Raw genomic sequence first — 54,229 nt, forward strand, 5'->3', positions numbered from 1 at the left:
GAAATAGGTTCAGACAAGAATCACGTTCATTTTCTGTTACAGAGTGTTCCAACCTACAGTCCAACAAAGATTGCCAGAACAATTAAAAGTATCACTGCCCGTGAAATTTTCTCTCAAGCTCCAGGTGTAAAAAGAGCATTATGGGGTGGAGCTTTTTGGGGAAGTGGCTTTTATATTAATACTGTGGGACGGCATAGCAATGAGCAAGTAATAGCTGCATATGTGAAAAACCAAGGTTCTGAAAAGGATTATCAAGTTTTGCATAGAAATAATGACATACAATTAAATCTATTCTAAACTAATGCCTCGGGGCTTGCCCCGAGGATTATTTACTTCTTAAAATTATTTTTTTGATGTTTTGCCATCAATACTTCTCCGGGTAGTTTTGGGTTTTCTTTGGTACCTCTTAAATGTGTGACCAAACCATTTAAAAAATTTCGTAACACTTGATCTCCACAGTTTTTGTAATTAGGATGATCTTCTTTTCTAAAAAAAGCACTCAGCTCCGTTTTAGAAATTTTAAAATCAGCATCCTGAAGAATTTCTACAATATCATCATCGCGCAACGCTAGCGCTACTCTTAGTTTTTTAAAAACATCATTGTTTGTCATTTCGTCTATTTTGAAAGAAAAGTTACTTTTATGCTTTAATTTAGTAATTTGAGCATTCAATACACAAAACCATGGAAAAAAGCAGAGATGTAAAACTAAGTATTCTTTCTGAAATGATCTCTATTGCAACCGTAGATAAAGATTTAAAAGAAAGAGAATATAACTTTTTACTGGCGGTTGCCAAGCAATTACAGATTTCAAAAATAGAATTGGATATGCTTTTTGAAAATCCGGCACCTTTCAAACCACATAAAGATGAGGCGCAACGCATCATTCAGTTTTACCGTTTGGTTTTGATGATGAATATTGATGAAGAACAACATCCTGAAGAATTACAATTGGTACGTGAATGTGGATTGCGACTAGGGCTCAATCCTATTGCCATGGAGAAAGTTTTTAAAGTGATGGAGGCGTATGAAGACCACATTGTACCCACAGATGTGCTACTTGGGATCTTTAAAACATACTACAACTAGCAGTTTTGACAGTGTAACATCATTAAAAACCGACATAATGTCGGGTTTTTTATTGATTAAAATGACAAAATGTCTTTGAAAATAGTGCTTTTTCCAGTTGGAATATAATTTGCCTATTACTAAGCGAATTTGAAATTGATTATAAACTTAAAAAATTAATATTATGAGCTTAGTAAAAAGAAACAACAGAGAGAACAACGTTTGGTTACCTAATTTGTTAGACGAATTCTTCAAACCAGATTTTCTAGGAGGAGTTCAAAACCTTTCAGCATCTACTCCGGCTGTAAATATTAGAGACAACGAAAAAGAGTTTGTACTTGAATTAGCAGTTCCTGGAAGAAAACGAGATGATTTCAATCTTGAAGTGGATGAAGGAGTATTAACCATTTCCTCTGAAAACAAAACGGAGAATGAAGTAAAAGAACAAAATTATACACGTAGAGAGTTCAATTATACTTCTTTCAAAAGAGCGTTTACGTTACCAGAAAGTGTGAATGAAGATGCGATTAACGCAAATTATGAAGATGGAGTTTTAAGTATTGCGCTTCCTAAAAAAGAAGAAGCTTTACCAAAGCCAAAACGTACGATCCAAATAGGATAATTTAAAAAGATAAAAAGTCATTTTTTTCATAATATAGATTGGTTAGTTAGATAAAACGCCTCAAGTTTTTAAAGCTTGGGGCGTTTTTTATGAAATTATTTTTCTTGAAGTACTTTTATTTCGTCACGTAATTTGGCGGCTTGCATAAAGTCGAGCTCTTTGGCCGCTTTTTCCATTTCTTTACGTTTTTCACGAATCAGTTTTTCTATATCTTTTTTCGTCATATAAGCAGTGTCAGGTTCTGCCGCTGCTTGTATTTTTTCATCAAGCATTCGGGCTTCACTACTTTCGTGTTTTCCAATGGCCAGATTTTCAATCTTTTTATTTAATGCTTTAGGAGTAATGTTATTTGCTTTGTTATACGCCATTTGCTTGCTACGACGATATTCGGTTTCATCAATAGTTTTTTGCATGCTGTCGGTTATTTTATCCGCATACATAATGGCTTTTCCGTTGAGGTTACGCGCAGCTCTACCAACCGTTTGGGTAAGAGATCGGTTACTTCTTAAAAATCCTTCTTTATCGGCATCTAAAATAGCAACTAGCGAAACTTCGGGTAAATCCAATCCTTCTCTTAGAAGGTTTACACCAATTAGCACATCAAACAGACCTTTACGCAAATCCTGCATAATTTCAACACGTTCCAAAGTATCTACATCCGAATGAATATATCTACATCTAATTTGGATTCTGGTTAAATATTTGGTCAATTCTTCAGCCATTCTTTTGGTAAGTGTGGTCACCAGAACACGCTCGTCTTTCTCTACTCGTAGCTGAATTTCTTCAACTAAATCATCTATTTGATTTTCGCTAGGGCGCACTTCTATAATAGGATCCAATAAACCTGTTGGACGAATGATTTGCTCAACGTAGGTTCCTTCAGATTTTTGCAATTCGTAATCTGCCGGAGTTGCAGAAACATAAATAACTTGATTCTGTAACGCTTCAAACTCTTCAAATTTCAAAGGACGATTGTCCATGGCAGCGGGTAATCTAAAACCGTATTCAACCAAATTTTCTTTTCTGCTTCGGTCACCACCATACATGGCATGTACTTGCGGAATGGTTACGTGGCTTTCATCTACAACCATTAAATAATCATCTGGAAAATAATCTAGCAAACAGAAAGGTCTGGTTCCTGGTTCGCGTCCATCCAAATATCTTGAGTAATTTTCAATCCCGGAACAATACCCTAATTCTTTGATCATTTCCAAATCAAAATTGGTACGTTCTTCCAAACGTTTCGCCTCTAAAGGTTTTCCTATTTCTCTGAAATAATCAACCTGTTTTACCATGTCTTGCTGAATTTGCCAAATAGCTCCGTTGAGCACATCTGGAGAAGTAACAAACATGTTAGCAGGATAAATATTTAGTTTTTCGTATTTCTCAATAATATTATTGGTCTGCGGATCAAAAGCTTCAATGGCTTCAATTTCATCACCAAAGAAATGTATTCTGAATGCATCGTCCGCATAACTAGGAAAAACATCAATAGTATCACCTTTTACACGAAAGTTTCCATTGACAAACTCCGCTGTAGTACGCGAATACAAACTTTGTACAAGTTGATGCATGAATTTGGTTCGAGAAATTACCTGATCTTGTTCAATAGAAATTACATTTTTCTGAAATTCAATGGGGTTACCAATACCATACAAACAAGAAACAGAAGCTACCACAAGAATATCTCGTCTTCCTGAAAGTAGGGAAGAAGTAGCGCTAAGTCTCAATTTTTCGATCTCTTCGTTAATGGAAAGATCTTTTTCAATATAGGTTCCAGTTACCGGAATGTATGCTTCGGGTTGATAATAATCATAATAGGAAACAAAATATTCTACGGCGTTATTCGGAAAAAAAGCTTTGAACTCTGAATACAATTGAGCCGCAAGCGTTTTGTTATGAGCAAGTACCAAAGTGGGTTTTTGAACTTCTTTGATCACATTGGCTGCCGTAAAGGTTTTACCAGATCCTGTGACTCCAAGTAGTACTTGGAATTTTTCATCATTATCAATTCCGTGAACAAGTTCTTTGATCGCGTTGGGCTGATCGCCTGTTGGTTTAAAGTCTGAAGCAATATCGAATTTCATATTACAAAACTAACAAACAAACGACTGCTAACTTACTAAGAGAAAGTTATTTTTTCAAAGAGGCTTTATTTTAGCGTTTCAATGAAAAGTGCCCCGTTTGTTCAAACGATTCATCCCCATTTTTGATAATCGCCTTGAACCAATAGTCTGATGGAGGTAAAGATGCACCGTTATAATTTCCATCCCATCCATAATCACCGGGTTTCAGGACTTTTAAAAGCTTCCCGTATCTATTGAAAATATAGATTTCGGAATCAGAAAAGCTATCAAATCCAAAGACATTCCAACGATCGTTAGTTCCATCACCATTTGGAGTGAAATATGTTGGGAAACCAAAAATAACTACAGCATCTGAAAGTGTAGTTTGGCAACCGTTAGTGTCAATCACAGATACCACATGCGATCCCATAAGAACATTTGTAAATGTATTAGAACTTTGTGGTGTTCCACCGTCAAGGCTGAACATATAATTTCCAGATCCGGAAATGCTCACCGTTATGGTATTATTCTCTGAAAATCCTGTAGTTTCTATGTCTAGAATCGTAGCAGGTTCAGAAGCTGAAACTCCAAAATATTTGGTAGACGTACAGCCAATTTCATTAGTTACTGTAACGCTGTAAACGCCAGGCTCTGTTATGTCAATAGCAGAAGTTGTTTCGTTTGTACTCCAAAGATAGGTGTCTGTTACAGTTCCTGTGCTGGCATCTACGGTTAATGGAGAATTTTCCGAACAAATAACAAAGTCTTCATAAATTGGAATTTCCGGAGAAACAATCAGAAAACTAGTGAAAGATGTATAAGCAAAACATCCCGTAGTAGTATTGGTTACCCTAATGAAAATCTCTTCTTCGTTCTGTAAAGGATATGTATTCCAATTTGTAATGGCATTACTGTTGTCTAGTGCGTCGTCTTCCGAATGGAAATAGGATATGTTGAAAATCTCATTGTTCGAATTTTCGAAAGCCAAATTGCCAAATTCTGAAAGATCTTGATTGTAGAACCCTGTATTGCTACAAACTGAAAAATCGGCCACTTCATTTACTTCCGGTAATGGATTGATTTGGTATGCTATACTTTCAATAGTGAAACATCCTGTGGTACTATTTTCGGCATAAACAAAAAGGATAAAGTTACTTTCTGAATATGTAAAAGCATCTTCAACTGCATTTATTTGAGCATCTGCTTCCGCTTCTGTCTGATAATATGAAATAGTGAACGCTTCAGTATCGTTGAAAATTTGACTGTTATAATCAGAAAGATAAATTAAAGCATCTTGGTTTTCACAAATGTTAATTGGTTCGCTGATTAGAACTTCAGGAGGAGTATTGACTGTAATTTCTACGGGATAAATAATATTACAACCAGATACAGTATTTGTAATGCTAATGTAAATGATGTCATGATTTTCAACGGTATAAGCATCAGCATTCTCAAAACTATTTTGGTCCAATTCTGCATCGTTTTGCGAGTGGTAATAATTGATGTCTAAGTTATCCAAACGTTCAGGAAGAGCTCCAAAATCTTCTGCTGTTAAATCAAAAGTCATGATTCCATCGTAATCAATATCACAAAAAACATAAGGTTGTGGCACTTCAAACTCTGCAACTTGAATCACATTGAGTTGAAGCGGAAATAGCACTTCGCAACCATTTTGGCTTTTTACTTTTCCATAAATGATTTGAGGATTTTCAATATTCGTATAAGTAAGGGAAAGTGGATCTTCCTCTAAAGAGGCAGCTTCTTCCGATAGATAAAAATTGAAAGTGATATTTTGATTAGCAGAAGCAATGACTTCTTCATAGATAGTGTTTAAATCGAAAGTTTCAAAACCATCGCCACTTACATCATCACAAAGGTTGTAGTTTTCGTTCGGCATGGTGAAAGTTGGCTCTTCGTTAATCTCAACCTCAAAAGAATAGATGTAATAGCAGGCAGGATCAAAACTATTTTGAGCACGTGCATAAATGGTCTGATTTACAGCATTGAATTCTGTGGTTTTATCAATGCTATTTTCATTGTTGATAGCATTTTCTTCCGTTTCATAATAAGAGACAACTACAGCAGACTGACCGTTGCTAATTTCCTCATCTTTCTCTTCAAAAATGATTGGCTCAGTTCCATTGCTATCTGTTTCACAGATGTTTATATTGCTTATTTCGGCATCTTCGTCGAAAGAAATTACATTAATGTTAAAGCTTTGTAGTTGATAACAGCCGGTTTCGGAATTAATAATTTTAATTATGATTTGATCTGTTTCTGATGTGTAAGTTTCAGGAGTACTGATTTCATTGATGCCATTTGTTGCATCAGATACAGCTAGATAAAATTCAAAAGTTCTATTTTCTGTACTTGAAACGACTTCCGGTATAACTGTAGTAAGGTCAAATGTGTATATTCCATCATTATTATCATCACAATAATAAATATCGTTAGGGGTGTAAGTTACAGGCGCAGGTAGAATGTTTACCGAAAATGGAACAATATCATAACACCCCGTTATGTTATCAGTAACTCTGGCGTAGAATACATAATCGACATTGCTGTAATAAGAATATAAAAAACTAGCATTTTCATTTACAGCATTTTCATAGTTATGATAGTATTTTATTGTGTAATCATTTCCGTCTAGAAAATACTCGTCAAAATCTCCAAAGAATACAGTAGTACTAAGGTTTTGATCACTATCACAATAATCAAAAGGTTCTGTTGGTGCCTCAATAGTGAAAAACGGACTTACTTCTAACGTTACAGCAATATTTGAAGAACAGTCACTACTATTGATATTGGCATAGATTGTTTGTGGGTTAGAAGTGTTTTCAAACGGAGTATTGTTGTCTAAAATGCTAGATGGATCATTTTCAATTAAATAAAACTGAACAGAATAATCGTTATTATTATTTACTACTGAGTTGGCTACATCTTCTAAATCAAATATGGCAATTCCGTCATTTGAGGAATCATCACATGCATAGTAATGATCATTAGCATTGGTACTTAGTTCATCGGTATATAGTGTAATCGAGGCAATAGAGAAACAACCGCTGGTATTTGTTTCATCAACTATCTTTACATAAACAGTTTGTTGATTCTCTTGAGTATTGGTGAAGTTTTCAGGTGTGTTAATCGGATTGGTGCCGTTGATAGCGTTATTATTACTTAGGTAGTAAGATGTTGTGTAGTTTGGGTTATTTGGATCTGAGACTAGATTATCCAATGCTGTTGTTAAATCAAAAGAAGTAAATGATGTGTTTTCTTCACAAGCATTTAAACTTGTTGTAGACTGAAGCAATGGAGTCGCCGTGTTTACTAATAAATCTACAGTACTGTACATAGGACAAGCTCCTGTATTGGTAATTACTCTTATGTATAAGGTTTGAGGGTTTGATGTATTTTGATAATTATTAGCTAAAGCACTTATACCATTTTGAGCGTTCTCAATTGTAGCAAATAATTGTACTTGAGCATTAGGATATTGATTTTGGTAAAATTGTTTTGTACTGGTAAAACTAAAAGTAATAAACCCATCAGAATCATAATCACATTTGGTTAAACTTGGTGCTTCGGTAATGGAATTTGAAGGCGTATTAACTATAAGATTAAATTCATTTACAGCTTTACACCCCGTAGCATTGTTAGCAATTCTCGCATAAATAGTTTGTGGGTTTGATGTATTGGTAAAAACATCATCGATTGCATTTATATTGTTAGAAGCTTCATTTTCTGTTAGAAAATAGGTGACTGTATATGTTGCACCTGAAGTATTCATGGCATTAATAAGTTCGTTATCTTTTGTGGATAAATCGAATGATGTAAATCCATCAGCTATATAATCGTCGCACTTCGTGAAATCTGCTACTGTTTCAGTTGGTAAATTTTCGTTCAAACTAATATTTACAGTACCTTCCAACATACAGCTTCCAAATGAACTGGAAGAAATTTCCAATGTATAAATTCCCGATGTGGTAGCGGTAAGTTCAGATGACGTTTCAGGTAATAATGAACCGTTCAAACTCCATTGGTAGGTTGCATTAGTAAATTCTATTGGGGAATTTATAGTGTAAGTAGGTGCACACGTGTTTACATCTTCTCCAAGATCTATGCGCGTAGATAAACTACCTTGCTTGAGGAAAACTGCGGTATCAAGTGCTGAATCTCCTTGATCTGCAATTACCAGTTTTACATGATATGTAACATTTGGGATTATAGAGGTTGATGCTGTGATAGCTGTTGTTCTACCATTAAAATTGGTGTTACCTAAATTATATCCGGCGAAAAAATTTTCGTTTTGTGCATTACAAAATCCAATAATCTGAGGGTGAATGTTTCCGGTGCCTGCGATATCATTGGATGTTGGAATCAAAGCCATATTAGCATATGCAGCACTATTGTCTGCAGGTTTAATCAACGCCGCAAAATAATCTGAATGATTGCATGGGTTTTCATTGTAATATTCTTCTGAAGCAATTAAGTATTCAAAACTTAATTCATCGCCCATTGCTGTTACATCAAACTCTAGTACTGTTGCATTTAAACTATTAGAAACTCCTAATATAGTTTCGAGATTTGTATCACCTAACCAGTTTTCTGAGCCTTCATTTAGATTATTGCTGATACTACTATTACCAGAACTGGAAATAGCTCCTGTTGATAAAATAATACCATTTGTAAAAGGAAATCCCGAACTTGAATTTTGAAAACCACCGAATGAAACTATATTGTCAACGGTTCCGCTTTGTGAAATACTCACATTTGAAACCTGAATGCAATCATCACCTTTTAAGTCTGAAACAAGCTCGTTGATGGCCGTATTATTTGTAGAAATAAGTTGTGCATGTATTGTATTTATACATGCAAATAAGAAAATAATATAAAAAGTAACTTGTTTAATCCTCATAGCAAAAATAAAAATTATTCAAAGGTATGAGGGAGAGAAGTTAAAAGTATAAATAATAGTAATGTGAATTCCTTAAAATCGTTGAAATGATAAATTTATCGTTTTAGTGTAAAATGACCTCTGTGTTCAAAAGGTTCTTCGGTATCGTTTATCATAGCTTTGAACCAATAGTCGTTTGATGGCATCATGGCTCCGTTATAAGTACCATCCCAACCGCCATCATTTGGATGTAAGACAACCAAAAGTTTACCATGTCTGTCAAAAATAGCTACATAGGAAGTTTGAAGTGTTTCAAAACCAAATACATTCCAGTAGTCATTGACACCATCTCCATTTGGTGTGAAATATTTAGGGAAACCAAGTACAATAACTTCGTCATCACTAGCCGGAGCACAACCATTTTCATCAATTACTTCTACGGTGTGATAACCAATATGAACATTTTCAAAAACATTGGAGGTTTGTGGTTCACCATCATCTAAAATATAAAGGTAGCTTCCGGTTCCTGTTACAGAAATAGTAATAGAATTGTTTTCAGAAAAACTAACTACGTCAATATTTGTTATTTCTGGTGATTCTGATTGAATAACTTCAACGTATTTGGTAGACTCGCAACCGTACTGAGATGTTACTTTAACCCAGTATGCGCCTGTTGCTGTAACATTGATACTTGGTGTAGTAGCATTTGTAGACCATAAATAGCTGTCTGTACTATTACCTGTATCTGCATCTAATACCAATGGCATATTGTTCAAACAAAGTGCATATTGATCTTCCAAAGGAATAATAGGGTAGGCATCTATATAAATGGTAAAAGAAGTAATGCTATAACAATCACTTTCATTATTTACAACTCTTATAAAAATCTCTTCGGTATTGTAAGCGCTAAAATTTGTTAAGCTTGCAGAAGGAATTGCGTTTTCTCCGGAAATTGCTTCAGACTCACTAAGATGGTATGTGATGGTAAAGTCATCTGAATTTAGATTTTCCATAACATATTCTTGTTGGCTTGTAAGATCAAAATTACCTTCTCCAAGATGGGAACAATCTCTTAGATCTTCCGGAGTGTTAAGAACCGGACTTTGATATATGTTCACTACAAGTTCCTCTATATTGGTACAACCTGTTAACGTATTGGTAGCTTTTACATATAGAATATTGTTGAGAGGGTCTGTTATTTCTGTAGCATCTCCTAATGCATTTGTGTTGTTTTCGGCATCAGAAAGTGAGTTGTAGTAAGCAAGTTCTACGTTTTCTGAATTTTCTAATATTTGATCTTCCAAGTTAGAAAGGTCAAGTATACTTGTGTTTTCTAAGCATAAACCCAACTCAGAGTTAGAAAATTGAGGTGCGGTACCTACATAAATATCTAATGAAACCGATACTTCACATCCACTAATAGTATTAGTAGCAATAATATAAACTGTTTGTGCTTCGCCATAAGCATTGGCGGAAACCTGATACGTAACGGGATCTTCTATTTCATTTATGCCATTTCCGTTTTCGTCTAAATCTTCAAAATAAGAAAGGGTAACATCATATTGTCTAATAGCCAAAACTTCAACATCTTCAGAAGCTATGTTTACTATTTCGTATCCGTTGTTATCATCATCACAAACATAAATATCATCAGGTTGAAGAATTTCTCCTACCTGAACAACATTGAGATCAAAGGTTACTACTTCATAACATGCATTTAAATCACCAATTTTAGCATAAACTGTTTGCGGATTTACAGTATTGGTATAGTTAAACGGTAGTGCGTTTGTATTGTTGTACAAATCATTTTCAGATACATAAAAACTTATATCATATAAAGTAGTGTCTAGATTCATGTTGGTAATGGCATCGTTGAAGTCAAATTCTTCAAAACCATCATTAGAGATATCGTCACACAGTTGTAAATCTTCCGGAGCGTCGTAAACAGGGTAATTATTAATGGTGACAGAGATAGGATCTACTGTATAACAATCATCATCTAAAGTACTTTGTCTTCTAATATAAAAGTTCTCGGGATTAGAAGTATTTTCATATAGAACTGTTTTGTCAATGGCATTTTCATAATTTAATGCGTCCGTTTCAGTGTGGTAATAAGTAACCTCAACATAGTTTTGTCCTTGCATAATTGCACTATCAAAATCTGAAAATAAAAATTGCTCTACACCGTCATTATCGTATTCGCAGATGATGAAGTTTGAATTATCATCTGTAAGTTCTGGAAAATTTACAATGATTACCGAAAAATGTCTCAGATTGTAACATCCTGTTTCATCATTGATACTTTTTATATAAATGGTGGCCGATTCAGTGGTATAGGAAGTTGGGTTTTCAATTATATTGATACCGGCTTCCGCATCGGATTCTGAGGTGTAAAATTCAACCGTAACGCCATTTGTATCGTCTAAAAGTTCATCAATCTTAGATGTTAGGTCAAACATATATGTATTCTCTGAATTGTAATTACATACATTTACATTTGAAACAGGGTTGGTATCAGGAGCAGGTAATACTTCAATAGTAATACTTGCAGCGTCATAACATGTTAATTCTGAGTTGTAAACACTTACCCAAATAGTTTGAGGGTTTGTAGTGTTGTTGAGTGTAGAAATAATATTTGTATCGTTTAATGCTTCTTCTTCAGTTAAATGATAGTGAAATGCACCGTAATCATTACCATTGGCAACTATAGAATTAAATTGAGCTAGTGGAATGGAAGTAAACATGTCTGCGTCCGTATCACATATATATTGTATTTCTGCTACATCGTCTACACTGAAATAAGGATTTACATATATAGTGATCTCTTCTACAACACTACATTCATCTGAATAAATTGATAGATATAAAGTTTGCGGATTGGTAGTATTGTACAATAATTCGGTTTTATCAAGTTCAATACCATTATCTCTATCTTCTTCAGAAAGATAAAAAGAGACATCTGCGTAGGCTAAACCGATATTCGCTAATATTTGATACTCGATGTCAATGAGATCAAAACCTTGAATACCATCATTACTGATGTCGTCACATAAAATATAAGGTGTAAGATCTGCTAGTTCTTCAAGTAAAGAAGCGTATATGTTTATGGTGGCTAGATCATAACATCCCGTAGCCGGGTCCGTTATTCTAATATAAATGACTTGACTTCCTTGAATACTATTTACATAATCTTCTGGGTTTTCTATAGAATTTATTTCATTATCGGCATCTGATTGTGAAGTATAAAATGAATAATTATAATCTTCATAATTCTCTGCAATTTCCGTAATTACAGAAGTAAGGTCAAAGTTTGCAAAACCATTATCATCTTGGTCACAGCCATCTAATCTAAAGGTAGTATTTTCTAAAATAGGACTGTCTGTAACATGTAAAGTTACCGAGGTATAGTTGTAACACTGAGTTTCTGTATTTTCAACTCTTAAATAGATAGTTTGAGGATTGCTAATGTTTGTGTACGAAGTGTTTAAAGCTCCTATTTGATTTTCTGCATCGTCTTGAGATAAATAATAAGTAACCTCCATTATTTCGTTGTTGGAAGTAGCTTGATCTCCTGCAAGCGTAAGCTCAAAAGTTTCAAAACCATCATCATTACTATCACATCCAAATAGATCTTCTGGTTGAATCAACACAGGAGGACCATTAGCAATAAGATCAAAACTATTGAATGCTAAACAACCGGTTGCAGTTTCATCTATTCTTACATAGATAGTTTGCGGATTTACAGTATTTTGAATTGTTCCGGAAATAGCACTTGTTTGATTTTCTGCATCTTCTTGTGTTAAATAATAGGAAACCTCTGGCGAGGCAAATGGAACAGATGTTTCCAAGGAAGCGGTCATCACATTCAAATTGAAATTTGCGTGTCCCGGGTTGTCTTCCAGTTCACAAAGTTGATAATCGTTTACTGTTTCAGCATCTTGGATAGTATTCAGTGTAATTTCAATTTCATCTTCAATAACACACCAACTTTCAGCATATGGTAAACTTACTGTAACATGATAAACTCCAGATGATGTAGCTGTAATTTCAGGTGTAGTTTCGCTAATGGGATTTCCATTTAATGTCCATTCAAATACAGCCTCAGGATTGTCGATATCGGTTTCAATAAGTGTAGAGTTGTAACACGTATTTACGTCTTCTCCAAGGTCTACTGAAGCATTAAAAGCATTTCCTTGTAAAAATACAGCAGAGTCAAAATTTTCATCAAATTGATCTGCAATTACCAATTTAATATGATACGAAGTGTTTGGAGAAATATCTGCATAAGCAGAAAGCATTGTGGTTCTACCATTGTAATTAGTGTCTCCCACGTTGAATCCTTCGAAATATTCTTCATTTAAGGATTCACAAAAACCCACAATCTGCGGTCTAATATTTTGAGTGGAAACGGGAGTAGAAGTTCCTGGGACCAAAGTAATATTTGTGTAGGGAGCAGAATTATCAGAAGGCTTTATCAAAAATGCAAAACTGTCTGAATAATTACATGGATAATCATTTAAATACTCTTCCGAGGCAAGAATGTAGTTAAAGTTGATGGTATTGGTTGCTGCGATGAAGTCAAATTCTATGACGGTTGCATTTAAAGTATTGTCAACACCAAGAGCGGTTTCTAGGTCTGCATCAGATTCCCAGTCAATTTCTCCTTGATTTAGCGGATCAGTAACTAGAATATTTCCGGCATCACCAATGTCTCCGGTAGCTAAGATGATACCTTCTTCAAATGGAAAATTAGAATTGGCACTTTGAAAATAACCAAAACTATTAAGGTTGTTCACGCTTCCATTAATGGGAGAAGAAACGTTAGATATTTCTATACATCCTTGAAAAAGAATGTTTTCAATTAATTCTTCAGCAGTATATTCTGCAGAAGTAGTTATTTGTTGCGAAAAAGAAAATTGTACAAATACTAAAAATAACGCAAGTAATCGCAGTTGTTTGTTTTTCATACAGGGGTGTGGGTACACTCTTTTTCAGGAATGTACAAGGTTTGGGTTAATTAAGGGGTGGTAAATATATGAATTTTTTACTTTTTTTAACAATATGCTGCGATCTTGACAGAATGTTGCTAGGTATCAAAAAAAAGAATGCACCTAACTCCAATTGTTAGGTGCACTCAACTAGTTACGTGGTGTATGAGATGTAACTATCTTTTTAAGGTGAAATGCCCTTGGGCTTCAAATGGTTCATCAACGTCATTTATTTCAGCCTTAAACCAGTAATCTGTGGAAGGTAATTCAGAACCGTTTAATCTTCCGTCCCATCCGGCATCCCCTGGTTTTATAATTTTTAAAAGTTTACCATATCTGTCAAAAATGGAAACATAAGAAGTTTTTAAAGTTTCAAATCCAAAAACATTCCAGTGATCATTTACACCATCTCCGTTTGGTGTGAAGTATTTTGGAAAGCCAAGTACAGCTATATCTGTAGATACTGTTCCTGAACATCCATTAATATCTACAACTTCAACATGATGATAACCAATTTGAACGTTCTCAAAAACATTGGAAGTTTGTGGAGTTCCACCATCAAGTGAATACATGTAATTTCCTATTCCTTCAGCAGTTACCATAATTGTATTGTTGTCTGAAAAACTTACAGTTTCAATGTTTGTGATAGAAGCTGATTCAGATTCTGTAACTCCAAAATATTTAGTAGTAGCGCATCCTCGTTCAGAAGTGACTGTAACAGAATAGATGCCTGTTTCTGTAATTTCTATTTCAGGTGTTGTTGCTCCTGTAGACCACTCGTAGGTGTCCATATCATTTCCCGTATAAGCATCTGCTATAATTAAAGGATCATTTAAACACAATACAAAATCATCTGTAATAGGAATTATTGGGTATGGATCTAGATGAATCATGAAAGTTGAAATACTATAGCAGCCTGTTTGAGTATTGGTGACACGCGCATAAATAGTTTCGTTGTCATATGCTTCATACGCAACAAGATTTTCTATAGCATTGGTATTTGTATTAGCTTCGTCTGCGCTTAGGAAAAGTTCTACAGAAAATAAGCTAGGATCTTGAGTTCCTAAAATTGTGGTAAGTTGTATAGTTAAATCGAATTCTGAAACTACTTCATTGGTACAAGTTCTTAAATCTGCTGCTTCGTATGCAATAGGATTTTGGAATACCTGAAAATTTACTTCCCCAATAGCAAAACAGCCATTTGAATTGGTAGCTCTAGCGTATAATGTTTGAACTCCTACGCTTGAAATATTATACGTGTTGGAAATAGCATTTGTATTGCTTTCGGCATTTGTAAGAGAAGTGAAGTAGCTAACTGAAACACCTTCTGTGTTCTCTAAAGTCAGTTCATTTAAAGTTTGCAAATCTATTTGAGAAACATTGTCTTGACATATGTTAAAATTGTTCTCTTCAACAAATTGTGGAGTTTCATAAATAGTTACTTCCAAAGGTACATAAAGAGAGCATCCACTTATGTTGTTGGTTGCAACAATATAAACGGTAGTAGTTTCGTTTGTATTCACTTGGTAATGCACAGGATCTGCAATAGCATTTGTTTCATTGATGGCGGCTTCCTCCGTTTCATAATAGGTTAATGAAATTTCATTTTGTCTAATCATTAGAACGTCTACATCATCGGAAGTGAGATCTACATACTCATAACCATTATAATCATCATCACAATAACTTATTGGGCTCGGAGTATTAATAAGTCCTACGTGAACTACATTTAACTTGAAGGAGACTGCTTCGTAACAGCCTTCTGGAGTAGCAATCTTTGCCCAAATGGTTTGTGGGTTTACTGTATTGGTAAAAGTTAATGGCAATTCATTTGTACCACTGTTAGCATCGTTTTGAGATACGTGAAAACTAACCTCGTAAGATGAGGTGTCAATATTCATTTCATCTATGGCCAAATTCAAGTCAAACGTTTCAAAACCATCATTAGATATATCGTCACAAAGTGATAAATCTTGTGGATCATCAAAAACAGGATAACTATTTACTGAAATAGTGATTGGATCCACAGCAAAGCAGCTATTATCAAACTCACTTTGACGTCGAGCATACAAGGTTTGTGGATTAGCAGTATTTTCATAACCACTTGATTTGTTTATGGCATTTGTATTATTGTAAGCGTCGGTTGCTGTCTCAAAATAAGTGACAAACATTCCTTCTTCATTATTTAGAATTGTAGTGTCATAATCTTCTAAGAAGAAAGCTTCTGTTTCGTTGCCATCACCTTCACAAAGCATAAAGTCTGCATTGTCTGTTAATTCTGGGAAAAACGCTACGTAAATGGTGAACATTTGTACACTTTCACAACCAGTAGTATTACTTGTGGTTACCGCATATATTTCGGTAGTACTTGTTTCAAAAGAGGAAGGATTTTCCACTGCATTTGTTCCTGCTGTAGCGTCTTCTTGATTTGTGTAATAATCAACTGTTACGCCATTGCTGTTATTTAATAGTTGACTTTCAACAGATGTTAGATTTACCGTGTATAAACCGTCATTGTCATCATCACAAATATAAATATCGCTAACGGTGTTGGTTTCGGGAGCAGGTAATACTTCAATTTCAAAATGGATAATGTCACTACAGCTTCCGCTACTATTTGAAACCGTTGCCCATATTTCTTGTGGGTTAGAGGTGTTTACAAATTCTGTAATTGGGTTTGTGTTGTCCAAAGCATCATTTTCTGTTAAAAAATAAACCACATTATAGTTATTACCATCACTAATAACATCGTTAAATTGATTGGTAGTTACACTAGCTATAGCATCACCATCGGTATCACAAACAGTTTGAGAGCTAATATTGTTTATAGAAAAATAAGGAGTAACTTCAATATTAATTTCCTTTAACATACCACATGCATCCTCTTTTTGAACTAATAGATATAAAGTTTGAGGGTTTGAAGTGTTCATGTAAGGTTGCTCTTTGTCAAGTGCATTCTCATTGTTAGCTTGATCTTCTTCCGAGGTAAAAAATGTTACAGAAACATCTTCCAGTTCACCAACGATATAAGCTTCCAGATTGTTCAAATCAAATTGTTCAACACCATCTCCCGACTCGTCGTCACAAATTTGATAAGGAGATGTATTGGTTTCACTATCTATCATAGCACTATATGTGTATAGCGTGGCTATGGTATAGCAACCAGTTTCTGGATTAATTACTTTTGCATACACTATTTGCTCATATTGAGAAGTGTTAGAAAAGTTTGTAGGATCAATGATAGGGTATTCGCCGTTGATGGCATTGATTTCAGAAAGATAAAATTCTACAGTGTAGTTTTCTGAATTGGCAACAATTTCATCAATTTGATCATTCAAGTTAAAGGTTGTATAGCCGTTTGCTTCTGGATCACAGGCGTCAATTTCCAAAGTGCTGTTCAAAAGTTCTGGACCAGTACCTATTTCCAAGGTTACTGTTGTAATAGAAGAACATCCTGTATCATTATTTGTTGCTTTGATGTAAATAGTTTGTGGATTGGAAACATTTTGATAATAACTCTCTATAGCTTCTTGCTCATCTACAGCATTTCCTAATGAAGTATAATAGCTTATAGATAAATTACTATTGTATGAAGTCGCTTGGTTTCCTGCTTCAGAAAGTTCAAAATATGCATGCCCATCATTATCATCATCACAAACAAGAAGATTGTCTGGCTCAAGTAAAACTGGTGGAGTATTTAAAATAAGATCAAAACTATTGTAGGCAATACACTGAGAAATTGGATCTTGAATTTTTGCCCAAATAGTTGTAGGAGTAGTACCAGAATAGTTGGTAATACTATTATCATTATTTAGAGCATCTTCTTCAGATATATAATAGGTAATGGTAGCGTTCTCAAACGGTACCGATGCTGACAATTCTTCGTTTTTTAAAGTTAAATCAAATGTAGTAGGGAGTATATTGTTTGTTTGCTCACATACTTCAAGATCTGTTACAGGTGATGAATCTTCAACACCATTTAAGTTGACAACTACAGCGTCTTCAATTTCACAGATGGAAGAAGCGTAAGGTACACTAACGCTTACACTATATGTGCCAGATTCCGTAGCTGTGATTGATGGAGTTGTGAACGGGAGTGGATTACCTTCAAAGCTCCATGAAAATACTGCTTCAGAATTATCAATTCCTGTATTTAACTCGTAAACATCGTTACATGTATTTACAACATCTCCAAGATCTACTTGTGTAGAAAATGTATTTCCTTCAATAAAAACTGCAGAATCAAAATTTTCGTCAAATTGATCAGCGATGGCTAGTTTAATGTGATAAGAAACGTTTGGCTGTATGGTAGTTTGTGCAGTTAATACAGCGGTTCTACCATTGTAATTAGTATCTCCAACATTGAATCCATCAAAATACTCTTGGTTAAGAGCTCCACAAAAACCAACAATTTCCGGACGAATGTTTTGAGTAGAAACAGGAGTGTCTGTATCTGGTACTAACGTTATGTTGGTATAGGGTGCAGAATTATCAGATGGTTTAATCAAAAACGCAAAACTATCTGAGTAATTACATGGATAATCGTTCAAATATTCTTCTGACGCTAGAATATAGTTGAAGCTGATATTGTTAGAAGCTGTAATAAAATCAAACTCTATTACAGTAGTGTTCATGGTACTTGACACGCCAAGTACTTCTTCTAGATCGGGATCCGATCCCCAACTTGTTTCTCCTTCGTTTAGTGGTGTTGTGTTAAAGGAATTGCCCGTGCTGTTGGCATTTCCTGTAGTTAAAACCAGTCCGTCTTCAAAAGGAAAATTAGAGTTGCTTTTTTGAAAATAGCCGAAGCTATTGAGTCCATTAATGTTTCCGTTGATTGGAGAGGAAACATTAGAAATTTCAATACATCCTTGGAAAAGTACATCTTCGATTAACTCTTCCGGAGTCATTTCACTGTCAACAATTACCTGTTGCGCCTTAACTGTAATAGATAATAATACAGTTAAAGCCAAAAGTAGCTTTGTTCTCATACACCATTATGTCTGTTACAAGTAATTTGGGGAATCACCCGTAACTTTTTTAAGTAGGTTAATAATTAATTTGGGTATGACAAATATATAAAAAAATAAGATACGCAAACTTAAAATTAGCGTTTTAACGAAAAATTTCGCCGATAAACGATGTTTTCCTGTAGATGAACAGAAAACCAATAGTCGTCGGATGGTAATTTAAGTCCGTTGAATGTACCATCCCAACCAGCGGATTGAGGAGATAAAATGGTGATCAATTTTCCGTATCTATCAAATATTTCGATGTATTGAATGGCCGATGAATAGTTGTTATTGTATAGCACATTCCAAGTATCATTTACGCCATCATTATTCGGAGTGAAATAGTTAGGGAAATCAATAATATAGAAAGTAATTTCTGCTGTTCCGCATCCGTTGGTATCTGTTACGTAAATTGTATGTTCTCCTGGTGAAACCTGAAAAAATGTATTTTCAATGTCAAATGATTGCTCATCAATACTATACAGGTAGTTTCCAGATCCTTCGGCCGTAATCGTCACATTGTAGTTGCCAACATTTCCTGTAATGTCATAAGATATATTTGGCAGAGAAGATGTAAGAACATTGAAATTTCTCGTAGCACTACATCCGTTGTTATTAGTAACTTCTACAGAATAGCTACCAGCTTCGTTGATGTGTATAGTTGGAGTTGTAGCTCCCGTATTCCAAAGAAATTCAAAGTTAGATGTATTGCCTTGTAAACCAGAATATAGTGTTATTGATGCTGGATACGTATTTTCACAATAGATAATTTCCTGATCCTCTCCTATAGCTGGTGCCCTGTTAACAACCAGAACAATGGAAACTATACCGTAACAACCTGTATCAGTTTGCACTCTAGCGTATATGGTTTGTTGATTAGCTACATTATTTATATAGGTAGTGCTGCTCAATTCATTATTATAAAGTATAGCATCTTCTACAGATTCAAAATAGTGAATGTCAAATTGGGCTGATACATATGTTGCAATAATTTGTTCGCTATCCGATAAAGAGAAGCTGGCAAAACCATCGTTATCTTGATCGTCACATTCCGTTAAGGTAATGGTTGGTATTTCATTGGACACTGTAGAGAGTTCAATAGATGCTATAGCACTACATCCAAATTGGTTTGCTACAGCAGCATACACTATTTGTCCTGGGCTGGCATTGTAAAACGCATCTGGATTGGCTATTGGGTAGTTTTCGTTTTCAGCATTGTATAGGGAAAGATAATAGCCAGTAATTTGTATGTTTTGGTTATTGCCTGTAATTGCAGGATCTGCATTATGAAGATTGTAAACTGTGAGACCATCATTATCATCATCACATTGTGTTAGTATTGTATTTTCCACAGCTGCACTCTCGGCGTATTCTATAACTACTTCGTCATTAGCAATACAACCACTTTCTAAAATTACCTGAACACTGTATGTACCTGCTTGATCAATTTCCAAGGATGATTCATTTTCTCCAGATATCAAATTTCCATCTAAATACCATGAGAATGATTGTGCATTTTGAATGAATTCAGGAGTAAGTAAAAACGTTTCATCGTCACATAGTGGATTTCCATTTTCAATGGTATGATCCATTCCTAATTCCGCAGAGATGTCAAAACTTTCGGCTTCCAAGAAAACGGCAGAATCATATCGATAGTTTTGCTCGTCAGCGATTACCAATTTAATATGGTAAGTAGTATTGGGTGTTACAGTAGCTTCTGCTGTGAGTACAGCTGTTTGTCCATTAAAGTTTATGGGAACATTGTTATTGTTAAACGATCCAAAGTAGTTCTCGTTTTCAGCACTACATCCGCCTGGTATTTCCGGGTGAACTGTGGTTACTTGCACAGGTGTATTGGTTCCTGGGACTACAGCTATGTTGGTATAATCACCATTTTCAGGTTTTATCAAGAAAGCGAATACATCTGAATATATACAGGTGTTGCTATTACCTTCTTGATATTCTTCCGAAGCGAAAATATAATTGAACTTTATGGTATTTGCATTTGGAGTAAAATCAAACTCCAGAACCGTAGCATTTGTGGTATTGTTGATATCTAGAATAGAATTAAGATCTGCGTCACTTCCCCAATTGGCAGCATCATCATCTGACAAAGAATTATTAGGCCCTGGTACATTATCTAGTCGTCCTGTACTCATCACAATTCCACTTTCAAAAGGAAAATCAGTTCCTGTGGCGTTAAAGTAACCATAACTTTTCATGGAAGCGCCAAAATCTCCACTTACTGCATTGGTTACATTGATGTTTTCAATACAACTACTATTAATTAAGATATCTTCAATAAGTTCTTGAGGAGTATAGCTGTTTGCATCCGTTGTTATAGATTGTGCATTTGCTAAGCTGAAACTAATTAGTAATATCAATAAAAAATACTTCATGCCTTTTCAAAAATAGGGGGTGCAAAGGTACTATTCTTTCTGAATTAGAAGTTGTTAAATATGAGTTACTTATTTAAATACACCCATCCTGTATAATTTCTGTAAAGCTCATCTTGCAGTTTTAATACATAGAAATAGGTTCCTGTAGGTAAAGGTTGGTCTTTAAAAGTGCCTTCGGTAGCAATTCCGTTCCATGGTGGAGTGCTTTGATTGCCTTTGTAAACCAGGTATCCATATCTGTTGTATATCAATAAACTAAATTGATTATACACATTCCAAAGGTTTTCAATGTAAAAAGTATCGTTTATACCGTCATTGTTTGGCGAAAATCCTTGTGGAATATTGGGCGGACAATTTATCGCTTTGATCTCAAAACTATCAATGGTGTAGCAATAGGTATTGTCATACCGGTAGTAAATGGTTTGTGGCTGGTTTGTATTTTGATAGCTGCTGCTATTTGTAATTTCGTTAATTCCCAGTTCAGCATCTGTTTCAGAAAGATAAAATCCATTGAAAGTAGCTGTGTTTGTAGTATTTTCTAGCGCTTCCTCTAAATTAAATATCGCCACGTCATAACCCATATCACAACCTTCTAAATTTGTTAAAGGAACAATTTCCGGTGGATTCATGAATGAAATCTCTGTTGCAGTACTGTTATTATTGTCTTCAATTTCTGCTATAACATTTGTTTCATCCACTACAATTTCTAGTGAAAAATTATCGGGAATAGTTTCAGGGATGTTTAAAAGTGTAGTGAAAGATAATGATTCGTCAATGGCTATTTCACTATCGGTTGCTAAGGTTTCAAGAAGCACACTATCAGCATATATATCAATGGTTGTGTTTACAGGGATAGGTGCGGTACCGTCTGTATTCCATACAGAAAAATCTAGTTGTACCAGTCTGCTGTCACAATTCAACAATGTACTATTCACAGTAACTGTAGCATCGGGTAAAATACTAGCTAAAACTGTAACTATATTGTTCACCATCACAAAATCTTGTCCGGAGGTTAAAGAAATGGATAGGCTGGTATCGCCTATGGCTATGAAATCTTCTAGGTCATAGTAATCAATATCCATATTGTAGAGATTGCTACTATTGGTGAAGGAATTTGTTCCGTTAAAGGCATTATCAACTGGATTTAGATTGTTGCTTACAGGTATTGAGTTAATGCTCAGTGTCTCATTAACGCTAATTCCGGCATCTCCTTCCCAAGCTAAAAATCCAATTTTTGCAGCCTCATTATCGTAAACATTCAAGCCGTTGAGTTGAATGTTAATACTATTGGGAACATGCTGTAAACCATCATAAACATTCACTTGTTGTAGAGGGAAGTTTTCATTTTTTATGACACACACTATTGCCCAGCCACCAAAATTGGTCCCTGTTGGACAATAAGGAGAAATTACTCCTGTAAGGTCAAGATTGGAAAGAGTATAGTTTCCATTTCCCGTATTTTGTACAAGTGTTGTAACGTCGGCAAAAGCAGCGAAAAATACGCGGGTTTCGTCCAAAGCATCACTAAAAGTACGCGAAGCAGTAATAGGGGTGTTGTTCAGTTGTACATCAAAATCTCCGGTGCCTGAACCGGCCCAATATAAATATGCAGCTTCTACCAAAGTACCTTCTTCTAGGGATAAAGTAGCACTAGAAGACGTAAGAATTTCGCAGTTTATGTTGGAGCCATTTTCGCCTACGTTTAAAGTATTTCCAATGGTATGAAAGTCGTATCTGCCGTTAAATTGTTCGTAAAGGGATACGTCTTGAGCGTAGGCTGAACAAGAAAATAATATCAATATAAAACATGCTCTTTTTAAGGTTGTAAACATGGATTTTGATTAGAAACTCTAAAGATAATAAAAACCTAGGGAGTGCTAGAATCCATAGAAATGTATATTTTCGCAATTCGAATTTTTAAGCATGAAGTATACACGACTTACAAAGGAGCAGTTAGAGGAAATGCACGAAGAGTTTGCCACTTTTTTGGCAGCGCAGCAAATCACGGCTGAAGAGTGGAAAGAACTAAAAACAGAAAAACCAGAAGTAGCGGAGCAAGAATTAGATGTGTTTAGTGATTTGGTTTGGGAAAAAGTTCTGAGTAAAGTTGAATATATAGACAAAATAGATGCTCAAAGCGTGTTTCTTTTTCAAATTCAAGAACAGCAAATACGTTTAATTGTTCTTAAAACTAAAGCGCAAATAGATTGCACAACTCAAGAGGGCATGCAATGGGTTTTAGATAATTATCAACAGGAGAGTGTTGAGGTTTTTCAAGCCACTAAAAAACTATCTGAAGATAGAAATCAAGAAATATTTGAGTTAATTCAACAAGGAGGTAGTATTTCAAAAGGAGATTATTACACGTTCTTCTCTCAGTTGATTTAAATCTTTCTTGTTATTCATAACGAAGTGCTTCTACCGGATCTAGTTTTGCAGCTTTGATAGCTGGATAAACTCCTGAAATAATAGCAACAATAGCTGAAATGACAATAGCCCATACTGCTGCGGACCAAGGAATAATAAAGTCAAAACCTGCGATTTTAGAAACATAGAAGCCTATGATTACTCCAAAAGTGATTCCTACCAAAGCACCTAATTGAGCCACTAAAGCAGTTTCTACAAAAAATTGAAGTACGATAGAAATTTTTTTGGCTCCCAATGCTTTTCTAATGCCTATTTCTCGTGTTCTTTCTGTCACTGAAACCAGCATTATATTTAGCAATGCTATGGATGAACCAAAAATAGTTATGAATCCAATAATAGCTCCTGCAAACGTAAGTCCGCCGGTAATATTTCCAATTCGATTGATCAAATCATCTGATCTTCGAATCCCGAAATTAGAATCTTCAATAGGACTCAAACCTCTAATATTTCTAAACGTAATAATTGCATTGTCTATAGAACTATTTAAAAATTCTTTTTTGGAAATACGTACGCTTACAGAATAATTAACATTGGCAAGGGTGTAGATAGACCTTGCAAGTTGCAACGGAATAATAACGCGGTTATCTTGGTTATTACCAAAAGTGGAACCTTTTTCCTTCAGAATACCAATTACTTTAAATTTATTACCGCGAATGCTTATTATTTTTCCAATTGGGTTGATGTCCTTAAATAATTTATCTCTGAATGAAGATCCTAAAACGCATACATTTACATTGTTTGAAATGTCTGTAGGATAAAAATCACGACCATCTTCAATTTCTAATCCGCTATTGCTAATAAAGTTTTCATCTGCTCCAATGACAGATACTTCTGGATCTGTTTTTTCACTTTCATATTTTACTTCTGCTGTTGAAGTTCCATAAAATGAAACGGATGTTTGGGCAAAAGGTGTTGTGAATTTTTCCTTGAAGTCAGAAGCTTGTGCGTATGATATTATAGGATTTATTTTTTGAGTTTCTCCAGATCCCTGTGCTCTAAAATCGGTATCATATCTGCTTAAATTGAACGTATTGGCTCCCATGGAAGCAAAATCGCTGGAAAGTGTATTTTCTAAAGCAGAAACAATACTAAGAATCCCAACCAAAGCGGTAATTCCCAAAGAAATAATCATTACGGTTAAAATGGTTCGTAATGCCTGACTTTTAATAGCGTCAAAGGCTATTTTAATGTTTTCGGAGACCTGTGTAAACTTCATAACGTTTTATAAGACTCTAACAGTTTCATTTTGTTACAAAATAATAGGTACAAAAATTTAGAGACAATATTTATAGAATTCCAACGCCGTAAGAGTTCTTAATTTGAGCCATTACAAAAGTACTTTGCGTACTTCCAATACTTTTTACTTCTCCCAGTTTGTTGAATACAAAGTCTTGATAGGCTTTCATGTCTTTCACATGTACTTTGAGCAGAAAATCAAAGTCACCTGAGATATTAAAACACTCTACTACTTCTTCAATTTTCAAAATATCGGCCACAAAATCGTTTCCTATATTCTTATCATGTTTTTTTAGTTTGATATTACAGAAAACTAGAAAGCCTTGATTCAATTTTTCAGCATTCAAAATGGCGATGTATTTTTCTATATAGCCATTTTTTTCTAAACGTTTGATGCGTTCAAAAACCGGTGATGGTGATAGGTTTACTTTTGCAGCAAGCTCTTTTGTAGTAAAATTTGAATTTTCATGAAGTATTTTCAGAAGTTGTAAGTCGGTATTATCTAAGTTTTCCATAGAATATTTTTCTGTTTGATGATTGATTTAGTTTTGGTAAAAGTATTAAATTCTGTTTTAATGTATTGATTAGTTTTATTTACTTCATTTATAGGTTAGGTAAGAATTATATTTTGTCGATGGTAATTTTGTAGGAGTAATAACCTATAAATTTAAATATATGTGTAGTATTTCAAATGCTCCTTTTAGAGCAGATACTGTAGGAAGTTTTTTAAGACCTAAAGTTTTAAAAGAAGCTCGACAAGCTTTTGAACAAGGAAATATTTCTCAGGAATCACTTCAGAAAATAGAAGACGAAGAAATTATCAAATTAATAGAGAAACAGCGTTCTTTAGGATTAAAAGCCATAACAGATGGTGAATTTCGCAGGTCTTGGTGGCATCTTGATTTTTTCTGGTATTTTGACGGAATTGATAAAGTAGTGCTAGATGAAGGCTATAAATTCCAAGGTGTAGAGTCTAGAGCGGAATCTGCGAGAGTAACCGGGAAAATTAGATTTACAGATCATCCTTTTTTAGCCCATTTCGATTTTTTAAAGGAACAAATAGGAGAGGGTGAAGCTGTAGCACGCCAAACCATTCCTGCACCTGCGCAATGTTATGCAGAACTGTTTAGAGGAGAAAATGCCCAGGCTGCCCATGAAGTGTATGAGGACGTGGAAGCACTTAAAAAAGATCTTATCAAGGCGTATCGTGATTTTATTTTGGCATTGTATGCTAAAGGTTGTAGAAATTTACAATTAGATGATTGTACGTGGGGAATGCTGTGTGATAAGGATTTCTGGACTACAATGGTTTCAAATTCTGATTACAATCCGGAAGATTTGATAGCACTGTATTTGTCTTTAAACAACGAAGTTTTGAAAGGTTTGCCAGAAGATCTAACCGTGAACACACATGTTTGTCGTGGAAATTTTAAATCTACCTGGGCAGCTTCTGGCGGTTATGAAAGAGTAGCCGAAAAACTATTTGGTGAGGAATTGGTGAACGCTTATTATTTGGAATTTGATACTGACCGAGCTGGTGATTTTTCTCCGTTAGCAAAATTATCACCAGGTAAAAAAGTGGTTCTTGGTTTGGTGTCTTCTAAAGAAGCTACTCTAGAAAATAAAGAAGCTATCATAAAGCGAATTAATGAGGCGAGTGAGTATGTTCCTTTGGAAAATTTATATTTAAGTCCTCAATGTGGATTTGCTTCTACTGAAGAAGGAAATTTATTGACAGAAGAGGAGCAGTGGACCAAAATCAAGCTGATCAAAGAAATTGCAGAAGAAGTTTGGGGTGCTTAAATAGTGTCAAAAAAAAAAAGCAGCTTTTATTGAAGCTGCTTTTTTTACTTATGATTGTTGATTAAATGAATTGCATCCAATCTGATTTATCTCTGTAATCCATGATAGGTTCTGCATTATTATAATCTTCAAGATCAGAAACTAGTTGTTTTACGTCCATTTCCATGTGCTTTGCGCAGTTTTCATAAAGATCATTTCTGAATCCTTTGTCGTGCATTTCAGCAACATATTGTAAACAAACCAAACGAGCAATTACTTTACCTATAACTACCAATTGGCGTTGTGCAAGACTATCTGGTAAGGTAAATTGAAGATGTTTTTTGAATCTTGGAGCTACTAAAGCAGTACGTTCCATATCGGTTAAGAAATCAGCAAGTTTAGTTTGCTTGCTTCGTTTCATTAATTTTACACATCCTTCTGCAATTTGTGTATACAGCATTTCGTTGGATCCTTCAAAAATCTGGAAAGGTCTACTGTCTACAATTCCACGTCCTGCAATATTGTCTAATTTATAGCCGCTAGAACCGTTTAATTGCACACAAATTTGAGCTGCTTCTTGCATTAAATCTGTTACCAAAGCTTTCATACTATTGGCTTCTAAACCATTTCCTGAAACTTCGTGTTCAATACCACTCATAGAAGAACTACGAGCACACATTCCAGAACATAGCGTATAGGAAGATTGAATTCTTGAAAGTTGGAATTTTACTGAATCTAACTGAGACAATTTCTGTCCGCTAACGATTCTGTTATCACAATGAGTTAAAGCTTCGTCCAGCATTCTTTGCAAAAAGCCCATTCCCATTCCTGGAAACTGTAAACGACTTCTGTGCAAAATGTCTAGCATCATTTTGATACCGGTACGTGGCTGTTGTAATTTTTGATTTTTAGGAACGGTTAAATCAATATCATTTAAACCATAAGGAATCATGTATAATCCTAGATTGTTATAATATTCATCTACCGGAATTTTTTGTTCTGGTTTGCTGTCATCTGTTACAAAAAACTCAATATCTCTTGCTAAATCACCGGATTCAGATTTTTTACGAGCGGCAACGATCCAATAATCAGCCATTCCTGTAAGTCCTTGCCAGTGTTTTTTTCCTTTTAAAAAGAAACTATCTTCTTTTTCAACATAGGATGTTTGCATGTTCAAAGCATCACTACCAAAATCTGGTTCGGTAATCATTAAACCGCCCATGGCTTGCTTGTTCATGAATTTATCAAAGATTGGAGCTTTGATATCTATGTGTCCATATTTTGCAATAGGCTCCAAGAAAAGAGCAATGTTGATACCAAAAGTAAGTGACAATGGTAGAGACTCGTAAGAAGCGGCAGATAGCACGCTTAAACATTCTTTTACTTCCATACCACGTCCTCCAAATTCGGTAGGAACTGCAACAGATAAAGGGTTCAATTTCATGATTTCGTTCCACACTTTATCAGGCAATCCACGGCTCATACTTAGCTCGTTGATATTCTCTTCCTGATTAAAAAGGGTGTGGAGTCTTTTACGAAACCTATCAATAAAATCACTAAAATCTTCTTTCATATATTGTGTTATGTTTCTAATTTGCTTTACGTTAATCAATTTTAAAAAAGAACTAAAAGCACTTTAGTTATGGTCATGTTTTACTGCGCTGCAAGATAGGATTTTAAGTTTAAGTAAAATATCATTTTTTAAGATTATATAGATATATATTGCATTAAATTGATATTTATCATGTTTTTATGGGCTAGAAGTTAATAATTTAGAAGTTTTGCTTTTCAAAAAATAAAAAACCAGCCCGAAAGCTGGTTTTTACAATACGTTTATACAGTTGTAAATTATGCTCCTTTAAGAGATTTCATATCGATTACAAATCTATATTTCACATCGGCTTTTACAACTCTGTCCCAAGCCTCGTTGATATTCTGAATGTCTATCATTTCGCATTCAGGTAATACGTTATGTTCTCCACAGAAATCAAGCATTTCTTGTGTTTCTTTAATTCCTCCAATCATGGAACCGGCAATGTTTTTTCGTTTTGAAACGAGTAACCCACCATGAACGGCGTCTAGTGGTTCAATGGCACCAACCATTGCCATGGTTGTATCTCTTTTCATTAAAGTTACATATGGGTTTACATCATGACCTACGGGAACTGTATTCAGTAAAAAATCAAAAGAGTTTGCATGTTTTTTCATTTGTTCCTCGTCTGTTGAAATTAAAACTTCATCAGCTCCAAGCATTTTGGCATCATCTGCTTTTCCTGGTGAACGCGTAATCATTACAACATGTGCACCAATAGCATGAGCAAATTTGATACCCATGTGTCCAAGTCCACCAAGACCAATAACACCTACTTTATCTCCTTTTTTTACATTCCAATGTTGTAATGGAGACCAAGTGGTGATTCCTGCACAAAGTAGCGGTGCAACTTTAGCAATATCTAAGTTTTCAGGAACACTTAAAACAAATTTTTCATCTACTACAATTTTTTCTGAATAACCTCCGTAGGTATGGCCGCCCAAGTGTTTGTCTGCTCCACCATAGGTCATAGTAGCGCCGTTTTCACAATATTGTTCCAAATGTTCTTTACAAGCGCTACATTCCTGGCATGAATCTACCATACAACCAACGCCAACCAAATCGCCAGTTTTAAATTTTGTCACTTCATCACCAACTGCGGTTACGCGGCCAACAATCTCATGTCCCGGTACTACAGGATATTTTGCCGGACCCCATTCACTTCTTGCGGTATGAATATCACTGTGGCAAACTCCACAATAAAGAATATCAATTTGTACGTCGGTAGCTACAAGATCTCTTCTGTCGATTTGTAATAAATCCAATTCGGCAGTTTCTGATTGTACTCCGTATGCTTTTACATTTTCCATAGTGTATCTTTTTTAAGGGTTTTTAATATTTTATATTTTTTATAAAGACAAAGCCTTTTTTACCTCCGGAATTACTTTGGTTCCGTAAAGTTCTATGGCTTTCATAAGGTCTTTATGCTTTGGTCCACCAACATCAATGTGGGCAACAAATCTTGTTAATCCAAACATTTCAATGGTGTTAATTATTTTTTCGGTTACGGCTTCTGCTTCTCCCATGTAGAGAGCTCCTTCCGGACTCATACCTCCCAGAAATTGCATTTGACTGTATTTTGGCCATCCACGCTGGCTTCCTATTCTGTCCATTTGTGCTGCATAATATGGAAAATAGTTTTCAGTAAGATGCTCCATAGATTCACTTATAAAACTGTGTGAATGTACAGCAACTTGCATTTTACTCATGTCATGACCATGTTTTTCATACTGTTCTTTGTAGAAGTCGATCATAGGTTTAAACTGCTTTGGCATTCCTCCAATAATTGCAAAAATTATAGGAAGTCCTAATCTTGCTGCACGATAGACAGATTCTGGTGTTCCACCAACGGCAATCCAAACGGGTAGCTTTTCTTCTGGTCTTGGATATAAAGTTTGATTGCGTAAAGGTGCTCTAAATTTTCCTTCCCAATTGATGATTTCTTCTTCATTCAATTGTAAAAGCAGATTTAATTTTTCCTCAAACAATTCATTATAATCACTTAAATTATATCCGTATAAAGGAAAAGATTCTGTAAAACTACCACGACCGGCTACTATTTCTGCTCTGCCTTCAGATAGTAAATCAATGGTTGTAAAATCTTGATACACTTTTACAGGATCTGCGGAACTTAAAACAGTTACGCCACTTGCCAATTTTATTTTATTTGTAACGGTAGAAAGTGCAGCCAATACTATTTCTGGGGAAGAAACAGCATAATCTGGGCGGTGATGTTCACCAAGAACAAAGCTGTCTATGCCTATTTCTTCGGCAAGTTTCACTTGTTCTACCATTTCTTTTAAACGCTCTTGTGGAGATTGAAACGCACCTTTTGAATTATCAAAGGTGAGGTCTCCAAACATTCCAATACCAAATTCCATTTTTGTTGTTTGTTTTTAATATAGTAACGATTTTCTGGAAATTACCTGATTTTAAGGTAATTTAACTTTATACATGGCATAAGGATATTCGGTTTTGTCTTTTCCATTGTTCCATTTAGGTAAACGCTGTAATTGTGAACAAGTGAAGTATAAATAACCATCCGAACCTGTACCAAGAGAATCGGGCCATAATAGTCGCGAATCTTTCACTAAAGTATGTAATTTTCCGTCCGGACTCAGATATTGAATACTATAATCGGGGGAAGTAGTGAGGTAAATGTTTCCTTTTTCATCTGCTACCAAACCGTGAGTAATACCAACCTTTCCCATATCTTGAACTTTCTCAACAAGTGATTCGTTATCTAGATTTTCATCAGCTAAATATTTCGTTTCAATTCTGAAAAGATGCTCTTTGTTTATAGGTTTAAAATAGAAGTATTGGTAATCCTTTGTGAGCGCAATTCCGTTTACGTTTGAAGAAAATGGTTTTCCATTTTTGTCTTTCATTTCGTCTCCGTTATAAGTAATTACAATAGCATCTGCCTTTGTATATTTTGAATTTTGAAGAACTGTTCTTGTTTTTCCTGTTTGAAGGTTTAGTACCACAATTCCGGCTTGGCCAGGATCGGAGAGGTAAGCTAGATTTCTCTTTAGATCAACACGCACATCATTTAAACCAGAAGTAGCTTTATCAAGGTCTTCAAATAGATATGTTTTTTCAATAGTGTTAGTTTTGGTATTTATTTTAACCAATTTGAATTTTCCGGTATTGGCATCGCCATCACCAAAAATACTGCTTTTGCCTGCTGGCTTAGAATCTAAAACCCATACATAATCTTCTGCATCTACATATAAATCTTGAACTCTTAGAAAGTGATTTTTATAAGTTCCTTTAGTATTCCATTCTTTATTGGGATATGGATATATATTTCCATCTTTTTCTTCTGTGAGGGTATATTTTCCGTTTCCATCATAATTAGGAAAAGCCACAAAAACTCTGTTTGTAGAGGTTACGCTTAAACCAATAGCCATGCTTTTTCCAAAGCTTGCTACTTGTTCTAAATCGTCGCTATGGATTCTTTTTTGGGAAGTTCCTGAAATGGAGTAGAGAAATAGGAATAGGAGGGGGAGTATTTTTTTCATCGATTGTTTTTCAGTAAAAATAGCCTCAATAATTGTGTATACAAATGTTTAAGCGTTAAGGCTTTCTTAAACCAATTGTTAAAAATGAAGCAATAAAAAATGCTTTTCCGGGGGGAAGATGGAAAAGCATTTCTTTACTGAGGGGTAAAGTTGGGGAAACTAAATATTTACACGAAGTGGTATATGTATTAGTTCATCTATAGGCCTTCTAACAAATTTTCCGGCCTTCATATTATGTTTGTTTAAAACTTCATTAATCTGTTTTTGAGAGAAATAAGCAATAGAACCTACGAAATGAAGCGGGTATTTTTTTGCTTCCTCTAAGTACAGATTGATATGTGTGTCTACAAAAGATTCAATAGCCGATTTGATGAGTTCTTGAACAAAGGGATCTTCTAGATGCTGAAACAAAAACTTTGCATACGTAGCTAAATACGCATTTGCATTTGGTTTTTTGTACAGGTTCTCTTTAATGATTCCTGGATCTATGTCAAACTCAGCTTCAAACTTCGTTTTTAAATGTTCTGGTAGTTGGTTGAAAAAATATGCTCTGAGCAATAGTTTGCCCATGCTATTTCCACTGGCGTCGTCCATAATGGTGTACCCCAAGGTTGGCATTCTGGTAATTATTTTTTCACCATCATAATAGCAACAATTGGAACCGGTTCCTAAAATGCTAACAATTCCGGGAGCATCTTTTGTACAGGCGTGCACTGCTGCATCTAAATCTTCCAAAACTTGCAAATAGGTAGCCTTTTTAAAGAATAGTTGGAATACTGCTTTCACTTCTGTTTGGCTAATTACGGTTCCACAACCAGCTCCATAAAAATATACTTCGGTAACAGTATCTTTGATTTCTGCTAGTTCGTGACACTCTGTAAGTCTTTCCATAATTTGCTTATTGGAAAGTATCGCAGGGTTTATGCCACGCGTACGCACTTTAAAAATAGGTTCCTTTTGCTCATTGATACCAATCCAATCACATTTGGTAGAGCCTGCATCGGCAATTAAAATCATACAAGGTATTGGTGTTTCTTAATAAAAATAGCGTCTAAAAGCTTCTATCGCTGCATAATCTGCCAATCCTAAGCTATGATATTTATCTGCCGTTGTTTTGTTTCTATCTTCTGCACGTACCCAGAATTCTCTACTATCATCTCCTTGAAACATTACACCATCTTTCTGAGACTGATGATAAAAAATTGCTTTTCTTTTTCTTAGAACCTGGTCTGGACTCATAGGTACAGCCATGTCTATCTCGTGCATATCCCATTCATGCCAAGCACCACGGTATAGCCAAACCCAGCAATCTTTCATGAAATCTTTGGTTTTGATTTCTTCCAACGCGGCAAAAATACCATCCAAGCAAACGCGGTGCGTTCCATGAGGATCTGCTAAATCTCCAGCAGCATAAATTTGATGTGGTTTGATCTCGTCTATGATATCATAAATGATTTTCACATCCTCCGGTCCAAGTGGTTTTTTCTTAACTTTTCCTGTTTCGTAGAACGGAAGGTTTAAGAAATGAACTTGTTCATCTGGAACGTTGAAATAACGAGTAGCTCCCAAAGATTCTTTCTGGCGAATGATTCCTTTTAACTGACGTGTTTCAGGTGAATCTGGGGCGTATTCTGTATTGCTAAGTACATCATCTACAACTTTTTTGTAGAATTCATCATCTGGATTTAAGCTTAAAGCAACTTCGGCAAATTTGATAGCTTCACCGTTAGAAACCGCAATGTTACCCGATGTTTGATAACATACGTGTACTTCATGTCCTTGACTTACCAAACGGTCAAATGTACCTCCCATGGAAATTACATCATCATCTGGGTGTGGACTAAAAATAATTACTCGTTTCTTTTCTGGAGTAGCTCTTTCTGGTCGGTTGGTATCATCTGCATTTGGTTTACCACCTGGCCAACCTGTAATCGTATGTTGAAGTTTGTTAAACATTTTAATGTTAAGGTCGTAAGCTGTACCTTCTTTTACAAGTAAGCCTTCCATACCGTTATCATTATAATCTTTATCTGTTAGTCTTAAGATAGATTTTCCTGTTTTTTCGCAAAGCCAAACAACTGCTTTTGCAGCTAAATCTTTTGACCATTCTGGAGAACCAACTAACCAAGGTGTTTTGATTCTTGTTAATTCAGCAACAGCTTCTACATCTAAAACAAATGTTACATTGTTATGATTTTGAAGATAAGTTGCTGGCACGTGACCGTCTATTTCACCTTCTATGGTTTCTTTGATTATTTCAGCTTTGTTTTGTCCCCAAGCTAAAAGTACTACGCGTTTTGCTTCCATTACGGTTCTAATTCCCATTGTAATAGCTTTCTTAGGAACATTTTCCAATCCTAAAAATGCAGGAGCAGCGTCCACTCGCGTAATATGATCAAGGGTAATTAAGCGTGTTCTTGAATTGGCATGAGAACCTGGTTCGTTGAAACCAATGTGTCCTGTTCTACCAATACCTAGTAACTGAAAATCGAGACCGCCGTAGCTTTTGATTTTTTCTTCATAAGAAACGCAAAAATCGTAAATCTCTTCCGGTTGAATGTCTCCTTTTGGAATATTGATATTTTCTGGTTCAATATCAATATATTTAAATAAGTGTTCATGCATGAAGTAATGATAACTCTGCGCATTTTGCGGTTGCATGAAATAGTATTCGTCAAGGTTAAAAGTAACTACGTTTTTAAAACTCAGCCCTTCTTCCTTATGCTGGCGCACCAATTCTTCGTACACCCGAATAGGTGACGAGCCAGTTGCTAACCCTAAAATGCAAAGCTCATTTTTTGCTTGTTTGCTTTTGATAAGGGAAGCGATTTCATTAGCCACTGTGGTAGAAGCGTCTTTTGAATTAGAAAAGACAACATTGTGAATTTTCTCGAAACGTGTGTTTTCAAAAATCCCGGCTTCTCTGTAGCTAATGTCAGATGCATTTGTGTATTGATCTTCAATAACCATTGTCTAATTGCTTTATTGGTGAATTATAAAATTAGTGAAAATGCGTTGCGAGTTGTAGAAAATTCGACGAACAACGGATTACAGCAAACCAAAAATGCAATTAGACAATAGAAATTGCTAAAAAAGATTTATTTTTTTACTTCATAACCTTTTATACCATAGTACATAAGGTATGCATAACAAATAATAGGTAATAAATATGAAACTTGAACACCAACGCTATCTGCAAGTGCTCCTTGTATTAATGGAACAATAGCTCCACCTACAATAGCCATTACTAAAAGTGAAGATGCTTTGGAGGTTTCTTTACCTAGACTTTTAACTGCTAAAGTGAAAATATTTGGGAACATTACCGAGTTGTACAAACCAATGGTGATCAAAGCCCACATAGCAAAATGACCTGTTCCAAAAACGGCAATCAACAGCGCAATAATGATAATTCCACTGAAAACAGCTAACGTTCTGTTTGCTTTGTTTTTTCCGATGTAGAAGGCAATCAGATTTAGCACAACCAAGCCTACAAATATAATCGCAAGGTCTAATTCTTGATTGGTAACCCAGTATGCGTATCCTAAGGAAAGTACACCAATGACCGCCAGGTATAAATTTCGTTTTTTGCTTGTAAGATCTGCCAAGAAGATAGAACCAAAAAATCTACCAACCATAGCGCCACCCCAATACATAGAAAGGTATAAACTTGCTTCATCATGCGTAAAACCTGCAATAGAATCTTCCGCAAGGAAATTTACAAGAAAACTACCAATAGTAACTTCAGCTCCCACATACATAAAGATACCTACCATTCCCAGTACCAAATGTTTATGACGGAAGATGCTTGCATTGGTATCGGTAACCAATTCATCATCGTCACCACCAACCGCAGGTAGTTTAAAAAGTTTGATAAGAACGGCCAAAACAACCAAAGTAATCGCAATTCCAATATAAGGACCTTTTACTGCGTCTGCACCAACATCTTCAGCAACGGTTCTAAAAATTAAATAACTACCAACAATCGGAGCTAATGTGGTTCCAAGTGCGTTGAAAGCTTGCGTTAAGTTCAATCGGCTAGAAGCTGTTTCTGGTTTACCAAGTAAACTTGCATAGGGATTTGCTCCAATTTGTAAAATGGTAACTCCAGATGCTAACACAAAAAATGCGCCTAAGAATAAAGGATATTGAAGTGTTTCCGCAGCCGGATAAAACATAAGACTGCCTATTGCTGATAAAATTAATCCTATTACGATTGCGTTTTTGTATCCAATTTTTAGAATAGGATCGCCTTTGGTAACAGAAATAATGTAGTAAATCAAAGAAATGATAAAATAAGCAGCAAAAAATGTAAACTGAATGAAAATTGCTTCAGTGTAATTTAAATTGAAAACTGCTTTTAGTTTTGGAATTAAAATGTCGTTCATACTGGTTATAAAACCCCACATGAAAAACAACGTTGTAATTACCGCTAACGGTCCACCATAGTTGGCGTTAGGGTTGTAGTTAGAGTTAGTGGTAGAAGCACCACCGCTTACTTGAGCCATTTGCTAGTATTTAAATTTGTTTGTGTTTGTTTGAATTCTTGTCTTCGCAAAAAAAGAGCACTTGAATTGCGCACTTGTGATGATAAGAATTACACAAATGTAAAATTCTCAATTCTTTTCGCATAAATTTATAAGTTAATAATCGCTTTTTTTGGTATTCGGTATGGTGTAAAAATCAACGAATACGTTTTCATTTTATCACTTCAATTTTAAAGCTACATATTTTATGTGACTGCGATTGTGCGTATACGTTATGTGAATAATTCCATTTTCACTTTGGATAATAGCCGGATAACTAAATTCTCCTTCTTTTTCATTTTCAAGTTGATAAATATCTGTCCAGTTTTCACCATCCTTTGAGTAAGCAAGGTTCAGTTTGTTTCTGCCTTCCCACCAATTTTTTCCTTCCGGAAGTGGGTTGTATACCATCAAAAAATCACCATTTTTTAAAGTAACTGCATCAATACCGGAATTTGGATTTGGAAGTGATGACTTTGCAAAATTGGTCCAGGAAGAACCATGATCTGAGCTAGTACTTGTTAGAATATAATCGGCATTACTTCTAAAAAAAGCTTTCAAGGTTCCATCTTTCAATTCAATAATAGTTGGTTGAATTACTTTATATTCAGCCTCTGGATGAACCAGAATTTTTCGCCATGTTTTTCCATTATCATCAGATAGTTCCATGTGTGCATGCCAAACAGCACCATTATCTAGTTCTACACTTGACGGAGCAATGATCCTACCATTTTTTAATTGGATTGGTTTGTTTTTGATAGGTCCCAAAATACCATCAGGAAATTTTTTTTCAGTAGACCATGTTTTTCCAAAGTCTGTGGAAGTTTTGTAAGCTCCCCACCATGTAGAAGGTGATGGACCTATTTTATAAAAAAGAAACAATGTGTTTTCAGAATTTTCAAAAAGCACCGGATTCCAGGTTGGGTAGCTTAATGTGTCGTTTACAAAACCATCTGCTGCTTTTTTAGGAACCGACCATTTTCCGTTTTCGAGCATGCTTGTATAAATACTCACATCTGGATTTCTTTCTTCGGTACCACCAAACCAAGAAGCCATAATGTTGCCATTGGATAATGCTACAACGGTAGAAGCATGTGCTTGTGGAAATGGCGCTTCGTTATAGATAAATTCTGAAGTAATTAGAGTGATCTTTTCTTCTTGAGCTTTCACGAAATTTGTGATAAAACTAAATAGGATTGTATACAAAAGAAGTCGTTTCATACTTTTTAATAAAAATGAAGGAGGGTGGCAGCCCTCCTTCAACAGTCAAACAAATAACCTTACCTTAAAATATCGTTTCAACATGAGAATTATTGAAGCAAGGTTGTTAAGATGGGTTTCGTAATTCCCGAAACCGATGTTTTTATATCTTCGTTCAATTGTTCGAAAATTACAATTGAATTTCCTTTTTCTTTTAACCAACAACCTGAAAGGTACAAGGTTTGTTGCGGTCCTAGTTTGTAATATCTTCCAAGATTGTGTCCGTTGATAAAAACAATTCCTTTACCCCATTTTTCCATATCTAGAAAAGTATCGCCTACTTTTTCCAAATCAAAAGTTCCGGAGTAGAGTATAGGAGTATTTGGTTTTGATGCTGTCGTTTTTTCTATAGTCGGAACTTCATCAAACGGAGCTTTGTACATTTTCCAACCACCAGTAATTTCATAATCGTTGATGGTTACCGGACTGATGATTCCTTTTGAATTTTCAGGAATTTGTGCTCCGTAATTAATTCGACCTAAATTTTCTACCAAAATTTCTAAGCGACCATTAAACGGAATTTGAATATCCATTTCGTACTCATTGAACATTCGGTTAAGCGTTCCTACATATTTTCCGTTTACATAAATGGTAGCAAAATCTCGCAAGCCAGGAATTTGTAATGTTCCGTTAATCGGTTGCGTAAATTTCTTTTGATATAACACATAACCAAAGCCTTGATTAAGCTCTTCAAAACTTAAAGGATTGTTATTGGTAACAGGTTTTGATTTTTTAATGTATGCCAATGCATCGGTATGTTTGTTTAATTGTATTTCATCAATAGCAATTACCGGAATTTGAGCTGGTATTTCCGGAATTTTATAATCTACATACGCTTTCATTACATTTCTGATAGCAGTGTATTTTGGAGTTACCCAACCAGCCTCAGAAATTGGAGCATCATAATCATAACTAGTAATATCAGGTTGAATATCGTGCTCGTCGTTGTAATTTGCTCCTGAAGTAAAACCAAAGTTTGTTCCACCATGCGCCATGTAAAAATTGAAACTCACTTTATTTTTCAAATACGTTTCGGTTTGATTTGCAATGGTTTCAGCATCTATTTCTACAAAAGGTTCTGCCCAATGATCTAACCAACCTGGGTAAAACTCTGCAACCATATACGGACCTTCATTATTGTGATATTGATTGACCGCTTTTTTGAGATTGTTGACATTGTTTTCTCCGTTTGCGGTAGGCAATACTCCTTCAATAGCGCCGCCATCAAAAAGCCAAGAACCGTCTGAAGTGAAAAACGGACCATCTAAACCAGATTCTTTCAACATGGTAAAAATGGCTTCTCTATACTTTTTATGATCTTCTTTCGAAATGTCTTCGCGTTGCGCAACATAGGATCCAAATTCATTTTCTGCTTGAACCATGATGATGTTTCCACCTTTACTTGCCTGAAATGGTTTAATTTGTTCAGCAAGTTCGTTGATATACACTTTACAAGAATCTAAAAATGCTTGGTTATTTTCTCTGATTTTTAACTCAGGATTTTTTTGCAACCACCAAGGGTATCCACCAAATTCCCATTCGCCACAAGCATAAGGTCCCGGACGGAGAATTACAAATAATCCTTCTTCTTTGGCGATTTTGATAAATTCTTTAAGATCTCTATTTCCTGTTTCCCAATCCCATTTTCCGGGAGCAACATTGTGGTAGTTCCAAAAAACATAGGTTGCAATGGCATTTAAACCCATTGCTTTTGCCATTTGTAAACGATGACGCCAATATGGTTTTGGAATTCTGCTAAAATGCATTTCTCCTGAGTGAATTTGAATAGGTTTCCCGTTGTAAACAAATTCACCATTTTCAATTTTGAAATTGGTTTTTTGAGCCTGAATATTATTTGAGAATAGACAAATAACCAAGGCTATTTTTAGTAAAAATCGCATGATTTAATAAACTTCAATATTAGAAATTAACGGACTAGCTTTGGCGCTTTCTATGGTTACTTTGATAGCAGAAGCATTTACTTCTGGGAATTGTAAAATACGTTTGTAACCAATGGTTGTGCCTTCGGTAACTTTTTTCCAAGTTCCATCTACAAGGGCTTCAATTTTGAATTTTTCTACGCGTTGTCCTAATGCTATGTACTCCTGTAATAGTATAAAATTAACTTCTTTTGGAGCTGAAAATTCAATTTCTAAAGATGATGCCATTACATTATCGTCTGTAGCCCAATAGGTTTCTTCGTCACTGTCAAGTACATTTTCCGGTGCATAAGTCTTTGATTCACCTCTATAATTAGCAGCTTTCACTTTTGCATTTTCAGCAAGATTTTCAGCAAAAACGCTGTCTAATATTTTACGAAATCCTAATAATGATTCCACATCATTTTCATGAAAAAGTCCGCGTTGATCTGGTGGAATATTTAGTAAAAGGTTAGAACCTCTACCTACAGATTCCATATAGGTTTTGAATAATTTTTGAGGTGATTTTACCAATGAATCTTCTTTTTTATGATAAAACCAACCTGGTCTTATAGACGTGTTTACCTCAGCAGGAATCCAATCTGTTCCATCTTCAGATCCATGTTGAAGAAGATCTTCAATACCAGCTTTTCCAGCGTATAAAGTATCTGGTGTTATGGTATTCCAATTGGTTTCGGCACCTTCACCACGCTCGTTACCAACCCATCTAAGGTCTGGGCCAGCATCGCTAAAGAAAAGTACGGCTGGTTGCATTTTAGAGACCATTTCTAAAGTGGTAGGCCAGTCATAATAATTTTGTTTGTCAATTCTTCGTTCTTCATTTGCTCCGCCGTAATAGCCATCGCCACCATTAGCGCCATCGAACCACATTTCAAAAACGTCTCCGTAATTGGTAAATACTTCTTTTAATTGATTTCTGTAGTATTCTACATAGGATGCTTCTCCATAATCTGAACGATTTCTATCCCAAGGTGATAAGTAAATACCAAATTTTAATCCATATTTTCTAGCAGATTGAGCTACTTCTTTTACCAAATCACCTTTACCTTCTTTGTAAGGTGAATTGGCAATATCATGTTCTGTATAATCTGAAGGATACAGCGCAAAACCATCGTGATGTTTAGCGGTTAAAATAACGCCTTTGAATCCTGCTTTTTGCAGTGTTTCCATCCATTGGTCAACGTCTAAATCAGTTGGATTGAAAAGTGCTGGTGATTCATCTCCAAATCCCCATTCTTTATCGGTAAAGGTATTTATGGTGAAATGAATAAACGCATTTAACTCCATATGTTGCCAAGCCAATTGTTCTTTGGTTGGAGTTGGTCCAACAGCTTCCGGAGCTTTTACTTCTTTTTCCTCAGCACAAGAAAAAAGTAGGAGTGAAGCCAAGCTTACTGTGGATATGTTTTTAATGATTCTTTTCATAGCGGGTTATTTATCTAATTGAAAATGCCAATGCGGCACTATTCTTTTGGTTTCTAACTTCTTTTGGTATTGAAATGATTAATTGATTATTTTTGATTTTGTAATCAACTTTTTTACCGGTAGATAGTAGTTTGATAGTTGGTTTTTTTTCTGGAATATTTTTAGAAATAGTAATGGTTTTAGGCAATGCTTCGCCATCTTCAAAAAGGGCAATAGCGTAGATGGTGTCATCATTTTTGGTGAAATATACATTTCCATCTTCGTATGCGTCAATAGCTCTTGTGTTGTATATAGCGTCACCGTTTTTGTCTAGCCAAGCACCAATAGCTTCCAATTTTTCTACAACTTCTAATGGCAACAAACCGTCTGGTTGTGGACCAACACCCAACAATAGATTTCCGCCTTTGGCAACTACTTCTACCAAAGTATGGATTACTGTTGTTGGCGATTTGAAAGGATCATTAGGAACGTATCCCCAGTTATTACCTAAGGGTAAACAACTTTCCCAAGGATTGTTCAGTTTTGTATCCGGTACTTTACGTTCTGGAGTTTGATAATTTTCATACGGGCCGTGAACAGTTCTATCTGCAAAAATAATTCCCGGTTGTGCTTTACGGGCCATTTCTGCAATGCGAGGCATATTTATATCTTGACTAGCTTCAGGAATTGGAGCTCCCCATGCACGAACTTCGTCATTTACAGTTTCTTTAGGACGAACCCAGCCACCATCTAGCCAAAGTAAATCAATACTTCCATAATCATGCATTAATTCGCTGATCTGATTGTATGAAAATTGCTTGAATTTATTCCAGCGATCGGCATATTTTTCAATATCGTAGTTTGCATTTCTGTTTGGAGTAGCATACTTGTCCCACCAAAAATATTGCGAATGCCAATCTGGTTTTGAAAAATAGGCTCCAATCATGAAATCTTTCTTTCTAAAAGCTTCAAAAACATATTTTGCTACGTTCGCTTTCGGGTTGTTTTGAAAGGGTCCGTTGGTGATTTTATAGTCTGAATATTGCGTGTCAAACATGTTAAAACCATCGTGATGTTTTGTAGTGAATACTACATATTTCATCCCAGCTTTCTCGGCAGCGTTTGCCCACTGATCTGGATTGAAATTAACCGGATTGAAAATTTTGTTTAGGTTCCAATACCATTTTTTATAATCGGTATACGTAGTGGTTGTATCGCGTTCAATCCACGCTTCTGAACAAAGATTCCAAGATTCCATAATTCCCGGAACGGAATATACTCCCCAGTGAATTAGCATTCCAAATTTTTGATCTTCCCACTTGTCTAATTTTTCTTTAACTAATGGATCTGTTGGCGCTACATAAACAGAACTGCGCTCGTGTATTTCATTTTCCTGTGCCTGTGATTTTTGAGTAGTAACCAATAGTGTGGCACAACTCAAAATAGTAACTATGGAATTCTTTGTAAGCATGAATTATAATTGAATAGGGTTTGTAATTTCGAAGGAATCTTCAAGTTTTATGTCTTCTGAAGAAGTTCCGATCATGATTTTGAATGTTCCTGGTTCTACAATGTGATTCATTTCCACATCATAAAGTGCCAAATGTTTTGGTGTTAAAGTGAACGTTACTTTCTTTGTTTCTCCTGCTTTGATAAATACGCGTTCAAAAGCTCTCAGTTGTTTTACCGGAGTAACCGTACTACTTAAAACATCGCGAATATATAGCTGAGCAACTTCTTCGCCATCTACTTTGCTCGTGTTTGTAATTTCTACATTGATAGTGATTTTGGAGTCTTTTCCAGCTTCGTTTACATCAATATTTACATTTTTATATTCAAAGTTAGCATAGCTTAATCCAAAACCAAAAGGGTATAAGGGTTTTGCATCTTCTTCTACATAATCTCTTCTTTCAGGAAACCATACATTGTAATACGTAGGACTTTGCCCAACTGATTTTGGTACAGAAACCGGTAATCTTCCTGCAGGATTGTAGTCACCAAATAAAACATCGGCTACGGCATTACCACCTTCTTGCCCAGGATACCACGCGTCTAAAATAGCAGGTACGTTTTCCGAAGGCCAATTAAGTAATAGTGGTCGTCCTTTTATTAAAACTAAAACTGTGGGAGTTCCGGTTGCTACAACAGCTTGTAATAATTCTAACTGTTTTCCCATTAGGTTTATGGTAGATCGATCATATCCTTCGCCGCTTTCCATATCGCTTAAAATTTCATCACCTTCCGATGCGATATTTGCAGCACCCGTGGCTTGGTATTCCGTTTTAAAATCGCGGGCACTAGAACCACCTAAAACTACAATGGCAACTTGAGCATTTTTAGCTGCTTGAACAGGTGCGGGAATATTGGTTTGGGTAGTATCTCTTACGGCCGTTCCTTTTACATAGGTAATGTTAGCATTTGGTAGTTTATGTTGAATTCCCTCCAAAACGGTTACAATGTTATCTTCAGGTTGCGGTGCAGTGTAATCCCCTAATTGATTGTACATCATATCAGCATTTGCACCAATAACCGCAATGTTTTTTGTGTTTTTATCTAAAGGAAGTAAGTTGTTTTCGTTTTTTAAAAGAGTGATAGATTGCTTAGCGACTTCACGAGCTAGTGCAATGTGCTTTTCACTTAATACTAGTTTTTCGGCTTCTTTGGGAGAAACATATGGATTGTCAAATAATCCAAGATCAAACTTTACGGTAAGAACCCTTCTAACAGCTTCATCAATTCGTTCTATAGAAACTTTGCCATCTTTTACCGCTTGAATTAATGGTTGCTGAAATGCTTCGCCACCTAAATCTGCATCTACACCAGCATTCATGGAAGCAGCTGCAGCATCTTCTTTAGAATCTACAATGTGATGACTTTGATATAAGCCTTCGATACTGTACAAATCTGAAATCACAAAACCTGTGAAACCCCAATCTTTTCTTAGGGTGTTTGTGAGTAAACTTTTGTGAGCTGTACTTGGTACGCCATCTACAGAGCTATAAGCCGTCATTACCGAAAGTACCCCGGCATCAATGGCATCTTTTACAGGATATAAGTAGTTTGAAAACAAATCGCGCTCGCCTAAATGAACAGCTCCGCCGTTATGTCCGCCTTCTGAAACTCCATACGCAGCAAAATGCTTTAGCGTAGCCGCTATGTGTTTACCATCTTTTAAATCTGATTTTGAAGTTCCTTGAAATCCCGAAATTACTGCTTTACCAAGTTCTGCGATGAGAAATGGATCTTCTCCAAAGGTTTCTTCAACGCGAGACCATCTTGGTTCTCTGGCAACATCTAAAATAGGACCATAGCCCACATTGGAACCTTGAGAACGCACTTCTAAAGCGATAGCTTCTGCCATTTTTTGGATTAAATCTGGATTCCAGGTAGAAGCTTGTCCAATAGCAGTAGGAAACACCGTGGTTCCAATAGCCATATGACCGTGCATGCTTTCTTCTTCCAGTAATAGAGGAATTCCTAAGCGAGTTTCTTCAATAGCATATTTTTGAATGGCGTTGGTGATTTTTGCGGCTTCTTTTGGATGTAAACCTGTTTCCAGTGTTTTCTGTGTCCAAGGATCTGCCCTAAGCAGTCCCCATAATCCGCCAATTTGTCTATTTTGAATTTCTGATTTATAGAGGTCGCTAAGTGTAGCTTTTTTGTTTTTTGTTTTGTTGTACATTTTCCAACCAAGAGGGGTAGAAATTTGCCCCACTTTTTCTTCCAAGGTCATGAGAGAAATTAAATTGTCTACACGCTCTTTGGTAGTTTTAGAAGCATCTTTATAAAGCGGTTCTTTGTTTTGAGCGGTAGTAAATGTAAGCGTTAACAAGGTTAAACTGGTTAAGAAAACCTTGTTGAATATTTTTGGTTTGTGTTGGTTTTGGTTGCGTTTCATTTCTCTTTTCTTGATTGAAAAATTGACTGGTATAAAGCTATACCAGCCAATTTACAATAAACAACATTATGCAATAGATTTTTCCGTGGAAAAAGTATAGCTGTGAATTATTCTACATCCCACCACATTCTTGTAGTAAGGGCATCTGGTCCTTGACTTGAAACTGCAGCGGCATAGCTAGTACCATTTGTAGTTTGCTCATTTGTAGGATACGTAAGTCTTCTAGGAATGGTTCCATTTGTAACATTACCAGAGTAATTTACAGGAGTAAGTTCAGGATATCCAGTTCTTCTCCAGTTAGCATACGCTTCATATTCGTTTAGGAATGTAGCAGCCCAGTATTGGGTATTAATCATTTCCAGAGCACTTGAAGCGTCGTATGGGTATGCCTCTAAATATTCAGATACTTCACTAGATGAAATAGTTGCTTCTGAAGAATATAGACTTAAATAGGTCATGGCAGCTTCAACACCTGCATTGTAGTGAGACTCAGCTGTACCAGTACCTAAGCTCCATCTGTAAGCAGATTCTGCTAGCATAAATTCAACTTCTGCATAGGTTTGAAAGAACATAGGAACATCTCTTCCATTTACAAGATCACTTGGTGCTGTATAATTTGCTAAATCAAAATCAGCATCATAATTAGTGATCGTAGAAGTGTCATAACCGTTTGGTAAACCTTGTTGAACGTCATAATCGTCAGTTCCATCAGGAAGAGCTCCGTAAATTGTAAGTCTAGGGTCGTTGTGATCTTTCATGAAGTTTACGAAAGTTTCTGATAATCTAGGTGTGTTGTCTGCTTGAAATGTTTCGCCATTTGCATTTTGAACAATTCCGTTACCTTCTTCATGTTGAACATACGCAATATCATCATTAGATTCCATTACACCTCCATTGATAGCCGTAGCAGCCCATTGTTGTGCAGATGATTCATCTACTTTAACCATTCTTAAAGCCAAACGAAGCATTAATGAATTAGCAAATCTTTTCCACTTTCCTTCATCACCAGAGAAAATGATATCTGCAGTACCTAAATCTGCAGTTTCACCATCTGTAAGCATTGCAGCAGATTCTGAAAGTTCATTTAACATGTCTGCATAGATATCTTCCTGAGCATCATAGGCAGGTCGTGTATTTCCATCTATATATCCTTTTCCTGCTTCAGAATAAGGGATATCTCCATATAAATCTGTAATTCTACTATACGCCAAAACTCTTAGGATTCTGGTGATAGCGTAGTTTGAGTTGGTGATATCACCATTAGCTTCTATATTATATTTCATATCCTCTATTGTTTTGATAGTTTGAGGATATTGCGCGTCCCAATAGGCAGATGCATAACTTGAATTCCAAAGATACTTATCACCAGACCAATATGTTTCTAAACTTGAAAGATGCTGAACCATAGTAGAAGAGTAGATAAGGTTTCCTCTCCATGTTTCATATCGCTGTCCAGATGTATACAAAACAGCTGTTGGAAATTCATAGATAATATCAAGCTCATCAGACGATGTAGGGTCTACGTTCATTGACTCATAATCTTTATCACAGGAAAGAGTGAAAGAAGAAATAGCGAGTACAGCTAGAAATTTTAATATATATGTCTTTTTCATTTTTTTAGAATTTAAAGTTTAAGCTTACACCGTAAGTTCTGGTTGTAGGTCTACCGAAACGTTCTATACCATTAGCGCTTGTATTGTTATAAGCAGATTCTGGATCAATGTTTTCAGTTTTTCTCATTAAGAAGAACAGGTTGCGTCCTATAAGAGATACTCTTGCACTAGAAATAAAAGTTTTTTCTAATATGCTGCTAGGAACACTATATCCAAGGCTTATTTCTCTAAACTTAATAAAGTCTGCACTTTGAATGTTTGCCTCAGCAATAGAATACAATTGTTGATAATATGTATCAACTTCACTTGGTGCTAATGTAGTAGAAAAAACATTTCCGTCTGAATCTACACCGCTAACATCCAATCCATTCTCTCTACCAACAAGGGTGTTTTTGCTAGCTCCGTAATAGTTAGCGAAAGCGCTTGTACCAGAAAAGATATCTGCACCAAATTTGGCATCGATTAAGAAAGATAGGTTGAAGTCTTTATATCTAAAGTTATTAGAGATACCCATAGTCCAAGGAGCAATACCTTGACCAATTACTTCATAATCACCAATAGTTGGAGTTCCGTTACTTTCATACTGAATGTTACCATTATCGTCTCTTACGAATGTAGTACCATAAATAGCTCCATAAGGTAATCCTTCTACCGCACCTGATTGTGAGTTAACACCATAAGCAGCATCACCTGGGAAAAGTGGATTTCCATCGTCATCAGTTTTTACTACTAAGTTTTTGTTATACCCTAAGTTATAGGAAATATCCCAACCAAATTTATCGTTTTTAATAGGGCTTCCAGATAATAGAACTTCTACCCCTTTGTTTGTTAATTCACCTAGGTTCATATATCCAGAGCTATATCCAGATGCTGTACTTGTACTAATGGCAACAATATCATTTGTAGTGGTATTGCTATAGTATGTGAAATCTAATCCAAGTCTGTTGTTGAAGAACTTTAAGTTGGTACCTATTTCATATTCTTTTTTAGAAAATGGCTCTAATTCAGAGTTAGGTAAGTATGAGTTTGTAATACCACCAATTGGTGTAGATGTTCCGTTGGCTGCATATGTATTTGTAATACCATAGGTTAAGTTTAACTGGTATGGATCGTTTACACCACCTCCAATATCAGAATAACCTGCACGAACTTTACCAAAAGAAATCCATTCTGGTAAATCAAACGCATCTGTAAATACAAAACTAGAGTTAACAGAAGGATAGAAATAATTGTTAGGAGATGTTTTTCCTGCCAATGAAAGCGTAGAGAACCAGTCTTGTCTTCCTGTTACGTTTAAGAATAAGTAATTTTTATAAGCAAATTCAGCAGAGAAGTACCAAGAACTTCTTTCTCTCTTGTAGTTTGCATAATCGTAGTTTTTAGTATCTACATTAGAAATATCTTCTAAACCAGGAAGTACAAAGTTGGTTCCTGTTAATGAAGTAATTTCTTGGGACCATGCATTGTTGTTTGCTCCAAGAAGGGCATTAAGTGAAAAATCTTCTGTAAGATCTTTGTTGAAACCTAACATGATATCTGCATCTCTTGTCTTCACATTGTATGACTGTTCAGACATTCCACCAAGAGGTTTGTATGCTGTTCCATAAGGTTCTACGGATGTGATTCTTGCCAAATATTGATCAATACCGGCTCTACCCATCATATATAACCAATCTGTAAATTGATATTTAATGGTACTAGATCCAATAAATCTATTCTTAACACTCTGGTTGCTGAAATAGTATGCAGACCAGTATGGGTTTTGATGGTATGTAGAACTAGAAGAAATACGATATTCTGTACCTTCTTCGTTGATACCTGGTTTGTATGTCTCTGTGCTAATGTTTGCTGGAGTTAATCCTACAATGAAGAAAATATTACCAGGAGAGTCAGATACTCTTGGTCTGTTTTGAACATCTTCTAATACATATTTTGTATTAAGATCTACAGATAGTTTTTCGTTGTTTACCATACCTGCATTCAAAGAGAACGACTTACGATTCATACCAGAGTTTGGTGTAATATCATGATTTGTAAAGTCTGTTGCAGAAAAACGAATGTGGTAGTTTTCTGCTGCCTGGCTAATAGCTATGGTGTTTGTATAGGTTTCACCTGTATGATAGAAGCGAGAAATATTATCTCCTGTAGAGCTATAGGCTCTTTCCACTCCATCAAATTGTACTACTTGAGATCCGTCTAATTTTGCACCCCATGAGTACATTCCAGCAGAAAGTGCTTCTTCTTGAGTTGTTGGCGCATTACCATCGGTACCTTGACCATATTCTTTTTGAAACTCATAAATATCAGTATTAATTGTTTCAAACTGAACAGAACTAGAAAAATCTACTCCAAATCCATTTCCTTTTTTACCAGATTTTGTGGTAATTAAAATAACCCCGTTAGATGCACGAGAACCATACAGTGCAGCAGCGGCACCACCTTTTAAAACACTAATGTTTTCAATGTCATCTGGGTTGATACTTGAAATACCATCACCATAATCAGATCCACCCCATCTTGTAGCAGAACCTAAGTTACTATTGTCAATTGGAATACCATCTACCACATAAAGAGGTTGGTTATTTCCACTTAAGGTAGAAACCCCACGAATAACTACTTTACTTGTACCTGCTGGTCCAGTAGCAGCACCGGTTACGTTAACCCCGGCTACTTTACCTTGTAAAGAGTTAATAGCATTAGCTTGCTTAATTTCAGATAATTCCTCTCCACCAACTTCTGTTACCGCATATCCTAAAGCTTTTGTTTCTTTTTTAATCCCCAAAGCAGTTACAACAACTTCGTCTAATTGCTCTGAATCTGTAGCCATAACAATGGTAAGATTGTTTTCACCTGCAACAGTGACTTCTTGTGTTTTTAAGCCCATTGCAGAGAATACGAGTACATCTCCAACAGCTGTTTCAATAGAGAAATTTCCATCAAAATCAGTTGAAGTACCAGTACCAGTACCTTTGATCATAATGTTTACACCTGGAACAGGTATACCATCATCTTTACCGGTAACATTACCGGTCACGGTTTTTGTTTGCGCCACTAATATGTTTGCCAGTAGAAAGCAGAACATAAAAAGGCCGAGAGATTTTTTAAACATACTTTGTGTTTTTTGGGTTATTAGATTTGTTTCCAAGTTAAATATTTCTCGTGTGTTAAGACATTATTAACATTGTATAAATTTTAACATCCTTTAAGAATAATTGAAAAAAAATCGACCAATAACACGTGTGAACATCTAAATGTCAGCTAGACCATTATGTAATGATTCTCAGATGTATGATTTTTAGATAAATCGTTTTATTAAGTGTTAAATGTTTAATTGAAATCTTAATAGTTTACCATATTTTTAATCATCTATGTGAAATATTGAATATAGTGATTTTGGCTAATTTTGTTGTTGATAGCTTAGAAATAGTTGTTGATCGAAATCCGCTTTGTAATAGCAAAAAGACCGATGATCAAAATCACCGGTCTTGTCTGCTAAAACAATCATTTAAACTAAAAAAAACTACTTTATTGTAATGTGTTGGAGTTTTGTATTCCAACCACTTATTTCTATGGATGGGGCTATAGTGTTGAGTGCATCATATTCCATAGTGATGGTTTTGGTAGCACCAGGAACCAGCGAAACATAATTATCACTATAGAAAGTAGGCAATACACGTTCGCCTGTTTTATTATCTAGTAATGAAACTCGGTTGAAAAAAGCAACAGTTTGCTTTCCTTCATTCTTGAGTGTTAGTGTTATGGTAGTATCATTTGTTTTTTTGGCAGTGGCTTTTAGCGTTGCTTTTTTCATGGTTTGCAAGCCAGAATGTTGCCCTTCAGCATTTGGAATCCAATAGAAGTTATCGCTAATGATTTCCTGATCTGTGTCTAATAGCTGAACCGATAAAAACGTACCATTTTCTTTTGCTAATTCATTGATTTTTTTCTCAAGATTCATGATAAGACGAACGCTTGATTTTTCAATATAACAAAAGACTTGTGTCAACAATTTTTCGTTTCCTTCCATATCATAGGACGTAATACGAAGCATCATATCGTGTTGAGGTTCAAAGGTGTTGTTTACAATCATGATATCACCTTTAACAGGATTGTACATGGCATGTACAGGTTCGCTTCCTTTGCGGGTACCGTACAAACATGCATTAGGATCCAAGTAGTAATCATACATTTGACCACGTAAAGCCGTCCATGGGTTTTGTGTTTTCCAGATGATCATTCCTGTATACCAATCCCACATGTGTGCGCTAAAACCTTCCATCAAGGCTCGGTATTGATCATAATTTACGAGTTGTGCTTTGTTGGCAAAATCTTCCATATCGGTTGGTTTGCCGTACACATCCATAGCGTTGTTATAGTCAATATATTTATGGTAAGTCCATGCTTCGTCTTTTACTTTTTCAGTACCTTCTATTTCGGAAGGAATTACTTGATTTTTCTTCGGAAGAAATCTTTTTAAAGAAACTGCATCACCTGTTCCTACAGAACCAACTTCCGAATTAAATGGCCACGTGCGTTCTTCCCAAAAAACAGACACATCTTGAATACCATAAGGGCCATCACCGTTTCCGCCTTTAAAATTATAAGACATATCATCGGAGTTAGAATAATCTATAAACCAACGTGTTCCGTCAAGTCTTGGTAAAATATCATCTTTAATGGCATGTAAAATATCTGCAGGAGGCGTAATCTCATTTCCACCACACCAAATGGCAAGCGAAGCATGGTTACGAATCATTTTCACCATGTCTTCCGCAGAGGTAATAAAGAGTTCATGATCTTCAGGATACTGTCTGCGCGCCCATTGATCTTCTTTTTTCATAGGATCTAACCAACGGCCGTTACAATCTCCACTAATCCAAAAATCCTGAATTACCAACAAACCATATTTGTCACAAGCTTCGTAAAACTCAGGACGCTCGGTTAAAGAACCACCCCAAATTCGAATCAAATTTAAGTTCATATCCTTGTGATAACGAATCTCGGCATCATAACGTTCTTTGGATAAACGTAGCATGGCATCCGACATGATCCAGTTACCACCTTTGATAAAAATCTTTTGACCATTTACAGCAATCTCTTTGCTACGCGTATGCTCATTCCAATAGGTTTGAATTTCACGAACTCCAAAACGAACCGGTTCTGTGTCGGATGTTTTTCCGTTGGCTGTAAAAGTAATGTTGATGTCGTATAAGTTTTGCGCTCCGTACCCGTTTGGCCACCATAGTTTTGGGTTTTCCATCTGGAAATCTTTCAAATCCACTTCGGTTGTGGTATTGGGTTGTAGCGTTACTTCTTTGGCAATGGTACTTCCATTTAATTGGTATTGCAAGATTCCCGTCACAGCTTTTGAGGAAACGTTTTCTAGTTCGGCCGAAACTTTGAGCGTAGCCGGTTCTTGATCAGCGCCCGGCATACGTTCTCCTTTTACCAAGGTTACAATATGTGGGTTCTTTACATTTACAGCGCCGGTTTTTTCAATCAATACTTTATCCCAAATACCTGTGTTACGATCACGAATGGGTTGAATCCAATCCCAACCTGCTACGTATTGTGAAGAAACGTTTTTTGCAATAGTACCGTCACCACCTTGACCGCCATTTGGGTTTCCTACTTCATCTACCGGGTGCACCAATACTGCCAATCTGTTTTTTCCATTACTGTTTAGGAAATTGGTAATGTTAAACGTTTTTCGAAGATACATTCCTTTATAAGGAGTTTCGTTTACCTTTTTTCCATTGATAAAAATAGCTACGCTGTAGTTGATACCACGAAAGGTAAGCCAAACTTCTTCACCTTTTTTTGCGGTTTCGTTGAAATCTTTTGCAAACCAATACGTGTAGTATTCCCGACCAGTCTCATAAATGTCCTTGATCTTTTCATTGTTCATTCCGTAGAAAGGATCTGGAATTTCTTCATTATTTAAGAGCGTAGTTAATACGGTACCCGGAACCGTCGCCGGCATCCATTTTTTTAGGTTATAATCCGTTTGAGAAACTTCATAACCATCGGCTTTTGTTTTTTTGATAGGGTTGCAATACCAGTCAGTATTGAGTTCATAAGTTTCCTGAGCGTTGCTCAACTGTATGAAAAACAAAGTGATGACACTATATAATAGCGATAAGTTAGTTCTTTTCATGTGTGAATGTAGGTTTGCGTTGTATGGTAAAAATTGTAAACTTACTTGAAAATTTAGAAACAATTCGACCAATGACGTTGTACAGGCAATTAATGAAATGAATTGGGAGTAAGCAAGAGTGAGGTAGTAGTGCTTTAAAAGGCTAAAAAGCATATCTTTGGTAGTAAATCTACTTGTTATGAAGTTTGTAACTGTTGCCACATTTGAAAACGCTGCCGAAGCTCATATTTTAAAATCGAAATTAGAGAGCGAAGGGGTGGAGTCTTTTCTGTTTGATGAAAACACGGTATCTATCAACCCGCTGTATAACATATCTGTAGGAGGCATTAAACTAAAGGTGTATGAAGAAGATGTGGAACAGGTAGCTGCGATTATGGAAGTAGTGGCCAATACCGGGTATACCAACGACCAAAACGAAGTGATTGCTTGCCCTAACTGTGGCAGTACCAATTTGTATGCCGGTTTCCCCTCTATGAAAAGTTTGAAAGGGATACTATCTGCCATAGTGATGTTTATGATGATGACCTTGCCCATTTATGTAAAAAGAGTCTACCGCTGCAAGCAATGTGATACCGAGTTTAAAGAGTAATAACGATTGTAGGGTGGTTGTTTCTTCAACGACATCAGGAAAGAAAAGCAATATAAAACGGCTTTGTTTTTAGAATAGGGCATAAGCTTATTATTTTAAATGTTGAATGTTTTAACTCATGGTTTAAAGTCGTAAGCTATAAGTTATAAGTCTGCCCACTGCTAGTTAACACTAAATACTCATCACAGCCTACTATTTACTTTAAATAGCTAATGGCTGTAAGCTTTTTTACACACCTTCAAACCAAAATACCGTCAAAAGCATTAAAAAATACCTATTATTGAGTATTTTCTGGTGTTTGTTTACGTACTAACTTATCTGTCAGTAAGATAAATCGTAAGGGCAGTACAGCATGATTCATAAAATATTACATACCGTCTATACCCAAACTACTAGCAGGCAAGTAGATCGGTGGCACATGCAAGCCGAAATACTGCAACTTTTCAAAAAAATAGAACTTACCCATACGCCCATATTTGCTAGTTGTTGTGAAGAAATAGAAGCTGTTCCTAACCATATTTTAGTACATCCGCGTCAAAAATCTAAAGGAATATACCTGTTATGCAGTGGTATTGCCTGTACTATTCATTCAAAAGAGGGCATGCCTGTAGTAACCCGTTTTCATTTTGCGGGCGATTTTGTAACCAGCTTTATAAGCATCTATGGGAATACTGTTGCCGAGAATAAAGTGCAAATGCTTACCGAAGGCAAACTAATCTTTATTAGTTTTGAACTGTTGGAACCCTTACGCCAACAACTTACCGATTTAGAAACGCTGAAAAATAGAATCGTAGCCTTGTATTGGGCTAAAGATTTAGATATGCAAAACCGGTTTATCTATTTAAACGCCACTGCACACTACCAGTATTTAATAGCCAACCACCCTAAACTTATTGGCTTGGTGTATTTAAAACAAATAGCCTCATTTCTTCGCATTAAAGAAGGCAGTCTTAGCCGTATTAGAAAACAACTCAGAGACGAAGGGTTACTGTAATTACTTTTGGTATCCTAGCATAACAGGGGAAGGAGTGCTACGCCTTTATGAAACTAAATTTTACCATTCGTCGAAACTTAACATAAGTGAAGTCAACCAATTAGGCTTTTAACTACTTTAGCAATGTTCCTCATATATAGCGCTATAGAGCAACACCACAAGTTCTTTTACATACTGAATAAAGAGTAGACCTGTTAGCATGATAAAAGCAGTAACAAATGCGGCAAAAACAGTAACAAATGCG

Annotated in this window: 30 protein-coding genes and 1 pseudogene; 7 read left to right on the forward strand and 24 right to left on the reverse strand. The window is 35.7% G+C overall.

Going from position 1 to position 54,229, the window contains the following annotated elements:
• Window positions 1-297, forward strand: a 297-nt coding sequence (tnpA, locus tag BM383_RS04560) for an IS200/IS605 family transposase (RefSeq protein ID WP_143106338.1), incomplete at its 5' end; no start/stop codon positions are given.
• 35 nt (window positions 298-332) lie between these two features.
• On the opposite strand, the pseudogene BM383_RS04565 reads toward tnpA, so the two are convergent.
• Window positions 333-611, reverse strand: a pseudogene (locus BM383_RS04565) (DUF1456 family protein); the annotation flags it as partial.
• Window positions 612-682: 71 nt separating this feature from the next.
• On the opposite strand from BM383_RS04565, the gene BM383_RS04570 reads away from it, so the two are divergent.
• Window positions 683-1,087 (forward strand): hypothetical protein, encoded by a 405-nt coding sequence (locus BM383_RS04570; protein WP_093023483.1) that lies wholly within the window; start codon window positions 683-685, stop codon window positions 1,085-1,087.
• Window positions 1,088-1,250: 163 nt separating this feature from the next.
• Entirely contained in the window at window positions 1,251-1,688 is a 438-nt protein-coding gene (locus BM383_RS04575) for an Hsp20/alpha crystallin family protein (protein WP_093023485.1), read from the forward strand.
• A gap of 95 nt (window positions 1,689-1,783) precedes the next feature.
• Here BM383_RS04575 and uvrB read toward each other — a convergent pair whose 3' ends face one another.
• The 6 genes from uvrB to BM383_RS04605 all read right to left on the reverse strand — a co-directional run bounded on the left by uvrB (window position 1,784) and on the right by BM383_RS04605 (window position 22,879).
• Window positions 1,784-3,775: an excinuclease ABC subunit UvrB gene (gene uvrB, locus BM383_RS04580; RefSeq protein ID WP_093023487.1), complete on the reverse strand. Its 1,992-nt coding sequence runs from the start codon at window positions 3,773-3,775 to the stop codon at window positions 1,784-1,786.
• Window positions 3,776-3,845: 70 nt separating this feature from the next.
• Window positions 3,846-8,669, reverse strand: coding sequence for a T9SS type B sorting domain-containing protein (locus tag BM383_RS04585; protein WP_093023489.1), 4,824 nt, complete (start codon window positions 8,667-8,669; stop codon window positions 3,846-3,848).
• Between the two features lie 95 nt (window positions 8,670-8,764).
• A complete protein-coding gene (locus BM383_RS04590) occupies window positions 8,765-13,615 on the reverse strand; it encodes a T9SS type B sorting domain-containing protein (protein WP_093023491.1) in 4,851 nt (1,616 codons plus the stop codon).
• A 197-nt stretch (window positions 13,616-13,812) separates the two neighbouring features.
• Window positions 13,813-18,627: a T9SS type B sorting domain-containing protein gene (locus tag BM383_RS04595; RefSeq protein WP_093023493.1), complete on the reverse strand. Its 4,815-nt coding sequence runs from the start codon at window positions 18,625-18,627 to the stop codon at window positions 13,813-13,815.
• Between the two features lie 116 nt (window positions 18,628-18,743).
• Window positions 18,744-21,047 carry a T9SS type B sorting domain-containing protein gene (locus BM383_RS04600; protein ID WP_093023495.1) on the reverse strand — a complete coding sequence of 768 codons (2,304 nt, stop codon included), beginning with the start codon at window positions 21,045-21,047 and terminating at the stop codon, window positions 18,744-18,746.
• A gap of 65 nt (window positions 21,048-21,112) precedes the next feature.
• Window positions 21,113-22,879 carry a T9SS type B sorting domain-containing protein gene (locus BM383_RS04605; protein ID WP_093023497.1) on the reverse strand — a complete coding sequence of 589 codons (1,767 nt, stop codon included), beginning with the start codon at window positions 22,877-22,879 and terminating at the stop codon, window positions 21,113-21,115.
• Window positions 22,880-22,970: 91 nt separating this feature from the next.
• Here BM383_RS04605 and BM383_RS04610 point away from each other — a divergent pair, with 91 nt between their 5' ends.
• Window positions 22,971-23,435, forward strand: coding sequence for a DUF6495 family protein (locus BM383_RS04610; RefSeq protein WP_093023500.1), 465 nt, complete (start codon window positions 22,971-22,973; stop codon window positions 23,433-23,435).
• 10 nt (window positions 23,436-23,445) lie between these two features.
• Here the strand turns inward: BM383_RS04610 and BM383_RS04615 are convergent, their stop codons facing one another.
• On the reverse strand, window positions 23,446-24,690 hold the full coding sequence (locus tag BM383_RS04615) for an ABC transporter permease (RefSeq protein WP_093023502.1): 1,245 nt from the start codon (window positions 24,688-24,690) through the stop codon (window positions 23,446-23,448).
• A 70-nt stretch (window positions 24,691-24,760) separates the two neighbouring features.
• Entirely contained in the window at window positions 24,761-25,225 is a 465-nt protein-coding gene (locus BM383_RS04620; RefSeq protein WP_093023504.1) for an Lrp/AsnC family transcriptional regulator, read from the reverse strand.
• Window positions 25,226-25,385: 160 nt separating this feature from the next.
• Here BM383_RS04620 and BM383_RS04625 point away from each other — a divergent pair, with 160 nt between their 5' ends.
• Entirely contained in the window at window positions 25,386-26,513 is a 1,128-nt protein-coding gene (locus tag BM383_RS04625; RefSeq protein WP_093023506.1) for a 5-methyltetrahydropteroyltriglutamate--homocysteine S-methyltransferase, read from the forward strand.
• A gap of 61 nt (window positions 26,514-26,574) precedes the next feature.
• On the opposite strand, the gene BM383_RS04630 is transcribed toward BM383_RS04625, so the two are convergent.
• The 15 genes from BM383_RS04630 to BM383_RS04700 all read right to left on the reverse strand — a co-directional run bounded on the left by BM383_RS04630 (window position 26,575) and on the right by BM383_RS04700 (window position 52,402).
• Entirely contained in the window at window positions 26,575-28,065 is a 1,491-nt protein-coding gene (locus BM383_RS04630) for an acyl-CoA dehydrogenase family protein (RefSeq protein WP_093024055.1), read from the reverse strand.
• Between the two features lie 275 nt (window positions 28,066-28,340).
• On the reverse strand, window positions 28,341-29,393 hold the full coding sequence (locus tag BM383_RS04635) for an NAD(P)-dependent alcohol dehydrogenase (RefSeq protein ID WP_093023508.1): 1,053 nt from the start codon (window positions 29,391-29,393) through the stop codon (window positions 28,341-28,343).
• 39 nt (window positions 29,394-29,432) lie between these two features.
• Window positions 29,433-30,464, reverse strand: a complete 1,032-nt coding sequence (locus BM383_RS04640; protein WP_093023510.1) for an Atu2307/SP_0267 family LLM class monooxygenase — start codon at window positions 30,462-30,464, stop codon at window positions 29,433-29,435.
• 51 nt (window positions 30,465-30,515) lie between these two features.
• Window positions 30,516-31,607 (reverse strand): L-dopachrome tautomerase-related protein, encoded by a 1,092-nt coding sequence (locus BM383_RS04645; RefSeq protein ID WP_093023512.1) that lies wholly within the window; start codon window positions 31,605-31,607, stop codon window positions 30,516-30,518.
• A gap of 159 nt (window positions 31,608-31,766) precedes the next feature.
• Window positions 31,767-32,624, reverse strand: coding sequence for a hypothetical protein (locus BM383_RS04650; RefSeq protein ID WP_093023514.1), 858 nt, complete (start codon window positions 32,622-32,624; stop codon window positions 31,767-31,769).
• Window positions 32,625-32,642: 18 nt separating this feature from the next.
• Complete coding sequence (gene nagB / locus BM383_RS04655) at window positions 32,643-34,577, reverse strand: glucosamine-6-phosphate deaminase (protein WP_093023516.1); 1,935 nt, start codon at window positions 34,575-34,577, stop codon at window positions 32,643-32,645.
• Between the two features lie 128 nt (window positions 34,578-34,705).
• A complete protein-coding gene (locus tag BM383_RS04660) occupies window positions 34,706-36,112 on the reverse strand; it encodes a sugar MFS transporter (protein WP_093023518.1) in 1,407 nt (468 codons plus the stop codon).
• A 198-nt stretch (window positions 36,113-36,310) separates the two neighbouring features.
• On the reverse strand, window positions 36,311-37,351 hold the full coding sequence (locus BM383_RS04665) for a sialidase family protein (protein WP_093023520.1): 1,041 nt from the start codon (window positions 37,349-37,351) through the stop codon (window positions 36,311-36,313).
• A gap of 89 nt (window positions 37,352-37,440) precedes the next feature.
• Complete coding sequence (locus BM383_RS04670) at window positions 37,441-39,291, reverse strand: glycoside hydrolase family 35 protein (protein ID WP_093023522.1); 1,851 nt, start codon at window positions 39,289-39,291, stop codon at window positions 37,441-37,443.
• A gap of 3 nt (window positions 39,292-39,294) precedes the next feature.
• On the reverse strand, window positions 39,295-40,755 hold the full coding sequence (locus tag BM383_RS04675) for an alpha-L-fucosidase (protein WP_093023524.1): 1,461 nt from the start codon (window positions 40,753-40,755) through the stop codon (window positions 39,295-39,297).
• Window positions 40,756-40,765: 10 nt separating this feature from the next.
• Complete coding sequence (locus BM383_RS04680) at window positions 40,766-42,205, reverse strand: alpha-L-fucosidase (RefSeq protein WP_093023526.1); 1,440 nt, start codon at window positions 42,203-42,205, stop codon at window positions 40,766-40,768.
• A gap of 3 nt (window positions 42,206-42,208) precedes the next feature.
• Window positions 42,209-44,632 carry a glycoside hydrolase family 3 N-terminal domain-containing protein gene (locus BM383_RS04685; protein ID WP_093023528.1) on the reverse strand — a complete coding sequence of 808 codons (2,424 nt, stop codon included), beginning with the start codon at window positions 44,630-44,632 and terminating at the stop codon, window positions 42,209-42,211.
• 107 nt (window positions 44,633-44,739) lie between these two features.
• Window positions 44,740-46,245, reverse strand: coding sequence for a SusD/RagB family nutrient-binding outer membrane lipoprotein (locus tag BM383_RS04690; RefSeq protein ID WP_093023530.1), 1,506 nt, complete (start codon window positions 46,243-46,245; stop codon window positions 44,740-44,742).
• A gap of 4 nt (window positions 46,246-46,249) precedes the next feature.
• A complete protein-coding gene (locus BM383_RS04695) occupies window positions 46,250-49,327 on the reverse strand; it encodes a SusC/RagA family TonB-linked outer membrane protein (RefSeq protein WP_245766523.1) in 3,078 nt (1,025 codons plus the stop codon).
• A 438-nt stretch (window positions 49,328-49,765) separates the two neighbouring features.
• Window positions 49,766-52,402, reverse strand: a complete 2,637-nt coding sequence (locus BM383_RS04700; RefSeq protein ID WP_093023534.1) for a glycoside hydrolase family 2 protein — start codon at window positions 52,400-52,402, stop codon at window positions 49,766-49,768.
• Window positions 52,403-52,580: 178 nt separating this feature from the next.
• Here BM383_RS04700 and BM383_RS04705 point away from each other — a divergent pair, with 178 nt between their 5' ends.
• Together BM383_RS04705 and BM383_RS04710 are read left to right on the forward strand one after the other, a co-directional pair.
• A complete protein-coding gene (locus BM383_RS04705; RefSeq protein WP_093023536.1) occupies window positions 52,581-52,991 on the forward strand; it encodes a putative signal transducing protein in 411 nt (136 codons plus the stop codon).
• A 352-nt stretch (window positions 52,992-53,343) separates the two neighbouring features.
• Window positions 53,344-53,985, forward strand: coding sequence for a Crp/Fnr family transcriptional regulator (locus tag BM383_RS04710; RefSeq protein WP_143106339.1), 642 nt, complete (start codon window positions 53,344-53,346; stop codon window positions 53,983-53,985).
• The last annotated feature ends 244 nt before the right edge of the window (window positions 53,986-54,229 follow it).

Origin of the sequence: Pustulibacterium marinum, from assembly GCF_900116665.1 — a bacterium.
In the GTDB taxonomy this organism is placed as follows: domain Bacteria; phylum Bacteroidota; class Bacteroidia; order Flavobacteriales; family Flavobacteriaceae; genus Pustulibacterium; species Pustulibacterium marinum.

Excerpts from the sequence above, each read along its gene's own strand:
- nagB (WP_093023516.1), bottom strand. The coding sequence starts at position 34,577 with ATGGTTATTGAAGATCAATACACAAATGCATCTGACATTAGCTACAGA.
- BM383_RS04645 (WP_093023512.1), bottom strand. The coding sequence starts at position 31,607 with ATGAAAAAAATACTCCCCCTCCTATTCCTATTTCTCTACTCCATTTCA.
- uvrB (WP_093023487.1), bottom strand. The coding sequence starts at position 3,775 with ATGAAATTCGATATTGCTTCAGACTTTAAACCAACAGGCGATCAGCCC.
- BM383_RS04695 (WP_245766523.1), bottom strand. The coding sequence starts at position 49,327 with ATGTTCTGCTTTCTACTGGCAAACATATTAGTGGCGCAAACAAAAACC.
- BM383_RS04640 (WP_093023510.1), bottom strand. The coding sequence starts at position 30,464 with ATGGAATTTGGTATTGGAATGTTTGGAGACCTCACCTTTGATAATTCA.
- BM383_RS04600 (WP_093023495.1), bottom strand. The coding sequence starts at position 21,047 with ATGAAGTATTTTTTATTGATATTACTAATTAGTTTCAGCTTAGCAAAT.
- BM383_RS04705 (WP_093023536.1), top strand. The coding sequence starts at position 52,581 with ATGAAGTTTGTAACTGTTGCCACATTTGAAAACGCTGCCGAAGCTCAT.
- BM383_RS04665 (WP_093023520.1), bottom strand. The coding sequence starts at position 37,351 with ATGAAACGACTTCTTTTGTATACAATCCTATTTAGTTTTATCACAAAT.
- BM383_RS04680 (WP_093023526.1), bottom strand. The coding sequence starts at position 42,205 with ATGCTTACAAAGAATTCCATAGTTACTATTTTGAGTTGTGCCACACTA.
- BM383_RS04610 (WP_093023500.1), top strand. The coding sequence starts at position 22,971 with ATGAAGTATACACGACTTACAAAGGAGCAGTTAGAGGAAATGCACGAA.
- BM383_RS04605 (WP_093023497.1), bottom strand. The coding sequence starts at position 22,879 with ATGTTTACAACCTTAAAAAGAGCATGTTTTATATTGATATTATTTTCT.
- BM383_RS04710 (WP_143106339.1), top strand. The coding sequence starts at position 53,344 with ATGATTCATAAAATATTACATACCGTCTATACCCAAACTACTAGCAGG.
- BM383_RS04685 (WP_093023528.1), bottom strand. The coding sequence starts at position 44,632 with ATGAAACGCAACCAAAACCAACACAAACCAAAAATATTCAACAAGGTT.
- BM383_RS04630 (WP_093024055.1), bottom strand. The coding sequence starts at position 28,065 with ATGAAAGAAGATTTTAGTGATTTTATTGATAGGTTTCGTAAAAGACTC.
- BM383_RS04635 (WP_093023508.1), bottom strand. The coding sequence starts at position 29,393 with ATGGAAAATGTAAAAGCATACGGAGTACAATCAGAAACTGCCGAATTG.
- BM383_RS04585 (WP_093023489.1), bottom strand. The coding sequence starts at position 8,669 with ATGAGGATTAAACAAGTTACTTTTTATATTATTTTCTTATTTGCATGT.
- BM383_RS04615 (WP_093023502.1), bottom strand. The coding sequence starts at position 24,690 with ATGAAGTTTACACAGGTCTCCGAAAACATTAAAATAGCCTTTGACGCT.
- BM383_RS04590 (WP_093023491.1), bottom strand. The coding sequence starts at position 13,615 with ATGAAAAACAAACAACTGCGATTACTTGCGTTATTTTTAGTATTTGTA.
- BM383_RS04700 (WP_093023534.1), bottom strand. The coding sequence starts at position 52,402 with ATGAAAAGAACTAACTTATCGCTATTATATAGTGTCATCACTTTGTTT.
- BM383_RS04625 (WP_093023506.1), top strand. The coding sequence starts at position 25,386 with ATGTGTAGTATTTCAAATGCTCCTTTTAGAGCAGATACTGTAGGAAGT.
- BM383_RS04595 (WP_093023493.1), bottom strand. The coding sequence starts at position 18,627 with ATGAGAACAAAGCTACTTTTGGCTTTAACTGTATTATTATCTATTACA.
- BM383_RS04690 (WP_093023530.1), bottom strand. The coding sequence starts at position 46,245 with ATGAAAAAGACATATATATTAAAATTTCTAGCTGTACTCGCTATTTCT.
- BM383_RS04660 (WP_093023518.1), bottom strand. The coding sequence starts at position 36,112 with ATGGCTCAAGTAAGCGGTGGTGCTTCTACCACTAACTCTAACTACAAC.
- BM383_RS04620 (WP_093023504.1), bottom strand. The coding sequence starts at position 25,225 with ATGGAAAACTTAGATAATACCGACTTACAACTTCTGAAAATACTTCAT.
- BM383_RS04575 (WP_093023485.1), top strand. The coding sequence starts at position 1,251 with ATGAGCTTAGTAAAAAGAAACAACAGAGAGAACAACGTTTGGTTACCT.
- BM383_RS04670 (WP_093023522.1), bottom strand. The coding sequence starts at position 39,291 with ATGCGATTTTTACTAAAAATAGCCTTGGTTATTTGTCTATTCTCAAAT.
- BM383_RS04570 (WP_093023483.1), top strand. The coding sequence starts at position 683 with ATGGAAAAAAGCAGAGATGTAAAACTAAGTATTCTTTCTGAAATGATC.
- BM383_RS04650 (WP_093023514.1), bottom strand. The coding sequence starts at position 32,624 with ATGATTTTAATTGCCGATGCAGGCTCTACCAAATGTGATTGGATTGGT.
- BM383_RS04675 (WP_093023524.1), bottom strand. The coding sequence starts at position 40,755 with ATGAAAAGAATCATTAAAAACATATCCACAGTAAGCTTGGCTTCACTC.